A 57,671-nucleotide genomic window follows, 5' to 3' on the forward strand; every position below is an offset into this window, starting at 1 on the left:
AAGGCCAGTGTCAGGTACTTTAACTTTGGCAATGGCTTGTCAACAAGCCAAGCATAAAATGCTTTTACCACTTGATAATAGTCAGGATATTAGTCACTTACCTGACTTTAAATGTTATCCAGTGAGCCACTTAAAAGAAGTCTGTGAACATTTTCTGGGCACAAAGTCTCTATCTTCGGTTGAGCCTACGGCCACTTCAAACCAAATGCCTTATAAATTTGACCTTGCAGATGTAAAAGGTCAGCTACGTCCACGCCGCGCACTCGAAATTGCTGCTGCTGGGGGACACTCCTTACTTTTTAAAGGACCACCCGGCACAGGTAAAACTTTACTCGCCTCAAGGCTTCCTTCAATTTTACCGCCTCTGTCTAATCAAGAAACGCTTGAAGTTGCGAGCATTTATTCTATTTCAAATACATCACATACTTTTGGTCAGCGACCATTTCGAGCGCCCCATCATACAGCATCAGCGATTGCACTCGTTGGGGGCGGTTCTCACCCTAAACCTGGTGAAATTACATTATCGCATTTAGGAGTACTTTTTTTAGATGAGCTCCCCGAGTTTGATAGAAAAGTACTAGAAGTCTTACGCCAGCCGCTTGAGTCAAAAGAAATCATTATTTCACGAGCAGCTCGGCAAATTACTTATCCCGCTAACTTCCAACTGATTGCGGCGATGAACCCATGTCCATGCAGCTATGCATTTAATCAAGATAGTCGTTGTCAGTGTTCACCTGAGAGTATTAGGCGCTATCAAAACCGTATATCGGGGCCATTACTTGACCGTATCGACTTACATATTGAAGTGCCACCGTTAAAGGCCCAAGAGCTACAAGATCCAACGCCTGTTGAAAATTCGAGTAGTGTTCGACAACGTGTGATTTATGCCTATGAACAACAGATTCAAAGACAAAATTGTTTAAATCAGGCGCTTTCGCCGAAACAGCTAGAACAACATGCTGTACTTGATAGTACTTCTCAACGAATGATTGAAATGGCTCAACAACGTTTAAATTTATCGGCCCGCGCTTATCATCGTGTTTTACGCGTTGCTCGTACCATTGCCGACTTAGCTCAAAGTGAAGTGATTCAAAGTTCTCACCTTACAGAAGCATTATCCTATCGAGGAAATAGTTAACAAATGAAAAAACAGCGGATCGTGAGTCCGCTGTTTTTTCATATTTATATGAGTTGTTAATTAAAGAATTTATTACTGCCTATATAAGAAGGCAAAGAGGGTGCTATGAAAATTTTGGCTATATCTGGCAGTACAAGAGAGGCATCTACAAATACAGCGCTATTACGAGCAATGAAAGATATAGCACCGTCCAGTATTGAGTTTTCAGTTTTCGATCAAATTAATACTTTGCCTATCTTTTCTCCAGATGATGAGGGAGAAAAAACGCCTGCTGTAGTAGTAGAATTTATCAAATCTGTTTCTGCCTCAGATGGCATTATCATCTCAAGTCCTGAATATATCCGTTGTATTCCAGGCGGTCTCAAAAATGTAATTGACTGGATGGTTTCACGCACTGAAATCATAGATAAACCTATTGTTCTAGTTCATGCATCTAGTCGCGGTGACGATATGCTGGTTTCTTTAAGAAGAGTACTGTCGACTGTTAGCAGCAATTTTTTTGAAGATTTATTTTTAAGGATCTCTCTTCTTAGCAAATCTCCTGAACAAATTATTGAGATGCTGCAAACTGAACAATATAAATCACAAATTACACCTTTTCTGCTGAGCTTTGTCTCAGAGATTCAAAAGTATCAAGATCAATTAGAGTAAGCTGATCACCGTGTTTACGAGTAGCACGGACCATTGTCAATTTGGCTCAAAGTGATGTAATTCAAAGCTCTCATCTTATAAAAGCGCTGTCGTATCAGAGATAATCAGCCCTAAGATTAGAACAAAGAATTATGAGTCTGCTGTTCTTTTATTAAGAACCTCATTTAACTTCTCGATTAGAGAAGTGATTTCTTGCTCGGATAAAGCTGCAAAGCCAAAGCGAATACAACGATTAGAAGAATCATCCTGTCTAAACTTATGCTCTGTATCCATGTTGAGCTTGTCTAATTTTAAGGCTTGCTCTTTAGTAAAAGATTTCTGGAATTTCACCCATAAAGCCATTCCGCCTGCTGGAGGTTGAATCTGGACATCACCTGAAAAAACTCTGCTAAATTCAGTTAAGGCATGGTCACGGCGTAACTGATATATTTTTTTCATTTTACGAATGTGTCGTTTGATTTCACCGCGCTGCATTAAATCCGCTAAAGCAAGTTCGGTAATGTTATTACCTTGTCGATCGATCAATAAAATATCTTCGGTAATGGATTGAATAATAGTCTGAGATGCAACGATGTATCCCAAACGAATACCGGGTGCAAAGACCTTAGATAATGAGCCAACATGAATGACCAGCTCAGAATGAGGCAAACTCGCTAAGGGTGGCATAGGCCGACTGTCATAGTGGAATTCATGATCATAATCATCTTCAATAACATAAAAACCCCATTTTTTTGAAAGCTCTAAGAGTTGAAGACGGCGACTCATTGTCATCGTGACTGTTGTAGGATATTGATGATGCGGAGTTGTATAAATCGCAGCAACTGAGTCTTCTTGTAAAATCCTTTCAAGATCTTCAATGACAATACCTTGTTCATCTAATTTGACAGAAATGACCTGAAACCCATTTGACTGAAACGCTTTAAAAGCAGAGGGATAATACAGCTCTTCAACTACAATCACTCCCTGTCGATTTGGTAGTGCACGAGATGCAAGAAAAATTCCCATCTGGCTGCCACGTACAATACAAATCTCATCTTCGGCAACACTCATAAAACGTTCCATCGATAACATTTTTTGTAAGGCTTGTCTTAACTCAATCATACCTTGGGGGTTTCCATAACCCATGTACTGGTTTTGGGTAATTTTAATCAATGCATGCCGATAGGCTCTTGAAAATAACTCATACGGAATAAGCCTTGGGTCAGGTACACCATCGTTGTGTGGATATAAAGCAACTTCTTGAATAGTTGGCTTATCATTAACTTTTCGCTCATTTACAGGCTCTATTTTGAGCTGCTTTTCCGGCAAAATATCTGCCACAAATGTGCCTTTTCGAGGACGAGTCACAAGCCAGCCTTGCGCCTCTAATTCTTCATATACCGCTTGTACGGTTTTTCTATTAATTCCCAATTCTTTTGACAAGCTACGAGACCCGGGCAACATAGTCCCTTGCACCAAGCGACCACTTAAAATCTCCTGACTAATCAAGTTGGTCAGTTTTAAAAAAACTGTTTTTTCTTCTCTTTCATCGATACGGAAATGTATTTGCCAAGGTCTTAGCATATTCGCCCCATCTGGACCATATAACTTGTAAAAACTGGATGTATTGATTCACCCAGTTGTTTTCTATTCTGCCTTCACCTACTTAATTTGGTCAACTGGACTGGAGAAGAGATGAAGACTGCTTCTGTAAACAAACAAGATCTGATGCAACATGCACAGCAAGACATGCAAAAGTGGATTAGCGATTCAGATTTAACTGATCGCCAAAAGCTCGCACTCACTTGTCGTATTTTATTTGATCATGGCCATGATGTTGGTTTAGCGGGCCAAATTACATGTCGTAGTGAAAATCAAGATTCCTTTATTACTCAACGTTTTGGTTTAGGCTTTGATGAAATTACTACCTCAAACTTGCTTGAGGTTAATCAAGATTTAGAACCAATCAATCAAGAAGGAATGGCAAACCCAGCCAATCGTTTTCATACGTGGATTTATAAAGAACATCCCGAAGTGAACTGCATTATCCACACGCATCCTACCCATGTAGCAGCACTCTCCATGCTACAGATTCCACTCATGATCTCCCAAATGGATGTTTGCGCACTCTACGAAGACTGCTCGTTTGTAGGTCATTGGCCGGGTGTTCCTGTAGGTAATGAAGAAGGTATTTTGATTTCTTCTGCTCTGGGTAAAAACCGTGCTGTTTTATTGTCTCACCATGGTCAATTGGTCACAGGTAAAACCATCGAAGAAGCATGCAACTTGGCTCTTTTAATTGAGCGTGCAGCTCAACTGCAACTGCTAGCGATGTCTGCCGGACAAATTCAGCCTATCCCCCACGATTTGGCAACAGAAGCTCATGACTGGGTATCTACCGACAAACGTAACAAAGTGAACTTTGCTTATTACGCACGTAAAGCTTTGAAAAAACATTCCGACTGCATTTAAAAAGAGACTTCTACCATGAAACTAAACGGTATTATTGGCTATCCTGTCACCCCATTTTCTAATGACAACACCATTAACATTGCTGTTTTAAAGCAGATGCTCGATTTACTTATCAAAAATGGCTGTGATGCCATCGCACCTTTGGGCAGTACAGGTGAAAGCGCTTATCTTGAATGGGATGAATGGTGCTTAGTGGCTAAAACTTCAATTGAAAGCATCAATAAACGTTTACCTGTCATTATTGGGATTTCTGAACTCACGACGGATCAAGCTATCAAAAAGGCCCAAATCGCGCAAAGCTATGGTGCAGATGCACTGATGATCATTCCTGTATCGTACTGGAAACTAACAGATCAAGAAATTTTTGAATATTATCAGTCAATTGCACAAGCAACGACTTTGCCGATTATGATTTATAACAACCCTGCAACTAGCGGTGTTGATATGTCTCCAGAGTTAATCGTGCGTATGTTTAATCAGATTCCAAACATTACGATGGTGAAAGAAAGCAGTGGTGATATTCAACGTATGCATCAAATTTATGAGCTATCAAAAGGAGAACTCCCGTTTTATAACGGCTGTAATCCTCTAGCTTTAGAAGCCTTATGTGCAGGAGCTAGTGGTTGGTGTACAGCAGCGCCTAATCTATTAGGTCAGCTTCCCCAACAACTTATTCAGCATGTGAAAAATGGTAATTTAAATCAGGCTCAAAAATCATTTTACCAGCAACTCCCCCTACTACGCTTTATTGTAAGCGGTGGTTTACCTAAAACGATTAAAGCAGGTTTGCAGCTACAAGGGGTTTCTGCGGGTACGCCACGTAAACCTCTGATTAAAGCAAATGATGTTGAGCTTAGTCAATTAAAACAGTTACTTGCTAAAATAGAAGACTAATAAAAAAGCGGGTAAATAAACCCGCTTTTTTTACCGCATAAACTTAGAATGTTTTAGTTAAACTAAATACTAAACCTGTGTCATAAGGTTTTTTACCAGCATCGGTCATACCAGAAGTGCTAATGTCTGTACCCACAACATCTAGCTCAGCGACAATACCCAAAATATTATAATTCACACCCACTTTATAATCGATATAGCTATCGTCTTCACCTGGTCCACCCGCAACTACAAGTAAAGAATCTTTATTTTTGAGTTTGTTATAGCCAACTGAAGCAAGTCCCGTGAAGCCTGTATCTGCAATTGGTGCTGAATAACCTACGTTAAAATACCAGAACTCATCAGAGTGCCCCCAATAGTCATCTGAATAGCTTACGCCCACACTAAGTGCATCACCTTTAAATAAAGAATCAGCAAAAGTTAATTTTCCGTAGAACTCGGTAAAGTCAAAACCAGTATCCCCATTGTATGGGTTAGTAAATTTTGAGTCAGAACCAATATAGCCATAATGAATTACACCTACATCATAAGTTGGTGCAAGCGTATCAGACAGTTTTAATGTATTGGTATAACCTAAAGAGATATCGGTTTCAGTTGAAACACCTGGTGTATTAAAGTCAACGCTTGAACCCCACAGCGCGACATAGGCACCTGACTTATGAGAAAAAGTAAAACCACCTTGAATAGCTGGGTTATTTGACGATTGTGTAACACCGCGGAAGCGGTAGTCTGTAGTTGCCGCTACACTACCTGTTGCAGTGATACCATAAAAAGATGGTGCTTCTTCAGCCATAGCCATGGTTGAACCAGCTGCGAAAATACCAAGACCTAAGGTCTTAAGTGCAAATTTCATCATTTTGATCTCCCCCATAATGAATGCACGATTTATGTATATAAAACACATTGTGTTACTTAAGCTTTAGCAATTTCTGTGCCAAGTCCATATTCCCCTTCGTTGCATATCATTAATATTGAAATCAAAATATCTCTACAATAAAAATTCCATTTTATTTTTACAAAAATATATTCATAAAAAACAATATTATAAAATAAGACATCTATCCGATTAGAAAAGAGCAACATAAGAAAACACCTTGTCGGAAATAAATTAGCGACGTCAGCAGTATCCATTTACTCAATGTAAAATTTCTATTTAAACTTAAATAAGAGATATAAAAATTACGTAAATTTCTTAAAGCCGAGCTTGTAATGGTCTGTGAATGGGCATTTCTTTTAATTAGATTTCTTTATTTTTTCTGTTTTAAAACTTATGAACTATTTTGGGTCTTTTTTAAGCAATAATATGAGCAAAAATAGTAATGCACAAAATTTACGCAAAATATCGCACTAAATTTGATCAAATCAATTAAATTCCATTGGCTTATTATAGTGATCTCTTTTTGCACATCATGCATTAAAAATAATGTTATATAGTAACATTTTAGAGAGCATTGAAAATAAACCGTTAAAAAAATCAACTTAAGACAAGATTAAAAAGTAAACATATCCATCAAAAAAGATTAAAAAATGAACACAAGAATCAACTATTTTTTGAGCTTAGAATATAAAATAAATGGTAAAAATCCACTAAAAAATAAATTACTTTTTTTATTTTAAACAATACATTAAGTATAAAAGCTTAACAGTAAATTTAGTAAACAACCAGTAACACATTAATCAATTTCTGCATAGCATATATAAAATAAAATCAACAAAAATATATCTTTTTTATAGATTACTTATACAATTGATTCAAATCCTAGGCCCTGAACAATAACAAGGCACAGGATTTATCGTTTTTATGAGGTTCTTTAAATATGCTAAATGCACAAAAACTTACATTAGCAGTTCTCATTTCTGCGGCAATAATTTCCTCAGCTCAGGCAAGTGAGCAAAGTGAGGCAAAAGGATTTGTTGAAGATGCGAACGGTTCTATTCTCTTCCGTACAGGTTATATTCAACGTGACAAGAAAAATGGCGTTGAAGATGACAGTTCATTTGCTCAATCAGCAATTGTTACGCTAGATTCTGGCTTTACCAAAGGTATCGTTGGTTTCGGTGTGGGCGCTGTTGGTGATTTTTCATTCAAAATTGGTGCAAATAACAATAACGGTAACCAAATGATTCCTCGTTACAATGGCGTACGTGAAAATCCGTACGATCAATGGACACGTGGTGGCGGTAGCGTAAAGGCTCGTTTCTCGAATACGACTGTACGTTATGGTACTCAAGTACTCGATTTACCTGTTCTTGCAAGTAACACTGCACGTATGGTTCCTGAATATTTCACAGGTACATTGTTAACTAGCCATGAAATCAAAGATTTAGAAATCATTGCTGGTAAATTCACTAAAAACCAATATTCAGACCAAATTGCGACTGACCAAAATGGTTTAGACCGTGCTGTGGTTTGGGGTGCAAAATATAAGTTTGATGATCAACTAAACGGTTCTTACTACGGTGTTGATGTAAAAGACAAACTTGATCGTCATTATGTCAATGTGAACTACAAGCAACTGCTTGCTAATGACAGCTCACTTACTTATGACTTCAGTGGTTATCATACTAAATTTGATAAAAATGCGTCATTGTCATACGCAACTGGCCCAGCTGGCGAAGACAAAACCAATAATATTTGGGCAGTTTCAGGAACTTATGCGACTGGCCCACATAGTGTGATGTTAGCGTACCAACAAAACAGCGGCAACATTGGTTATAACTATGGTTCGAACCAAGACGGCGGCCAAAGTGTCTATTTGCCAAACTCTTACCTGTCTGACTTCATCGGTAATGATGAAAAATCTGCACAAATCCAATATAGCCTCGACTTTGGTAAGTTAGGTGTATTACCAGGTCTAAACTGGACTACAGCGTATGTTTATGGTTGGGATATCAAAACATCTAATGGTGCAGATGATTCAAACGAAAGCGAATTCTTCAACCAAGTAAAATATACAGTTCAAAGTGGTTTTGCTAAAGGTTCAAGCTTACGTTTACGTAATTCAATCTACCGTGCTGACGACGCTTATACTGCAGACTATATGCCAGACACCAATGAATGGCGTATCTTCCTTGATATTCCTGTGAAATTATTCTAATTCATAGATCTATCAAACATAAAAAAACCTACATCTGGCAACAGATGTAGGTTTTTTATTAAGCTCAGAATATCAATTGAGAAACTCTGAGCTTATCAATTAAAGCTTATTTAGCAGCTTCAATTGCTTTTAGTACTTCAGCTTTAGCAACATCAGCACCTTCCCAACCACTGATTTTTACCCACTTACCTGGTTCTAAATCTTTATAGTGACTGAAGAAATGCTCAATTTGGCTAATCAACAATGGAGGAAGATCTGTATATTCCTTCACATCTTTGTAAAGTGGAGACAATTTTTCGTGTGGAACAGCGATTAATTTCGCATCGATACCACCGTCATCTTCCATTTTTAATTTGCCCACTGGGCGGCAACGAATTACAGAACCAGCAGCAACAGGATGTGGAGTTACAACAAGTACGTCTAACGGGTCGCCATCTTCAGACAAAGTATTTGGAACATAACCATAGTTCGCTGGATAGAACATTGCTGTGCCCATGAAACGGTCTACAAACAATGCATCAGAATCTTTGTCGATTTCATATTTAATTGGTGCTGCATTTGCAGGAATTTCAATGATGACATAGATGTCATTTGGGGCATCTTTACCTGCTGGGATATCGCTGTAACTCATATCAATACTCTTTCGTTATGAAGTCAGATGTAAAATCCACTCGATTATAGCGTGGATATCATCAAAATGATGCCGATTATACAATGCGCACACGCGAAAGTTGATATGAATGATGACAGAATGACACTCAAGTCAGTTTAATCGTGACCACTAATAAGAAGATTGGACACAATATAGATAAGAACCAGACAATCGAGCGTAAAGTTGCCCAATTACTTAAATAGCAGATCCCATAAATAACTCTTAAAATAATATATGCCCAACCTAATCTCAGAATAAAATATTCTGGAACAACCATATATTCGGCCATTAAAATAGCCGTTAAGAATAAAGGTAAGCTTTCAAAACTATTTTGTTGTACGGCATTAGCGCGAGCAGCCAGACCAGTTGTTTTGGCAAAAAAAGCTCTCGGGTTTTGATTATCGGCAGGCTGAAAACCACCTGTAATTTTTGCAATTGCGGTAAATGCGTATGGCAGCAAACATGCCACTAAAATAATATAGATAATGCCGCTGATGCCCTGCATAGTGCCATCCATCACTGAAAATACTGTTGATCATGCTATCATAACATTGCGTTTTTACCTGAAATTTTATGCAATCACTTGTCAACACTGATGAATAGGGCCATGTATGCAACAACCTGATCAAAAAGAACTGTTTGAAGTCTTGGATAAGCAAAAACAGAATCAACTTCAGATAGATCGCATATTAAAGATCGTACTCCCTATTGTCGCTTTTTTACTGAGTGTGATTTGTGCAAATTTGAATTGGCAATCGACACTTGGCACCTTTGTTATTTTAACAATTACCTTTATTGCTGTCGGTATTAAGCGACTTCCTTTATGGCACTGGTTAATTGTGATTACCGTATATTGCTTAGCAGATAATTATTTAAGTTATGGTCAGCTTGATTTAACTCACCTACGCCTGCAACTCGGCACAATGCTTGTTTTTGTGGGGATGGTCGGAATTGGACGCCCTTATATAGACCGCTGGTTTATAAAAAGTCATAAAATTTAAAATAAAAAAAGCGCCCTAAGGCGCTTTTTTTATTAACCGATTAAGCTGGTTTACGTAAGTCTTTACGTAAAATTTTGCCTACGTTTGATTTTGGTAATTCATCCATAAACTCAACATAACGAGGACGCTTATAGCCTGTTAAGTTCTCTTTAGCAAAGCTCAAAACCTCTTCTGTAGTCAAGCTTTGATCTTTTTTCACAATAAAGAGTTTTGGCACTTCACCTGATTTTTCATCTGGAACACCAATCGCTGCAACTTCCAATACTTTTGGATGTTTAGCAATAACTTCTTCGATTTCACTTGGGTAAACGTTAAAGCCAGAAACCAAAATCATATCTTTTTTACGATCTACAATTTTGGTATATCCACGGCTATCCATCACGCCGATGTCGCCCGTACGGAAGAAACCATCTGCTGTCATGACTTTAGCTGTCTCATCAGGGCGTTTCCAGTAGCCTTTCATGACTTGAGGTCCACGAATCGAGATTTCGCCTTGCTCACCTAAAGCAACTTCTTTACCGTCATCATCTAAAATGGCAACTTCAGTTAAAGGTAACGGAATACCAATTGTGCCACTGAATTCAGTAGAAGCAGGTGGATTTGCAGTTGCTACTGGTGAGGTTTCTGACAAGCCATAACCTTCAATGATGGTTGTGCCAGTAATTTTCTTCCAAGCTTCTGCTGTAAAAGATAAAACAGCCATACCACCGCCCATCGCCATTTTTAACTTGCTATGGTCAAGTTGTCTGAATTCTTCATTATTGACTAAAGCATTAAATAATGTATTTACTGCTGGGAAGAATGATGGTTGATATTTACGCAGCTCGTTAATAACAGCTGGTAAATCACGAGGGTTCGGAATCAAGATATTTGCCTGACCTTTATACATACCGTACATCGCGCAAACCATGAACGCAAAAATATGATAAAGCGGCAATGCACAAACAATACGGTCACCTTTAGCGCCATCGTTTGCACCAAATTTACTTTGGAAAATGCCATCACACTGAAGTAAGTTTGCGACAAGATTGAGATGAGTAAGCTCTGCACCTTTTGAAACACCAGTAGTACCACCAGTATATTGAAGCACAGCCGTATCACTTAAGGTTAAAGTCGGACGCTTGTAATTACTTGGACTCTCTTTATTTAATGCTGAATTAAATTTAACGTGTCCCGGAATATTCCAAGCTGGAATTTGCTTACGTACTTTACGTAATACAAAGTTCACTAGAGTACCTTTAAGTGTACCCAGCATATCTCCTACAGTAGCAATTACAACATGCTTCACTGGAGTTTTACCTAAAATGCTTTGATACACACTGGCAAAGTTCTCGATGATCACAAGTACTTCTGCACCTGAGTCATTTAATTGATGCTCAAGTTCACGTGCCGTATAAAGCGGATTAACATTCACTAATACCAAGCCTGCACGTAACACAGCTAATGCAACTACAGGATACTGCAACACATTCGGCATCATTACTGCAACACGAGTTCCTTTTGCTAACCCCAAATTTTGCAAATAGGTTGCGAACTTACGGCTTGCAAGTTCTAACTCATTAAATGACATCGCCTTATCCATGAAGATAAAGGCATCACGAGAACCAAATTTTTGGAAATTACTCTCAAAAATATCAACAAGTGAGGTATTTTCTGCAGGCAATTCTACTGTTTCTGGAATCCCTGTCTTTTGGTATTCTGCAAACCAAATTTTTTCCATAATGCCATTATCTCCGATTCGTAATCCTTAGTAATAACTGTTATTCAATGCCCCAGCTATTCTTTAGCTTCTTGGTGCCAGAACATATTTAAAACTTATTGGCACATTCATGACACTTTCGAACAAGATTATGAGACAGAAATTTTGACAATTTGACCCTGTCAATTTTTTTGCATGGAGTACAAATTACGTACTCCAAATTGCTGTCCTTTTAATCATTATTCAATACCAACAAGTTCAGTTCATTGCTTGAACATGTTGCCATATATAGCGTATTTATGTTGCCAGACGCTAGCTTTATCTCTGAATCAACAGTTTATTTGCTTTTTGATATCCACGTGGTAAGAGCTGACCTTTTGAAGCTCGTTTACCCAGGTATTTTTGTAGATCATCACCTTTTAATTTTAAATGTTGTTGCCCTGCAACCACCTGAATTATTTCATCTAAGTTCAGGGTTGTCATGGATAAAATTTGCTCTTTCGCTTCAAGTTGTATCAACTTATTACCTTTACCCTTATTTAAATTTGGGAGCTCTGCCAAATCAATGATTAAGAGTCGACCTACTGAACTGAGCACAGCCAAATGTGTCATATTTTGAGCAGATATTAATGGTAAAGCTTTTGATTTTTCAGGCACTGACAAGAATGTTTTACCTGCCTTGGCATTGGTATCTAGCTGTTTGGCTTGAGTTTTAAATCCATAACCTGATGTACTAGCAGCGATAAGTTCAGACGCTTCATCTTCTAGATAAACCTGAATAAACGACACGCCACTTGCAGGAGCAAGTTTGGAACTTAATGGTTCACCTAAACCTCTTGCTGATGGCAAACTGCTGATAGGTAAAGCATAACTACGCCCTGTCTCATCAAGGAAATAAATCCGTTGATTGGTTTTGCCCACAGCGTGACTTAAATATTGGTCGCCAGCACGGTAGTTTAAATTTTCTGCATCAACATCTGCACCTTTTGCGGCACGAATCCAACCTGCTTCAGATAAAACCACTGTTACTGTTTCTGCCGGTACAAGGTCTTGTTCTTTAATCTGGACAGCTTCAGCACGCGCTACAATTGGAGAACGGCGTTCATCACCAAACTTTTTCGCGTCTTCTTTTAATTCACCGATAATCAGGTTCTTTAAAGATTCTGGATTTCCTAATTGCTCACGAATAATTGCTGCTTTTGCTGCAAGTTCATCCTGCTCTTGACGGATTTCCATCTCTTCGAGTTTTGCTAAATGACGTAACTTGAGTTCTAAAATTGCTTCCGCCTGTATCTCATCAATCTTAAAGTGTTCCATCAATACAGGTTTAGGCTGATCTTCTTCACGAATAATACGAATAACCGTATCAATATCAAGATAAGCAATTAAAAGACCTGCCAAAATATGCAGACGCTTTTCAATTCGGTTTAAATGATATTCTAAACGGCGAGTTACCGTTTTTTTACGGATCTCAATCCATTCCAGCAAAATACGACGAATCGATTTAACCTGAGGACGCCCATCTTCACCAATCATGTTTAAATTAACACGATAGCTTGACTCTAAGTCCGTCGTTGCAAATAAGTGGCTCATCACCGCTTCAGCATCAATACGATTTGAACGAAGTACAATCACTAATCGTGTTGGGTTTACATGATCCGACTCATCACGTATATCCACCACCAATGGTAGCTTCTTAGCCTGCATTTGATCAGCAATTTGAGTAATGACCTTAGAACCCGATACCTGATAAGGCAATTCAGTAATCACGATTTCATTTTTTTCGATGGTGTACACCGCTCGCATGCGGTAACTACCACGACCAGTGGTCTGGATTTTGAGTAATTCTTCTGGTGGAGTAATGATTTCAGCTTTTGTTGGTAAATCTGGCGCTGGAATATATTCAGCCAATTTTTCATCTGAAGTTTGTGGATTACGAATTAAGGCAATCGTTCCTTTAATCACTTCACGTAAATTATGCGGCGGAATATCTGTCGCCATACCAACAGCAATCCCTGTTGTTCCGTTGAGTAGAATATTAGGAATACGTGCTGGCAACGTAATGGGTTCTTTTAATGAACCATCAAAGTTATCTTGCCAGTCAGTTGTGCCCTGACCTAACTCATTTAACAATAACTCACTGTAGGCAGAAAGTTTTGCTTCGGTATAACGCATCGCAGCAAATGATTTAGGATCATCTGGCGCCCCCCAGTTACCTTGTCCTTCAATTAAAGGATAACGATAACTAAACGGCTGTGCCATCAATACCATGGCTTCATAACATGCAGAATCGCCATGAGGATGGTATTTACCAAGTACATCACCGACTGTACGGGCTGATTTTTTTGGCTTCCCACTATTTTTCAGCCCTAATTCGCTCATGGCAAATACAATACGGCGCTGTACAGGCTTTAAACCATCACTGATATGTGGCAATGCACGGTCCATGATGACGTACATGGCATAATTCAGGTAAGCCTGTTCAGTAAATTCGGCTACAGAGCGGTTTTCTGTCGCTTGATGCGCAAGGCTGGTCATAGTCAGCTTATCTTCCAAATCAGTCGTTATTTTAAATGAGTCTTATGCTAAGTGGGCTATGTTACAGACACAAGAGGGAGTCTGTCACCTGAGCGTCAAATTATGTCTCATCTCTCTATATTTTTAGTTACTTGCTATAAAGTTAGGCAAAACTAGAGGCCTATCGACTCTAATCTTTTTCCTTGGGTTTCTTCACCCAATATCAAAATTACAGCAGCAACCAAAAGCAAAACAACTGTAAACATCATAAAAACGTGGCTAAATCCGTTCTTAGCCACCATCATATGTGTAACAACGATCGGCGCCAAAATCCCGCCTAAACGCCCCATTGCCGAAGCCCAACCAGAACCAAAAGCTCGAATATTGGCTGGATATTGCTCTGGCGTATAGGTGTATAACACTCCCCATGCTCCTAAATTAAAGAATGACATGAGGCAGCCCCAAAACATAATGCTGTTCACACTGTCGGCTTGTCCAAAGAAATATGCAGACAACGCACAAAAGCCAATAAAAGAAGCTAGTGTAATCTTTCTTCCCAAGCGTTCTACAAACCATGCAGCTGCCAAGTAACCTGGTAGCTGTGCCAAAATCATAAGAAGAACATATTCGAAAGATTTAACAATGTCATAGCCTTGTTTAACCAATAAACTCGGTAACCAAGTAAAAATACCGTAGTAGGAATAGACAATCCCAAACCAAATGAGCCAGAGCATTAAACTACGGCGTGCAAAAGGACCACTCCAAAGTTGTTTAAAAGAAACCTTTTGTCGTATAGCTACAGGCATGACTTCAATATGATGGACAATTTGAACACCAGCTTGAGCTTCTAATTTTTGAACTAATGCATGTGCTTCTTCAATACGACCACGATTAATGAGATACGGTATCGACTCAGGGAGTTTTTTCCAAATCACTAAAATATAAATCAGTGGGAGGCCACCCATGAGAAATGCAATATGCCAACCAAACTTAGGAATAATAAAATAAGAAATTAATGCAGCAACTAACCAGCCTAAACCCCAAAAACTTTCAAGGAGTACAATAAAACGACCACGTACATGTGCGGGTATATATTCACTAACCAGTGTTACAGCAACAGGCAACTGTCCACCAAGACCAACACCAACAATAAAACGAAAAATTAATAACCACTTTAAATCTGGAGCAAATGCACATAAGGCCGTAGCGATACTATAAATTGCCATGGTGGTCGCAAATATTGTCTTACGGCCGTAGCGATCTGCTAAAGCTCCCGAACAAACTGCTCCAATCGCCATTCCCACAAAGCCAATACTCACAATCCAGCCACTTTCAGCTGGAGTTAGCGCCCAGTCTTTGACTAAGGTTGTCATGATAAAAGCAATGATCCCTGTGTCCATCGCATCAAACATCCAACCTAGCCCAACCACCCACAATAATGTGTAGTGAAATTTGCCGATTGGAAGATTTTGTATACGTGAAATCAGGTCCATAGGAAAACTCTACTGGAAAAAGTAAGTGAGCAAGACAATATATTTAATTGTTATAGCATGCTCACATGAAGTTCTACATGATTAATGTTCGTCGGTTGAAGAAGCCGATTCTGCATCATCATCTTTATAAATAAACTTAGGCATTTCTAAACCAAAATAAATGGCAATCAAACGCAGGGTAAAACCGAAAATTAAGGTTGAAATGACGGTTAACTCTAAACTTAACCCTAAATCCTGACATACCCAGTAGCAGATGACCGCCACCAAAGAAATACTCGCATAAAGTTCGCGACGGAAAACGAACGGGACATCGTTACATAAAATGTCACGTAAAATACCGCCAGAAACTCCAGTCAATACACCAGCTACAGCTGATACGACAAAACCGTGTCCCATTTGCAAGGCAATCTGGCAACCAATGATGGTAAACCCGATTAAACCTAAAGCATCGAGCACCAAAAAGATGTTATGTAAGTGACGCATCCATTTGGCAATAATGATTGTGACGAATGCAGCACAACAAGTCAGAACCAAATATTCAGGATGTTTTACCCAAGTTAAAGGATAGTGGCCAAGTAGTACATCACGTACAGAGCCGCCCCCTAAAGCAGTCACACAGGCAATCAGTACGACACCGAACCAGTCCATACTCCGTCGCCCAGCAGACAATGCACCTGTCATGGCTTCCGCAGTAATCGCAATAATATAAATAACGGTGAGTAACATCGCCCTTTCCCTCAGGCCAAACGGTGGGCGTATTTTAAGATAAAGTTATAGGAATTGTGCACAGCATTGCTTAAATTTTTTTCTAGAGCCACATACACAGGGTTGTTTCATCGTGACATGCATATCAACTGTGGGGTCAAGAAAAAACCATTGTTGTTGCTGACATACAAAATGTGAAACCTCATGGTGAACCTGAGCTTTTTGTCCATCATGATAATGGGCCTTGAACTCAACCTGCGCATGCGTTTTGTCTAATTTTTCTTTGGCACTGACCACCTCTAAACCCAACCATTGATTTTGTTTACTCCAGTCTGCAATAGCCTCTTTATCAAGAGCAGCTTGCTGACCTAAAGCAGTTGTTTTCACAATATAATCAATTTGTTGTAATGCAAAAGCGCTATAACGCGAACGCATAAGCTGTTCAGCTGTTAGGGCTTTTAGCTTTCCTAAATGTAAAGGCTCACAACATTCTGCATAGTGCCCTTTTCCACACGGACAAGTTTGTTGAGTCATTTTGTGTTTCTCAAATAAAAAATAGCTCAGAGTTGAGCTATTTTATGATGTTTCTAGACTTGAAATGTCATTTAATCTTTTGATTCATCTTGTTCGATAGAAACAATATGAACTTTCTCAATTTTATGGCCTTCCATCGTCACCACTTCAAAGCGATAACCATCGGCTTCAACAGTTTCACCATTTTCAGGCAAGCGACCTAAATGGAATAACAAATAGCCCGATAAAGTAGAATATTGCTCACTTTCATCAACCAAATCACGACCTAATAACAAAGATACATGGCGAATGTCGGTTGAACCTTCAAGTATTAATGAACCATCTTCCAAGCTCTCAGCGGCTGCATCTAGTTCATCTTCATCTGGGAATTCACCCGCAATTGCCTCTAAGATATCGATTGGTGTTGCAATACCTTCAATTGAACCGTATTCATTTAAAACGATTGCCATTTGCAAAGGCGCTTGACGTAATTGCTCCATCACCATAAGTACCTGAGCATTTTCATGCACAATGACGGGTTCACGTAAATGCTTTTGAAAATCAACCACACCTGTTTCAATAAAGCCATTCAAAACTTTATGAGTGAGTGCAATACCCTCAATATTATCAAGTTCACCACGTGCAACAATCAAACGAGAGTGTGTCATTGACATTAAACGTTCTTTTAAAACTTCCGGCTCGTCGTCTAAATCAATCCATTCAAGTTCAGGTCTTGGTGTCATGACTGACTTTACTGGACGTTCTGATAAACCAAGAACACCTTGCACAAGCACACTATGATAAGCCCCATTTTCTTCGTCAAAAACTTCATCGGCAAAAGCTTGAGTAGCTAATACATCTTCTTTATCAGAAGATGGTGTATCTGAGCTAGAGCCACTGTTTTTACTTCCTAGCATACGTAAAACCGCAGAGGCAGTGCGATAACGCAAGTCTGTGGTTGTAACCAGCTTTTCCTGATTGCGACGCATGCTCTGATTGATAATTTCCACCAAAACCGAAAAGCCAATTGCAGCATATAAGTAGCCCTTTGGAATATGGAAACCAAAACCTTCCACGATCAAAGAGAAACCAATCATCATCAAGAAACCAAGACACAAAATAACGACCGTTGGATGCTTATTAACAAAGTCCATGAGTGGTCTTGATGCCCACAGCATAATACCGACAGCAACAATCATTGCCAGCATCATGACACTCTTGTCTTTGACCATCCCCACTGCGGTAATCACACTGTCTAATGAGAACACAGCATCAAGCACGACAATCTGGACAATGACCATCCAGAATGCTGCATGAACTGGATTGTCTTCTTTTTGCAGTTGTTTGCCTTCCATGCGCTCATGTAATTCCATGGTGCCTTTAAAGAGCAAGAACACACCACCGAACAACAAGATCAAATCACGACCAGAAAATGGATGATCAAAAATATGGAAGAGTGGTTGGGTAAGTGTCACAACCCAAGCAATAGCGGCTAAAAGTACTAAACGCATTCCCAAAGCGAGTACCAAACCAATTACTCGCGCTTTAGCTCGCTGTTCTGGCGGCAGTTTTTCGGCCAAAATAGCAATAAAAACGAGGTTATCAATCCCCAGAACAATTTCGAGAACGATTAAAGTAGCTAAGCCCACCCAAGCGGAGGGATCAGACATCCATTCAAAGATCATCGATCCTGCTCCTGCGCTGACTGGATTTTATCTTTATTTGGCAACGCAGCAGGCATGCCCATACAAAGGAGGGAAAATGTTTTTTTAGGACAAGAAATTAAAACGGAGCGACTACAACCACTACCCATATTTGTTCATATGTTGTTAAACGAATTTTTAGTATAGGCAAGATTTAATAGAAATTCATCATTTTTATTTGTTCATGACGAGCATTCACCAAACCCATACAAAACATGAATCTTTCTTATAAATCTGCTTATAAAGTTGTCATATCTTTGGCTTAGTGTAGACAAGAAATATGAACGTGATAAGGTGAAAATAAAGCAATGAATAGCGTATTAACAATGGCAGTAAATGATTCATCCATAACAGCTGTAAAAACAAAACAACCTCTTATTGCATTATATTGTGGTTCACGTGTAGGAAATAATCCAATCTATCGAGAAAAAGCAATTGAACTCGCTCGTGGCATTGCTGAGCAAGGCTTTGGTTTGGTCTACGGTGGTGCAAGCATTGGCTTAATGGGTCAAGTAGCCGACAGCGTACTCGAAAGTGGCGGTGAAGCTGTGGGAGTGATCCCTGATTTTATGCTTAACTATGAAGAAGCACACTCAAGATTAACCGAATTACACGTGGTAGAAACCATGCATGAGCGCAAAGCCATGATGGCTGAACGTGCAAGTGCATTTGTTGCATTACCGGGTGGTTTAGGAACATTCGAAGAGATATTGGAAATAGCCACTTGGGGTCAACTCAACCAACATCAAAAACCCATGATTTTATATAACGTAAATGGTTTTTATAATGCATTGATTGCTCAGTTAGATCATGCGGTTCAAGAGGGTTTTCTCCCACTTCAACACCGCGCTAAATTGATTATCTGCGAAGACGTTGATCAAATTTATAACGTGATTAAAAACTTAAAAATGCCAAAAAGATTTGTTGTGTAGTTTTCCCCCTACTCTCCATAAAAAAAGCGGTTCTGCCGCTTTTTTTGTTTTAACTATTTTCACCGCTGTAATTTTGATAAATAAAAGAACTTAGATTTAGTAAAGGGGTATTCAGCATTGGCTTACTTTTTTTACTTTCAATTTGTTTTACACTAGACCAAAACGTTAACTTTCAAATGTTATGAATGCCACGCCGACTCACCAAGCCTTGCAACCTGAATATCGCCTACTCGTTCTTTTGGTTTCCATTGGCTTTTTTATGCAGGCTTTGGACACAACGATTGTAAATACTGCTATTCCTGCAATGGCTCATCATCTAAATGAAGATCCATTACGCATGCACAGCGTAGTAGTGGCCTATGTCTTATCAGTAGCTGCCTGTATTCCTTTAAGTGGCTGGTTAGCAGACCGCTTTGGTGTTAAAAATATTTTCTTATCGGCAATCGTTATTTTTACTCTAGCCTCTTTGGGTTGTGGTCTTTCTCAAAGTCTCAATGAGCTGTTAGTTTTCCGAGTTATCCAAGGTGTGGGTGGAGCATTATTACTTCCTGTTGGTCGATTATCTCTTTTAAAAATTATTCCTCGAACTCAGTTCTTAGCTGCAATGAGCTTAATGAGTCTTGCAGGTTTACTCGGACCTTTGGCTGGTCCAACTTTAGGCGGCTGGTTAGTTGAAGTTGCAACTTGGCACTGGATTTTTCTCATCAATATTCCTATGGGTATCTTAGGCATCTTAATGACATTAAAAGTCATGCCTAATTTAAAAGAACCTTCAGTCAAGACATTTGATTTAGGCGGCTTCATCTTATTAGTGGTGGCCATGATTGGATGGTCTTTGGGTATTGAACATCTCGCTTCACCTGAATATTCAAAATGGTTCAGCATTTCGCTATTGGTGGTCGGCATAATCGCAACACTTTGGTATGCCTATCATTCTCACACCCATCAAAACGCATTATTCCGCAGTCGGCTCTTTAGAAACAAAATTTATGCGATTGGTATTTTAGGTAATTTCTTTGCACGCTTTGGTGGTAATGCCTTACCTTTTGTTTTACCGCTGATGTTACAGGTCGCTTTTGGTTTTGAACCTTTTATTGCGGGTTTAATGATGATTCCTCTGGTCTTAGGTTCATTATTTTCAAAGCCAATCGTCAGACCTATTATTCAGAAAATTGGCTACCGACGTTTTTTACTCATCAATACAACGTTGGTCGGGTTATGTATTGCCTCTTTTGCAATCATGACAGTCGACACTCCAACTTGGTTTAGAGCCTTACACTTTTTCTTATTTGGCACATTAAATTCATTACAATTTGTTGGAATGAACACTTTGACCTTAAAAGATTTGCCTCAACAAGATGCGAGTAGCGGTAATAGTTTTTTATCGATGATCATGATGCTATCAATGAGTATTGGCGTGGCACTGGCAGGTACACTCATTAATGTATTTACCAGTTATTATGGTGCCGATCACGTGACAACTGCATTTCATCTCACCTTAATTTGCCTCGGTTGTATTAATGTCATTGCTGCACTTATCTTCTGGCAAATTCCCAAAAATACCCCCGTATAAGCCGTTGCATTTTTAGCGTGGTTTCTCATTCTTGAATCACGTTATGATGTCGGCTTCACAACTTTAATGAGTTTTGCATGACCAAACTGGCTAAAACCTTTTTCACAGCACGGCACCACAATCCCCTAATTGGAATTGGCTTGGCATGTGTTATGGGAATATTGGCTTATTTGGGTTTGTTCTATCAGCAAAAAGCTGTTGCACAAGATTATCCAGTTAAAGGCTTCGATGTCTCTCATCATCAAGGTGACATTGACTGGAAAAAAATATCACCGGAAAAGTTCCAATTCGTTTATTTAAAAGCTACTGAAGGCGGCGATTTTAAAGATTCAAAATTTCAAGAAAACTGGCTCAAGGCGCGTGAACATAGGTTTCATGTAGGGGCTTATCATTTTTATCGTCTATGTCGCGATGGTAAAACGCAGGCAGACAACTTTATTGCGACTGTACCTAAAAAGCCAGATGCACTTCCACCTGTCATTGATCTGGAATATGACAGTAACTGTATTAATACATACACCAAAGAACAATTAATTAAAGAAATTGGCATCATGCATGATCGCTTAAAACAGCATTATGGTAAACAGCCCATCTTTTATATTTCCAGAACTTTTTACCACATTGTCCTAGTTGGAAATTTTTCTGGTACTCCTCTTTGGGTGCGCGATTATGAAGCTAAACCTGAACTCAAAGATAAAAGAAAATGGCTCTTTTGGCAGCATAGTAATCAGGGTAAAATTGAAGGGATAACAAAGCCTGTAGATCTCAATGTCTATGAGGGTTCAGTCAAAGAATGGCACCAATTTTTACAGCAGCAAGGCATCGTGAAAGCACAATAATATGCGCAAAATCATTCATATCGATATGGATGCCTTTTATGCATCAGTCGAGCTACGGGAACAACCTGAATTAAGGCATTTACCCGTTGTTATTTCATCTCATCATCCGCGAGCTGTAATTGCTGCTGCATCTTACCCTGCCCGAGAATTTGGTTTGCGTTCAGCCATGTCGATGAGTCAGGCAAGAAAACTATGCCCTCAAGTCGTTATTATTGAACCAAATTTTGAAAAATATCGCACAGTTTCAGCTCAAATTCACTCGATCTTTCAGCAATATACGCTACTTATTGAGCCTTTATCTTTAGATGAAGCCTATTTAGACGTTACTGAAAATTTAAAACAGATTGCGAGTGCAACTGAAGTTGCCATGCATATTCGAGAAGATATTTTCAGATTAACTGGACTCACTGCATCGGCAGGTGTAGCGCCCAATAAGTTTTTAGCAAAAATCGCCTCTGACTGGAATAAACCGAATGGTTTATGTGTAATAAAACCTTCGCAGGTTGCTAATTTCATTCAAGATCTTCCACTTAAAAAAATTCCTGGTGTGGGTAAAGTCACTCAGGAAAAATTACAACAGCTTCAGTTACATACGCTAGGTGACTTACAGAAAATTGAAGAAGCTATTTTAATTCACCATTTCGGTAAATATGGTCAACAGCTTTATCTATATGCACAAGGGATTGACCATAGACCTGTTCAAGCTGAAAGAGCTCGCCAACAAATTTCGAAAGAGACGACATTTGATAGTGATTTTACTTTAGCTCAATGTCAGCCCTATTGGCAGGGCTTAGCCGAAAAAGTCTGGCAAAGCTTAGAGAAAAAACAACTCAATGCGCGTGGGGTTAATGTCAAACTTAAACTCAAGAATTTTCAGACTTTACAACATAGTAAAAGCTTTAAAAGACCTATTCAGTCGCTACACGACCTAATCCAAGTTTTATTTTTATTATTAAATGAAATGCAGATTCCCGAACATTTCCAGTTTCGCTTAATTGGTATAGGGGTTTATCAGTTACAAACCCAATCAGATGACTTTCAACTTAACCTTTGGTGATTGACTACTTTTCACCCAAAAAGAGTGGATTTTGAACAAAATCTATTCCCTTTTGCTCCAAGTTTAGAGTAACCTAATCAGCGCATATTCATTACCCATGTATTTGCAACATGCCTAAAGCAACCTTTACTTTTGGCATACCGTCCTGTGATTGGCGTGACGACCAAATCCGAATATTGCAGGGCCCTTCTGATACATGGCTTAGCATATCTCCTCATCACAATAATCTACTGAAATTCTTTTCTACTTGCTTGCACCTACCTAGCAACTCTTCATAAAATCAAAACTATTAAATAAAGCCACTCTAGAGCATTTTTATGACGGTAAAGCGTTTACATGTTACTTCACGGTACTGCGAAGTCGCGATTTCAGGTAATTTAGTACACTTAGCTGGGCAACTCGCAGACGATACAAGCGCAGATGTTACATCACAGACTCAGCAAACTTTAGATAATATTGATCGTCTATTGGCAGAAGCTGGAACAGATAAAACTCATATTCTTTCTGTTATGATTTTTCTAAAAGATATCGAAAAAGATTATGCAGCGATGAATGCTGTTTGGGATGCATGGATTAGTGAAGGGAACCCGCCAGCACGTACTTGTGTTGAGTCCAAACTTTATGCGCCAGACGTGCTTGTAGAAATGACGGTTGTTGCGGTACTTCCATAATTTTTATAAATATAAAATGGCATTAAATTGAGCAATATTTCTAGTTATATTGCTCAATTTTTTACTGCTTTTAAATAGTTAATTTCAGTATCTTATTAGGGCTTATCAAATTGCTAAGCTTGCCCATACTTGTTATTCAAGATTAGATACAATCATTTTTAATCTTTATTGCACCGAACTCTTATCTCAATCCAACGTTACCTACTTTTTAAGACTTCACAAAAGCATTTGACATTCTTTCTAGCTGTGGCGTTGCATGTAAAGTTGCCATCTCTGTTTCTGGACTCAATAGGTCTCGTCTCAGATCATGATAGTCAGGTACCTCACTATAATGCAGCACACGATAACCAGCGAGTTGCAACAGACGACGTTCATATTGTTGATGCGCTCGGCGTAAACCATTTTCGCCAAGAACAACAACGACAACAACCTGATAATTTTGGTCAAGTACAACAAAATCAGCTGCCATATTTTGATATTTTCGACGTGTATGCGCATATTTTGTAGTTAATAGTGCATCAAAGGATACATGTGCCAATACTGTAAATTTAGGCAAAACTGTTTGTAGTCTGGTTAATGTTATTTGCTCATGACTGGTTAATATTGCACGGCGCTTCAAGGCACTGTCATGTTGATGCCTTCGCGAAAGACTTTTCACTGCCATCACAACAGCCAAAAATAATAATAAGATTGTAATTAGATAATACATGGGCTTAATCCTTTAAGTTTTTTATAATGATTTTGCTAGATCACACTTTGTTTTAATTGATAACGACACAGCCGTTCTTTAAAAGGTTCACTTAGTAATTTCACTTGTAGTTATCAAGCTTGGCTTAAATTTAGCCACCCTCACATTATTTATAATCATAGAGTCAACAACAATCAAGTGCAGCTCGTCAGATTTATGGTATTTATCGTTTTTCGTTACGCTTTTTGTACCAAAAATCTCACTATGCGATTTAAACACATATTCTAAAAAGAGAACAGGCTCTATTTAAGAGCCTGTTTTATCATCATCCACGAGCCTTGTTTTTCGGTTTACTTTTTCCACCAAACGGTCTTTTCTCACCTGTTTCACGAGGAGGCAAACCAGTATGCTGGGTTAGAACCTGTCCTTTTTGTGGACGTTTTTGCCCTACTGCTGAGCGAGATTGTCCCTGACCACGTTTTGCTGAATCTCCTGCCACAGACGAGTTCTTCTTACGCGCAGATTTATATTCACCTTCAGCAGTACCTTGTGGCTGATAGGTTGGAATCAAATGCTGCTTCGAATTACCAATTAAATCGGCACGGCCCATTTCTTTTAAGGCCTCACGAAGTAATGGCCAGTTGTTTGGATCATGGTAACGCAAGAATGCTTTATGAATACGACGACGTTTGTCACCTTTCACAATATCGACATTTTCAGTATAACGCGCCACTTTCGCCAACGGATTTTTACCCGTGTGATACATGGTGGTTGCCGTTGCCATTGGTGATGGATAGAAGGTTTGTACTTGGTCGGCACGAAAACCATTCTTCTTCAACCAAATTGCCAGATTCATCATGTCATATTCAGTCGTACCTGGATGTGCAGCAATAAAGTAAGGAATTAAATATTGCTCTTTTCCGGCTTCTTTACTAAAGCGGTCAAACATTTGCTTGAAACGATCATATGTCCCAATACCTGGCTTCATCATCTTAGACAACGGGCCATTTTCGGTATGCTCTGGTGCAATTTTTAAATAACCACCAACGTGATGTTGTACCAGTTCTTTCACATATTCAGGGTTCAATACCGCAAGGTCATAACGTAAACCTGAACCAATCAGAATCTTCTTCACACCTTTAATTGCACGAGCTTTACGATAAAGCTGTACTAAAGGCGCGTGATCGGTATGCAAATTCTGACAAACACCTGGATATACACACGAAGGTTTACGGCAGTTTTTCTCAATTTCAGGATCTTTACAATGCAAACGGTACATGTTTGCCGTTGGACCACCCAAGTCTGAAATAATGCCTGTAAAGTTTGGTGCTGTGTCACGGATTTTCTCAATTTCACGTAAAATCGAGTCTTCCGAACGGTTTTGAATAATACGGCCTTCATGTTCAGTAATCGAACAGAAAGTACAACCACCAAAACAGCCACGCATAATATTGACCGAGAATTTGATCATATCAAACGCAGGGAAACGTGCATTGCCATATGTCGGGTGAGGCAAACGTGCATAAGGTAAATCAAACACATAGTCCATTTCCTCAGTGGTTAGAGGAATTGGTGGAGGATTGATCCAAACATCACGTTCACCATGGCGTTGAACCAAAGCACGGGCATTACCCGGATTAGTTTCAAGATGCAAAATACGGTTTGCATGCGCGTAAAGCACGTGATCATTTGACACTTCTTCAAAAGAAGGTAAACGAATGACCGCTAACTCGCGTGGAGGTAACTTATGTTTAATTGCTTTTGACGGTGCCGGCTTTAATTGAACGATTTGAGTGTCGTCATCTAGTTTGTCGCCTTCACGCACAATCGGATTTGCAACAATCTCTTTCTGGAAATCTTGATACTGAGCTAATGAGTTACCTTTTTCTTTTTCAACCTCACAGCCATCAATATCTTCAGTCATGACATATGGGTTAATAATTGGATCAACACGTCCAATCGTATCTACATCATTACTCGCAACTTCAACAAACTTTGCTTTTGATGCTTTGTTATGTTTATTAATAATAAATGCTGTACCACGAACATCTGTAATCTCGTGGATTTTTTCACCTTTAGCCAAACGGTGCATCACATCAATAATGGCACGCTCACCATTACCATACATAAGCAAATCGGCTTTTGAATCCATCAAAATCGAACGACGAACTTTATCTGACCAATAATCGTAGTGTGCAATACGACGTAAACTGCCTTCAATTCCACCTAATAACACAGGTACATCTGGGAATGCTTCACGACAACGCTGGCAATATACTGTTGCTGCACGGTCAGGACGTTTGTTCGGCTCATTGTTTGGAGAGTAAGCATCATCTGAACGAATTTTACGATCTGCCGTATAACGGTTGATCATCGAATCCATATTACCTGCCGTCACACCCCAAGCAATGGTGGGCTTACCTAAAACGCGGAAGCTTTCCGCATTGGTCCAGTCTGGCTGTGCAATAATTCCGACACGAAAACCTTGTGCCTCAAGCACACGTCCAATCACACCTGAAACAAACGATGGATGGTCAATATAGGCATCACCGCAAACTAAAATGAAGTCACAAGCATCCCAGCCGAGTTGATCCATTTCTTCTCGTGACATCGGCAAAAATGGCGCTGGTTCAAAACACGACGCCCAATATTTGTCGTAATCAAACAACGCTTTTGGCGCAGTTTGCATGGTGTAGGCAGTAGACATGGCTTGCGAATCTCGGCTAGCAGATGGAGGAGAGACATCTAAAGATGAAAGCCGATCATTTTAACATGAATTCCATTCATTTTCCCTGTTTATAAAACAAACGAAAACAAGGATATAAAAATTAATTTGATTAAAGTTTATTCAACATTTTATTCTTCTAATAAATGCGGCGGAATAAAAGCCGCCGCAGTTTTAACTCATTTATTTATAGGGTTTAGAACAAAGCTTTTGGCAAACGAATTTGAATAATCTCATTATCGTCAGCCAATTTTGCGTTACGCCCTGTAGACCCAGGGAAGTTATTATCATTTAGAACAGTCAGCGTTGTACCATTTTCAATGATGACATCTTCAATAGTTTCAAATGGGAAGGCAAAAACTTGTTCTGTCCCAATATCCCCTGCTCTTGCTGTGCCGTAAAGTAAATTAGGATTGGCAATTTTAATTAAATCGACTAAATCTTCGCGGCTTACGGGTTGACCTGACTCATTTAATTTAATACGAATTAATTTTTTATATCCGCCTAAATTATTCTGAGTCGCATCACGCTCAATAATAATGCCTTCTTTATCATTAAAGAGTTGGAAATCACCAATATTGGTTGCCTTACTGTCCAATTGGAACCAATAATATTTTCCTGTATACGCTTTTTTCTTCAGGTCAAATTGCGAGATCAGCAATTGTCTTTCCGTTTCTCGAATTGATTTAAGCGGTTTCTCTACAAGAGGATAGAGATATTGGCCATCTGGAGAAATTGCCATTCCTTCAAAACCACCACTTTGCTGAACTAGAGGCTCTACAAAATTAATTTGCGCTTTATTAAACTGATTTTGAGGAGAGCGAAGTTCTTGTGTCGGATTTAGTGGATTTGGCAGAGCAATTGGAGCATCCAACAACACACCATCTGCAGAGAAATGAAGTAAATAAGGACCAAACTCATCCCCAATCCAATAAGTCCCATCACTAGTACGTTGCATTGACTCTGGGTCAAAATCAGCACCCGTTAATAAACGCTCAGCTGTATCACCATTAACAATATTAAATGGAATTAACTTGTTTGGATCACGCAATTGGATAAAGCTTTGCACAGTAACTTGACCCGTACCTTTAGCTTTAGTTTTGAAATCAGGCTTTAATTTATAGATACGAAGTAAAAAGTCTGATGAATTATCTTGAGTCCCAAACCCGTTATCGGCCATTGCCATATAACTGCCATCTTCATTTTTTAATGCAGCAGAAAAGCCCTGTACAGGTTGACCTTTAAATGGAGGATAAATTCCATTTGCACCTTTCACATATGCGCCAGAGTCTGGACCAGCAGCATAGGTTTCTACAGGTAACTTGGCAAAAGAAATTAAGGTCGGTTCGGTAACGTTTTCAGTGGGTGAAGTTTGTTCTTGATCGTTATCATCGTTACATGCCGTCAATCCTAAACTGGCACAGCATAATAATGCGACTAAAGTTTTTTTGCTCATGGTTTTATACAGTCGGTAAAAAATTAAGCAAATTTAATCAAGCTTATATGAAGTTTTTACTTCAAAAAGATGAAATCTTTATGGCGAGAATATGACAAATATATCTGTTAGATCAATGTTAAAAAACTATTGGCTCAAGATTTCACTAAAGTTTCGTTGGCTGATATTCTCCAGCAATTGCTGCTTTCAAAAAATTCTGAAAGGTAGGACATAGCATATGATTTTCAGCAGGACACACTGCCGCATGTTGTAATCCTTGACTAATAAAATGTAATCGCTTTGCCATTTGCTCTAATTGTTCAGCTTTATCTTTTAGTTTTTGACGATCAAGATCAGGTTTACCATCTTGTCCAAACATTGTGGCGATTTCATTTAAAGGAAAACCCGCAGCACGACCTAAAGCAATTAATGCCAATTGATCAAGCACCTGTTTACCATACTGCCGGCGTAAACCTTGCCGCCCTATTGATTTAATTAATCCCTTCTCTTCATAAAAACGTAGCGTTGCTGTTGTTACTTTTGCTCTCTTAGCGACTTCACCAATATCCATAACACCCTCTTGACTTCAAGTGAACTTTAACTTGCACAATGAATTTATCACGTTTCATACGTATAAAAGCAAGGTGTAAAAATGAATATCTCCACATTGTTCTTTCAAGCTTTATGCCTCGGTATCGGAGCAACAGTAATTATGGATATCTGGCTGTTAATATTAAAGATATTCAAAATTCCGACCTTAAACTTTGCCTTTCTCGGACGCTGGGTTGGTTGGATATTTCAAGGCAAATTCATACATCAATCCATTGCCCAAAGCTCTCAAATTAAGGGTGAATATTTATTGGGTTGGATTGCTCACTATAGTGTTGGGCTGATCTTTGCATTCAGCTTTCTTTGCATTGTGGGCTCCGATTGGCTCATTCATCCTCAGTTTTACTCAGCGCTCCTGTTTGGCGTGGTCACTGTTCTCATCCCTTTTTTTATTATGCAACCTGCAATGGGTAGCGGTTTTGCTTCTTCAAAAACCCCTCATCCATTTTTGAATTGTCTAAAAAGTTTGCTGAACCATAGTGTTTTTGGCTGTGGTTTATATCTCACTACAAAAATCTTTCAAATTTAAAATAAAGGAAAATCTCATGAAAACCGTTGCCATTATTTACTATAGTCGTCAGGGTCATACCCAGTTTATTGCTCAGCAAATTCAAATTGGCGTATTAAGCCAAAAAAATATTAAAGTAGATCTACTGAATGCTGAACATCTCATTGAAAACCCTGAAATACTTATCCAATACGATGGCTTAATTTGGGGATCTCCGACTTACTTAGGCGGAGTATCCTCGAAATTAAAACAACTCATGGATGCAACTGGCCCACTATGGAAAAAACAGAGCTTTAAAGGAAAACTAGCTGCTGGGTTTACCGTCTCCTCTCTCCCCGCAGGCGATAAGCAATCGACATTAATTTCACTTTTTACCTTCTGTATGCAACATGGCATGCTATGGATCGGTAATCCAATTCTGCCCGAGCAGCATCAAGGTGTACCTTATGCTGAAGCGGCTAATCGTCTTGGTTCATGGTCAGGCTTAATGGCTCAGGCTGAACACGGCAGTAGTCCCGATAGGTTTGATGAAGGAGACATTAAAACTGCTCGATTATTTGGAAATAATTTTGCAATGACCTTGAATGCTTATCTTGGAGTGTAAGATTATGACAGCACAAAGGATTTTATTTCCGCTCATTTTATCTGCAATAATGTCATTTATAATTTCAGGAATTACGACGTTCAAAGCACTAGGCCCAGTTCAAAATTTCTTTTCTTTATGGTTATCCGCATGGGGTATTGCGTGGATATTTGCTTTCCCAAGCGTATTGATTTGTGCCCCCTTAGCCCAAAAATTGGTGAATCTTGTTCTTCCCAAAAACTAAAGAATTTATAAAATATATGTAGGCTAAAACGTACACAATTTGCGGTCATTAGCGAATATACGACTTTAAAGTTTTCTCATAACATATGAAACATAGAGAGACAGGATGTCTCATTGAAGAAGAATAAGAACGCAGGAAGCGGTAGTTGACAGGAGTTAACTACATAAGCTGAATACGAAGGAACCTCGACAGGATGTCGGGGTTTTTTCATTTTAATCATACAAAATTATCACTATTTTCTTGTGCTGAGCAACAGAACTTATATTGATCCATTAGTTACAGCTGAATACCATGATTTCATTTGAAATTTGATTATCGGTTTTATATTTTGCTTACCTCATCTTTATCTAACAATTATTTTAAACCAACTCAAATACACATTTTGAGCCTCAAATTTTTTACAATTATTTTAATGACAATAATGACGGGGTGTACGAGCTTAGGCCCGAATAGTGGTTCGTTTTCATGGCGTTCAAATAAACTCTCGTCTGGTTTACAAAAAGCTTATTCTGTTCCACAAAGCACAGCGAATCGGTTATCTCCAATTATTATTCAAAGTGCTGATCAATATAATGTGCCACCTCTTTTACTTTCCGCGGTCATAAGACAAGAATCGAGTTATAATACTAATGCTCTATCACCTACGGGTGCAGTCGGTTTAACTCAAATTATTCCAAGCTATTGGCAACAAACTTGTGCCGGTAATTTGTATGATGAAACGACTAATATTCAATGTGGGGCGTATATTTTAAATCATTATTATCAGTCAGCTGATAGTTGGTTTAAAGCCACTGCTTATTACAACGTTGGACCTACAGGATATGAGCGAAGTTTCTGGACACGTCACAAAGCTAAGAAATATGCTCGGTCTGTTAAACGTCATCAAAAAGCTCTAAAAAGCGCCTTATAAATTAAGGTCAAATAAAAAAGCCCATCTGTTGATGGGCTTTTTATACAAGTAATTTTATTCGTCAAATAAACCTTCAAATAGAACAGAAGATAAATAACGCTCTCCACTGTCTGGAAGAATAACAACAATCGTTTTACCAGCATTTTCAGGACGTTCTGCAATTTTAGCAGCCGCAGCCAAAGCTGCTCCACTTGAAATACCCACTAAAATGCCTTCCTGCGTTGCACAATTTCTTGCCCACTGAATTGCTTCTTCACTAGTTATTGGTAAGACTTCATCAACAAGATCTAAATCAAGATTCTTTGGAATAAAGTTCGCACCAATTCCCTGAATTTTATGCGATGCAGGTGTAATATTCTCACCATTTCTAGTTTGAGTAATAATTGGAGATTCAGCAGGTTCAACGGCTACAGAGTACAAAGGTTTATTTTGAACTTGTTCGAAATAACGAGAAATACCAGTAATTGTGCCACCAGTACCTACACCAGCAACCAAAATATCGACTTGCCCACCTGTTGCTTGCCAAATTTCAGGACCAGTTGTATCTACATGAATTTGTGGATTCGCTGGGTTTTCAAATTGTTGAGGTAGGAAATAAACATCTGGTTGTTCAGCTGCTAATCTCACAGCTTCATCAACTGCACCTTTCATCCCTTTCGCTGGTTCAGTTAAAACTAAATTGGCACCGAGTGCTTTTAATACTTTTCTACGCTCAAGACTCATGCTTGCAGGCATAGTTAAAGTAATTGGGTAACCCTTAGCCGCTGCAACAAAAGCCAATGCAATCCCCGTGTTACCACTAGTTGGTTCAATAATATGCATGCCTTCTTTTAACACACCACGCTTTTCTGCATCTGCAATAAGTGCCGCGCCAATACGACATTTCACAGAAAATGCAGGATTCCGACTTTCTACTTTTGCTAATACAGTTGCATCAGTTTTAATCAAACGATTGATACGAACTAAAGGTGTATTACCAATTGCTTCTGCATTATTTGAATAAACTGCGATCCCTAAATTATTGGGAGTTGGAAATTGCTGGTCGGTAGACATGTTATATCCTTATTAGATTTGGAATGATTCTGAATCATTATAAGCTTCTCTAATAAACAGGAAAGTAGAAAAGCTAAGTAATGCCTAAATTATCAAATTAACAACGTGTCTTGTCATAGATTGATTTCTAACAAATAATAATTTAAAAATACTTTAACAATCAAATAATTAGATTGGATAAATTTATTTTCCTATCCACATACCACATTAGAAATAATAGGAACGCTGGCTAATATTTCACATTATTAAGACTACGCTAATCTTCTAGTCAAACATTAAAGCTAATATTTGTTCAATATTTTATGTAATTAAAACTACCAAACTTCACCCTCTCTCCATTCTGTGCAAATAATATTCTCTTCTGAACAATGTGATAGTCGGTCTGTCAGCTTAGTACTCAAAGGATATAGCATAATTTCATAATCATCAGTCAGATAAGTAGAAGTATCTTGTTTGATGTATAAATCTCCCCACTATGAAATCCAACCTAATTTTTTATAAAATGCTTCATCTTCTGGTTGTAATGCCGCAAGCCTATATTCCAAAGAAGTTAATGTATCAACTAAATGTCTTAATAATTGCGATGCGACCCCCTTACCCCTCATCTTGTAGTCAGTAGTCACATACTCTATATAAGCAGTTTTTACATTGAAACTGCCATTTATGGTGAAAACTCTATCTGTCCATAAAGCATGTGACACAATATTACCATCTAATATGCCTAATAAATGAACAGAAGTTTGCATAAAGGTATATGGACTCCAAGGATCTTCATCAAAAGCAGCAAAACATAGCTCAGCAATCTGTTGTCGCTGTTGCTTATTTAAATCTTGGGCCACGATAATTTTAAACTGCATAAGCAGAAGCTCAATTTTAATTGCTCATATCATAAGCAAAGATCAAAATAATATGCAGTATTTTTAATGAAAACTACTCTAATGGTTATTTCCTCGCATAAAAAAACACCCCCAACTGTTAAGTTGAGGGTGTTTGAATAATGAGCTGGCGATGACTTACTCTCACATGGGAAACCCCACACTACCATCAGCGCTAAGAGGTTTCACTTCTGAGTTCGGGAAGGGATCAGGTGGTTCACTCTTGCTATGGTCGCCAGCACAACTGGTATGGATACTTGCATTGGTCTTATTGATTGCCGATGCGTTTTCCAAATCTTTACAGATGGGCTGATTGAGTCTTACTATATTTTGTTCATTTTAGCTAAGCGTATAACTAAATCAAGTTGCTTTGCATATTAATGAATCGATTGATGCTTTATATACAACTGCTTGGGTGTTGTATAGTCAAGCCTCACGAGCAATTAGTATTGGTCAGCTTCACATATCACTATGCTTCCACATCCAACCTATCAACGTCCTAGTCTCGAACGGCTCTTTAGAGGACATAAAGTCCTAGGGAAATCTTATCTTGAGGTAGGCTTCCCGCTTAGATGCTTTCAGCGGTTATCCCTTCCGAACATAGCTACCCGGCGATGCGACTGGCGTCACAACCGGTACACCAGAGGTTCGTCCACTCTGGTCCTCTCGTACTAGGAGCAGATCCTCTCAAATTTCCAGCGCCCACGGTAGATAGGGACCGAACTGTCTCACGACGTTCTAAACCCAGCTCGCGTACCTCTTTAAATGGCGAACAGCCATACCCTTGGGACCTGCTTCAGCCCCAGGATGAGATGAGCCGACATCGAGGTGCCAAACACCGCCGTCGATATGAACTCTTGGGCGGTATCAGCCTGTTATCCCCAGAGTACCTTTTATCCGTTGAGCGATGGCCCTTCCATACAGAACCACCGGATCACTAAGACCTACTTTCGTACCTGCTCGACTTGTGGGTCTCGCAGTTAAGCGCGCTTTTGCCTTTATACTCTACGCGTGATTTCCGACCACGCTGAGCGCACCTTCGTACTCCTCCGTTACTCTTTAGGAGGAGACCGCCCCAGTCAAACTACCCACCAGACATGGTCCTCGCCCCGGATTACGGGGCAGAGTTAGAACCTCAACATTACCAGGGTGGTATTTCAAGGACGGCTCCATTGGAACTAGCGTTCCAACTTCAAAGCCTCCCACCTATCCTACACAAGTAAGGTCAAAGTTCAATGTCAAGCTGCAGTAAAGGTTCACGGGGTCTTTCCGTCTAGCCGCGGGTACACTGCATCTTCACAGCGATTTCGATTTCACTGAGCCTCTGCTGGAGACAGCGCCGCCATCATTATGCCATTCGTGCAGGTCGGAACTTACCCGACAAGGAATTTCGCTACCTTAGGACCGTTATAGTTACGGCCGCCGTTTACTGGGGCTTCGATCAAGAGCTTCGCTTACGCTAACCCCATCAATTAACCTTCCAGCACCGGGCAGGCATCACACCCTATACGTCCACTTTCGTGTTTGCAGAGTGCTATGTTTTTAATAAACAGTTGCAGCGGCCTGGTTTCTGTGGCTGTCATCAGCTCAGGAAGCAAGTTCCATCACCAACAACAGCGTACCTTCTCCCGAAGTTACGGTACCATTTTGCCTAGTTCCTTCAGCAGAGTTCTCTCAAGCGCCTTGGTCTACTCGACCTGACCACCTGTGTCGGTTTAGGGTACGATTCCTGTGTAACTGAAGCTTAGAGACTTTTCCTGGAAGCATGGTATCAGCCACTTCGCTGTACAAGTACAGCTTGCTATCAGATCTCAGCATAGAGCACCCCGGATTTGCCTAAGATGCATGCCTACTTCCTTTCACCTGGACAACCAACGCCAGGCTGACTTAACCTTCTCCGTCCTCTCATCGCATTACACAGAAGTATTGGAATATTAACCAATTTCCCATCGACTACGCCTTTCGGCCTCGCCTTAGGGGTCGACTCACCCAGCCCCGATTAACGTTGGACTGGAACCCTTGGTCTTTCGGCGAACGGGTTTTTCACCCGTTTTGTCGTTACTCACGTCAGCATTCGCACTTCTGATACCTCCAGCATACTTCTCAATACACCTTCATCGGCTTACAGAACGCTCCCCTACCACTTGACTTAAAAGTCAAATCCGCAGCTTCGGCACATAGTTTTAGCCCCGTTACATCTTCCGCGCAGGCCGACTCGACTAGTGAGCTATTACGCTTTCTTTAAAGGGTGGCTGCTTCTAAGCCAACCTCCTAGCTGTCTATGCCTTCCCACATCGTTTCCCACTTAACTATGATTTTGGGGCCTTAGCTGGCGGTCTGGATTGTTTTCCTCTTGACTACGGACGTTAGCACCCGCAGTCTGTCTCCCGGATAGTACTCATAGGTATTCGGAGTTTGCATCGGTTTGGTAAGTCGGGATGACCCCCTAGCCGAAACAGTGCTCTACCCCCTATGGTATTCGTCCGAGGCGCTACCTAAATAGCTTTCGGGGAGAACCAGCTATCACCAGGCTTGATTAGCCTTTCACCCCTATCCACAAGTCATCCCCTGGCTTTTCAACGACAGTGGGTTCGGTCCTCCAGTTAGTGTTACCCAACCTTCAACCTGCTCATGGATAGATCGCCTGGTTTCGGGTCTATACCCAGCAACTAAACGCCCTATTAAGACTCGATTTCTCTACGGCTCCCCTATACGGTTAACCTCGCTACTGAATATAAGTCGCTGACCCATTATACAAAAGGTACGCAGTCACCGAACAAGTCGGCTCCCACTGCTTGTATGCATGCGGTTTCAGGATCTATTTCACTCCCCTCACAGGGGTTCTTTTCGCCTTTCCCTCACGGTACTGGTTCACTATCGGTCAGTCAGGAGTATTTAGCCTTGGAGGATGGTCCCCCCATATTCAGACAAGGTTTCACGTGCCTCGCCCTACTCGTCATCATTATGTGTGCCCTTTCGTGTACGGGAATATCACCCTCTACGTTCGCACTTCCCAGAGCGTTCCACTAAAACACACATAACTTAATGGGCTGATCCCCGTTCGCTCGCCGCTACTAAGGGAATCTCAATTGATTTCTTTTCCTAAGGGTACTGAGATGTTTCACTTCCCCTCGTTCGCCTTGCAACACTATGTATTCATGTTGCAATACCTACCTTAAAGTAGGTGGGTTCCCCCATTCAGAAATCTCCGGATCAAAGGATATTTGCCGCCTCCCCGGAGCTTATCGCAGGCTATTACGTCTTTCATCGCCTCTGACTGCCAAGGCATCCACCACATGCACTTAATTACTTGACTATACAACCCCAAACAGTCGTTATTACCTACAAGGAGTAATAAGACATGATCAATGATTTCTCATCAATCTCTTACAGTTTGAAGTACTGTGTATTTAAACACTGTACAGCTTCAATCTAATTCATATACCAAAACGCTTGATTCAGTTAATTTGCTAGTTCTCAATTAATTCCAAGATCAGAATTACTTCCTCTCTCTTCATTATTGAGTGAACAATTTATTTCAGACTCAATTTTGCCAATCTGTTAATGAATAAACATGCCTTCGTCAGGTCATGCTTAATACCGTGATACTTAAATCACAGAAGTTAATAAACCAAGATTTAAATCTTTATTTACTAATTTCTGTAATCCGAACTTCTCTTAAGTTCTGGTGGAGACTAGGAGAGTCGAACTCCTGACCTCCTGCGTGCAAAGCAGGCGCTCTACCAACTAAGCTAAGTCCCCAGCTTACATCATCAGTTATGTATCTTCTTTTCTATAACTTCAACCAGTCAAAGTCATGGTGGGTCTGACAAGACTTGAACTTGTGACCCCACGCTTATCAAGCGTGTGCTCTAACCAACTGAGCTACAGACCCTCAGATACATCTATGAAGAACAACTTGTTGTGGATTCTTACCAATCGTCAATCTTTCGTTAAGGAGGTGATCCAGCCGCAGGTTCCCCTACGGCTACCTTGTTACGACTTCACCCCAGTCATCGGCCACACCGTGGTAAGCGTCCTCCTTGCGGTTAGACTACCTACTTCTGGTGCAACAAACTCCCATGGTGTGACGGGCGGTGTGTACAAGGCCCGGGAACGTATTCACCGCGGCATTCTGATCCGCGATTACTAGCGATTCCGACTTCATGGAGTCGAGTTGCAGACTCCAATCCGGACTACGATCGGCTTTTTGAGATTAGCATCCTATCGCTAGGTAGCAACCCTTTGTACCGACCATTGTAGCACGTGTGTAGCCCTGGCCGTAAGGGCCATGATGACTTGACGTCGTCCCCGCCTTCCTCCAGTTTGTCACTGGCAGTATCCTTAAAGTTCCCGACATTACTCGCTGGCAAATAAGGAAAAGGGTTGCGCTCGTTGCGGGACTTAACCCAACATCTCACGACACGAGCTGACGACAGCCATGCAGCACCTGTATGTAAGTTCCCGAAGGCACCAATCCATCTCTGGAAAGTTCTTACTATGTCAAGGCCAGGTAAGGTTCTTCGCGTTGCATCGAATTAAACCACATGCTCCACCGCTTGTGCGGGCCCCCGTCAATTCATTTGAGTTTTAGTCTTGCGACCGTACTCCCCAGGCGGTCTACTTATCGCGTTAGCTGCGCCACTAAAGCCTCAAAGGCCCCAACGGCTAGTAGACATCGTTTACGGCATGGACTACCAGGGTATCTAATCCTGTTTGCTCCCCATGCTTTCGCACCTCAGCGTCAGTGTTAGGCCAGATGGCTGCCTTCGCCATCGGTATTCCTCCAGATCTCTACGCATTTCACCGCTACACCTGGAATTCTACCATCCTCTCCCACACTCTAGCTAACCAGTATCGAATGCAATTCCCAAGTTAAGCTCGGGGATTTCACATTTGACTTAATTAGCCGCCTACGCGCGCTTTACGCCCAGTAAATCCGATTAACGCTTGCACCCTCTGTATTACCGCGGCTGCTGGCACAGAGTTAGCCGGTGCTTATTCTGCGAGTAACGTCCACTATCTGAAGGTATTAACTTCAGTAGCCTCCTCCTCGCTTAAAGTGCTTTACAACCATAAGGCCTTCTTCACACACGCGGCATGGCTGGATCAGGCTTGCGCCCATTGTCCAATATTCCCCACTGCTGCCTCCCGTAGGAGTCTGGGCCGTGTCTCAGTCCCAGTGTGGCGGATCATCCTCTCAGACCCGCTACAGATCGTCGCCTTGGTAGGCCTTTACCCCACCAACTAGCTAATCCGACTTAGGCTCATCTATTAGCGCAAGGTCCGAAGATCCCCTGCTTTCTCCCGTAGGACGTATGCGGTATTAGCATTCCTTTCGAAATGTTGTCCCCCACTAATAGGCAGATTCCTAAGCATTACTCACCCGTCCGCCGCTAAGTGATAGTGCAAGCACCATCACTCCGCTCGACTTGCATGTGTTAAGCCTGCCGCCAGCGTTCAATCTGAGCCATGATCAAACTCTTCAGTTAAAAATCATTTTGCACCTTATTAAAGACAAGGTGCCAATTCTGGCTCATCAATTTTCTGACTTAAATTTCGCTCAAATAAACTTCGAGTAATTTAAACCAATCAATCAATGATAATATTTCGATCAATCAATCAGTAAAAATCCACACAAGTTGTTCTTCATAATCTCTTAATGATCTTTCTGCTCTTCGTCAGAGACAGAATTCAACGCAATACTAAGCTTTTCATCCTAACCCTGTAAGCTAAGATATTCTCATGTATCGCGTCGGGATGAGTGCATTATAGGGGAAAAAAATTGGTACGCAAGCACTTTTCTAAATATATGTGTTTGATCGATTCTTTTTCACCCAATCAAAATCAAAAAACGAAATAAAACTTCATCAAGATATTGATAACAAACAATAAATATTAAAATCTTTTATTTTCATTCTTTTTTGATTTTCACTTCTATTATCTTAATAGGTTGTTTAGGAACGTTCTGATGCATTCCATCAGTGATTGTCGGTACTTTTACAATACGGTCAACCACATCCATTCCTTTAATCACTTTTCCGAAAACTGCATAACCAGCATTACTAGCAGAGCGATTTAGAAAACTATTATCTGCGACATTAATAAAGAACTGGCTAGTAGCAGAGTCAGGATTTGCGGTACGAGCCATTGCTAAGGTTCCTCGTGTGTTAGCAATCTCATTTCCAGCTTCATTTTTGATTGGTGCTCGAGTGGTCTTTTCCTGCATATTTGCAGTAAGCCCACCACCCTGTACCATGAAACCAGGAATTACTCGATGGAATATCGTATCTTTATAAAAGTTCGACTTTATATAGCTTTTAAAATTCTTGACGCTGATTGGGGCTTTCTCATCATAAAGTTGTATTTCTATGTTGCCTAAATTTGTTTGCATTTCAACTAAAGTGTCAGCCCAGACTGAATGACTGCTTAAACCCAAGCAACATAGCATTAATAATTTTTTCATATCTTCCTACAGTAAAATGCAAAACTTAATAACTTAATAAAGGTTAAATTTAATCGTCTATATAAAAGAATTCTAGTGAGTATTTATTATCTTTTATTTAAAGCCTTATATTTTAGATTTGAGTATGAGTCCACGTTCCACGTGAAACATGGACCAAACTTTTATTTAGCTATTTTTATCCCAAAATTTTCTAAAGTTTTTACTGAACTCAATGGTGTTACGTTTGGCCTTTTTAGAAATAGGCGTCAGATTTATAAATCCATGCGTTTGATCTGAGTATTCTTCATAATGCATTTTGACGCCATTTTGGCGTAGCTTATAGCTATAGATTTTCCCTTCATCATGTAATACGTCATGCCCAGCAGTAATCACAAAAGCCGGTGGATTCTTCTTCAAGTTTCCATAGGTTGGAGAAATAATAGGATCATCTAATTCTACGTTATGCTGGGTTGCATAATATTGAGTGACATTATTGATATCGTTATCAGTCAAAACCAATCCTTCGTTATATGCATAGAAGGAAGGATGTCGACTCTTGAAATCGACTGCAGGGTAAATAAGAAGTTGGGCCTGTGGAGCATAAGGTTTATTGACTGATCGTTGAGCCACGACTGTACTAATGTTTCCACCTGCACTATCTCCCGCTACCGCGATTCGACCTTTTAATATTTTTAATTGTCTACGATTTTGATATACCCAAGCCAAAGCATCTTCACAGGATTGGATTAAATGTTGAGGAGAAACCTCAGGCGCAAGAGGATAATCGATACTGAGTACTTGTACTTTTGCATATTTTGCCAATATACGACACGCCTCATCATGAGTATCTAATCCACCTACAACAAATCCCCCTCCGTGATAAAAAACAAGAAGAGGTAATTTTTTATTAGATGCTGGATGATAGTGTCTCGCGAAAACGGTTCCACTTTGAAGAGGTAAACGAATATCTTCTACAGAATCAATATCCGTTGATTTCTGGCGTATAGCCAGCATTTGCGTATCAAACTGCCTTCTGGATTCAATTGGATCTGGACCAATAAAACCGATACGCCCCTGCTTAATTTGTACAGCCATCAGACATTTAGTAAATGAGTCCAAGTCAGGATATTGGTAAGAATACCCAAGAATTTTGGCAAGTGATTCTTGAGCTAATCGAGGTAACTTATCAAGAGCTCGAGCAGCGGGCCCTTGGCCCTTATCTAGCAATGTTTGAATTTTTTGATTAAATGCTGTCATGCCTATCTCCATGAATTCCTCTTATCCTTCATATTTTCTACAGAATTCTGTTGCTGTTTGACTATATTCGCATACAACTCATGTAATCAAGATACAAAGGTAAAAACTAAATTACGCTAATCTGATTTAAAGCAAATGTCATTAACAAATCTGTCGTTTCAAGCAGGAGTTTTTTGCCAATTATTGTTAACAGACAAAAAGAGGTACGATTATGTCAACAAAACTAGTTGTTACTTTATTAGCAACCAGTCTCTTAACTGTAGGCTGTGTGGCTTATACGGATGACCCTTCTTATCGTGGTGGCTATGGTTACCATGATACTAATCGCTATGATCGCAATGATGGACGTCGATATAATGATTGGGAACGAAAACGCTGGGAAGAGCGTCAAAGAATATATGAACAACAACGAAGAGTTGCTCGCGAACAGGACCGAAACCGTCATGAGTGGGATAAAAGACGCCATGACGAGGATAAAAAACACCGTGATGACGATAAAAGACGCCACGAGTGGAATAAAAAACGAGTAGAAGATCGTGATCATAATCGTCGAGATTCTCGTCATGATGACTAAATTCTTTACTATATAAAAAGCCCCAATAAGCTACGTCTTTTGGGGCTTTTTTGAGAATTCTAAACTCTCTTAATTATAGAGTAATGAGTAGCAGCTCATTCCATATATAAATCGGCATCTTAAATATATGACTCTATAACCTTTTAACTGTTCTTATTACTAAGAATTACTGAGCAGTTGCAGAACCAGAAACTGAACCTGAAGCACCAGCATCAACTTGACCTGGTTGTGCTTGGCCAGAAACGCCAGCATCAACACCTACACCAGCTTCTACGCCAGATGGGCTAGCACTTGTTTGAGCAGAACCTGATGCATTTAAACCAGCTTCAGATGCACAACCAACAGCTGTAAAAGCAACGCCAGCAAGTACTACAGAGATAAGACCTAATTTTTTCATAATCGCTTTCCTTTCATTACGACAAACACTTAAATGCAAAGATCATCTTTGCGCTGCCTATAATTCACAATTTTTTTTTCTGGCGTGCGTATCATTGGTTGTCTTTTGTAGTAATAGAAGTACAAATTGTGCAATTTTTTATTAAATTCTCTTCCTTAGCTTCATCTCTACCTTTTATATAAAAGTAGCAACTTAAGCTTTTGTTTAATTTTATCAATTTTTAATTTTGATCTTAAGCCTTTTGCTCTACTCAAAAAAATTCTCTTTATAGAAACGCTATATAAGGTACGTAGAATGTTACAGAGGTTTTTTGCTTAAAAATTCCTGTTCCCATTAAAAAAGCCGAGTATCAACCACGGCTTCTCTAAAAATTTACGATATTTCGATTTAAATTACGGCCACTGCATCTCGCCTTTTACAACTTTTGCACCTAGCTCTAGGCTATCCACACTCTTTAATGTTGGATATTGTTTTTGCATGAGCTGACTCAGCTCACTCGCATTTTTACTTACTTTAACGGCTTTCTCATAGCTCTTGAGATAGTCGATCGAAAAGTTAACCGCATCCAAACCTTGTGGAGCTCCCTCAACCATATGGGCAGGAACAACCGTCTGAGGTTGAAGCGCTTTAATGTTTTCTAGAGTTTGAATTACTTCATTGCGGTCTTTAACTTTTGGTGTATCTGCCATCCATAAATGAATGCCTGAAGATACAGGAATACCACCTACTACTGCCTTAGAAGAAGGAATCCATAAATAAGTGAGTTCTTTCTTACCTTTAATTTCAATTGACTCATTCTCTAGTTTTAAAGTTTTAGCAGTGTAAGCTTGAGGCACAATAATTTGGCTAGGCGCATTTGCACCCATTTGTGGACCCCAATACTTCACTTTAAGGGCTTGAGTATCTTGAATATGTTTAACAGTTTCCGGAGTTGCGATGATTTGTACATTTGGGAAGTACTGTTTAAATACATCTAAACCAAAGTAATAGTCGGGGTCACCATAACTTACGAAAATTGTCTTTAGCGTTTTACCGCTATCGAGAATATCGGCAGCAATACGTAATGCTTCAGATTTTGAGAATTGCGCATTAACCAATAGAACTTCTTTATCGCCTTCAATTAAAGTAGAAGTCACACCAAAATGTTCTGGTTTAGCCAGAAAACTTTGGATTTTTAGATCTTGTGCAAAAGCTGTGGAAGCCATCGTCAAAGCTGTAGCAGTTGCTAGAGCCGAAGCAGTTAATTTAAAAAATTTCATTATGTATTCTCCAATTTCATAAGGAATACTTTAAATTGCAATTTCTGTAAGGTAAATGCACTAAACTAAGATAAACTGTTGCATAAATTGTAATAATGATAAAGCATATGGACACATTAAAAGCCATACAAGTCTTTGTTTCTATTGCTCAGCATGGCAATTTAACCAAAGCCGCAGAACATCTTAATTATTCCCGTGCCATGGTTTCTCGCTATCTTGAGCACCTAGAGCATACATTCTCAACTCGCCTATTTCAGCGAAATACTCGAAAAATATCTCTCACTCCAGCCGGTGAAAAAGCCCTTCTCTACTGCGAAAATATTTTACAACAACAACAACTTTTACAAGAGCTAGCAGCACCCGAACAACATAACGGTACGATTCGTTTCACTTGTGGTTTATTTTTATTTCAATTAGGTGTTGGCGAATGTATTCGTCAATTTAAAAAGCAACATCCACATATTCAATTTGATGTATATCTTACTGAAAATACAATTGACTTGATTGATGCACAAGTCGATTTAGCTTTGCGTATAACGCAAAAAGTTGCAGATGGATTAATTGCGAGACCTGTCTGTCAGATCGAATCAGTATTTTGTGCTCATCCAGACTATTTAAAACAGCACAGCCCCCTCTCTCACCCACGACAACTTATTCAATATGAATGTTTAGCTCACCATAGCCAGCATCAATACTGGACTCTTTTTGATGAAGAGCAACAACCACAGAATTATCCTTTAAACGTTACCTTTAAAAGTAATGATGTAAATGCTGTTTATGATATGTGTCTACATGCTCAGGGTGTAGCTATGTTGCCTTCACTATTAGTTAAAAAAGATTTAAAAGAAAAACGACTAGTTCCTTTATTTAAAAACTTTTCAGCTCCGGAATTAAGTCTGTCAGTGGTATATGCATCTAGGCAGCATTTACCCAAAATAACTCAGGAATTTATTGCTTTTATGATCGAAAATTTAGATTTTTACTTAAAACCGCAAAATTAAAAGCTTTAAATTGTCGTGTACGCTTGAATTTTTAGGCAGTGCCCATACTTCATACCTATTAATGAATTACAGCATATGCATGGCAGTTCAGGTTTTACACAGTAAATACTGATGCCAAAAAGGACTGTACATGTTTAAAAACCCATTTAAACGGAGATCATCAATGGCTAATGAGCAAAATGAGCAAGCTCAAGACATTCAACACGAGCAAGCAGAGCAATCTAATGAGCAAACTCAGGCTGAAGGTGGAGAGCAAGCAAACGACGTTACCGTTGAATCTTTACAAGCACAAATCACTAAATTAGAAGAAAGCCTTAAACTTGAAAAAGCACGTACAGCGAATGCTGTTTACGAAGCACAAAAAAGTGTAGAGCGTATTCAACGTGAGTCTGAGAAGCATAAGGAAACTGTGCTTGAAAAATTTGCAAAAGAATTGCTGGATTCTGTAGACAATCTAGAGCGTGCAATTCAAGCAGCGGGTGATGAAGAAACTCCTGTACTTGAGGGCATTAAGTTAACCTTGAAGTCACTATTAACCACGCTGGAAAAATTTGGTGTTGTAGAAGCTGACACTCAAAATGGTTTCAACGCAGATTTACATCAAGCAGTGGGCATTGCCCCAGACGCTAAAGCGAATGAAATCGGTACCGTTTTACAAAAAGGCTATACCTTAAATGGTCGCTTATTGCGCCCTGCTATGGTTATGGTTGGTCAATAAATAAAAAATTGAGAGTTTTTAGATTTTTTTTCGCTAAAACGCTTGAAAAAAATAGATTCACTCTCATATCGGATAACAAGCAAAAAACATTGCAAAAGAATTTTTGAGGAAAACGTCACATGGCAAAAATTATTGGTATTGACTTAGGTACTACCAACTCATGCGTTGCTGTACTTGAAGGCGATAAAGTAAAAGTAATCGAAAACGCTGAAGGCACACGTACAACTCCATCGATCATTGCTTATAAAGATGGCGAGATCTTAGTGGGTCAAAGTGCTAAGCGTCAGGCAGTAACTAACCCGAAAAATACATTATTCGCTATTAAGCGTTTAATTGGTCGTCGTTATGAAGATCAAGCGGTACAAAAAGACATCGGTCTTGTACCTTATAAAATCATCAAAGCTGACAATGGTGATGCTTGGGTAGAAGTAAACGATAAAAAATTAGCGCCTCAACAAATCTCTGCTGAAATCTTGAAAAAGATGAAGAAAACTGCAGAAGACTATTTAGGTGAAACAGTTACAGAAGCAGTTATTACTGTTCCTGCTTACTTTAACGATGCTCAACGTCAAGCAACTAAAGATGCGGGTAAAATCGCTGGTTTAGACGTTAAACGTATCATTAACGAACCAACTGCTGCTGCACTTGCGTTCGGTATGGACAAAAAAGAAGGCGATCGTAAAATTGCTGTTTACGACTTAGGTGGTGGTACTTTTGACGTATCAATCATTGAAATCGCAGACCTTGATGGCGACCAACAAATCGAAGTGTTATCAACAAATGGTGATACTTTCCTTGGTGGTGAAGACTTTGATAACGCGTTAATTGAATTCTTGGTTGAAGAATTTAAGAAAGAACAAAGTGTGAACTTGAAAAATGACCCACTTGCGTTACAACGTTTGAAAGAAGCTGCTGAAAAAGCAAAAATCGAGCTTTCTTCATCGAATGCAACTGAAATCAACCTTCCATACATCACTGCTGATGCAACTGGTCCTAAACACTTAGTGATCAATGTAACACGTGCAAAACTTGAAGGTTTAGTTGCTGATTTAGTTGCTCGTACAATTGAACCTTGCCGTATCGCGCTTAAAGATGCTGGTCTTTCGACTTCTGACATCTCTGACGTGATTTTGGTTGGTGGTCAGTCTCGTATGCCACTTGTACAACAAAAAGTACAAGAATTCTTTGGTAAAGAGCCACGTAAAGACGTGAACCCTGATGAAGCAGTTGCAATTGGTGCTGCGATTCAAGGTGCGGTATTGTCTGGTGACAAAACTGACGTTCTTTTATTAGACGTAACACCATTAACTTTAGGTATTGAAACAATGGGTGGTGTATTAACGCCAATCATTGAGAAAAACACGACGATTCCTGCGAAGAAATCACAAGTGTTCTCTACTGCTGCTGACAACCAGCCTGCTGTAGATATTTCTGTTTACCAAGGTGAACGTAAGATGGCTCAACAAAACAAATTGTTGGGTAACTTCCAATTAGGCGACATTCCACCTGCTCCACGTGGTGTGCCACAAATTGAAGTATCTTTCGACATCAATGCTGATGGTATCTTGAAAGTATCTGCTAAAGATAAGAGCACTGGTAAAGAGCAATCAATCCAGATTAAAGCAAACTCAGGTTTGTCTGATGCTGAAATCGAAGCAATGATTAAAGATGCTGAAGCGAATGCTGAAGAAGATCGTAAGTTTGAAGAACTTGCAAAAGCTCGTAATGAAGCTGATGCATTAATTTCAAGCTCGAACAAAGCTGTAAAAGATCTTGGTGATAAAGTTACTGAAGATGAAAAAACAGCTGTAAGTACTGCGGTTTCTGAACTTGAATTAGCAACAAAAGAAAATGATGTTGAAGATATCAAAGCTAAAACTGAAGCTTTACAAAACATCTTAATGCCTATCACTCAACGTGCTTATGAACAAGCACAGCAAGCTGGTGGTGCAGAAGGCTTTGATCCAAATGCATTCCAAGGTGGCGATGCAGGTCAACAAAAAGCTGACGATGGCGTTGTAGATGCAGAGTTTACTGAAGTTAAAGATGACAAAAAATAATTTGTTTCTTTAATAAAAAACCGCGCTTAGGCGCGGTTTTTTATTAGTTACAAAAAATAACAATAGCTTTTTAAGGATATTTTTAATTATCTTAATGTCAAAAAGATCAATGATAAAAACTAATCTATTAATTATAAAAAAGATTTTATAAACTAAAAGACATTGTTACTTATTACATTAATTATTCCATTATTGCCAAGTCTAAAAACATCTTTTTAAATTTTTATAGCCAGATCACAAATTCCTCCACTCTCCTGCATTTTTTATCATTTTGACGAAATTAATTAAGTAGCTAACAATAAGATTTATTTATATTTTTTATTTTGCCATGAAAAAATTTCTATGGTGGGGACTTAGCTTGTGTTTATGCATAAGCTTACAAACGACGAGCTTTGCTCAAAGTAATCTACCAATTGCTTCGTCTAATCAACCTTTAAAGTATCGAATTGCTTTTATTGACCCACGGTTTCAGCTCAGTAAAGAACAACTTATTGAAGTAAGCCAACAAGCTGCTGAAATCTGGCACAAAGAGACTGGAAAAACCTATTTTTCTTATGATTCAGAAGCACAGTTATCAATTAACTTAATTTATGATGATCATCAAATTATTAAAAGTGAACAACAAGAAAATTTAAATGCTCTTTTACAAAAGCAGGAACAATGGCGCATTAAAAATGAAGAGATTATTTTAAACAAACAAGAAATTGATCAGCTATCATCTGATTTGAACAAAAAAAAGATCAGTCTAAAAGCTGAATTTGAACACTATCAACGAGACGTAACACACTTTAACCAAGGGGAACATCGATACTATCTTGCCGATGAACTAAAAGAGCGGCAAAACCAACTACAACAAATATCTGGAAATTTGCAAAATGAATCAAATAATTTAAATTTTAGAATTCAAATGCTTAACAAAAAAATTAAAGAACTAAATCAAGAGCAAAGCGATTTAACAACGTTAATGACACAATTTAAGCTAGAACAAAAAACCAGTATTCAGACCTTTCATAAAGGCTTATTCAGTCAAAACCAAATTCAAATTTACGGTTATGCTTCTTTAAATGATTTACGTTTGACCCTTGCTCATGAGTTTGGCCATGCTTTAGGACTAAAACATACTACTGATCCCAAATCTTTAATGTACCCCCGTTTAAAAGAGCAAGATATTCATAATTTCAAATTAACAGATTCCGATTTAGAGTTATTAGGCTCAATTTATAGTTCAATTAAGGAAAATCATTAAAGTTAAATGATTAAAAAAAATAAACAAAACCAAACATATTGAATTTTTTCTAAAAAATAATTTTGCATTTGGTAAAAACTAATGAGACTAAAGTCGCATTTATTTATCTGAATTGTACATTTTTTGATTGATTTTTCACTTTATATTCTTATAATACGTTTTTTTTTAAAATCTCCCCCTCTTCTATTATGCGTTTAACATCTTTGTTACTAGGCGTAGCCTTTGCTTTTTCTAATTTTCAGGCTAATGCTAATCTTGCCACTCCAGCTCATACTCAAATTCAGCAAAAAGCGGGTCAGCACTTGACTTATAAAATTGCTGACATTGATCCACGTTTTGGTTTGAGCCAAGATCAATTGATTCAGATTAGCCAACAAGCTGCAGATATTTGGAAACAAGGCACTGGGCAGGATTATTTTACTTATGATCCAAATGCAAAGTTAGAAATTCGTCTAGTTTACGATAATGGTCAAAGTCGTTCTGAACAACGTCAAAAAATTGCAGCTCAGTTCCAGCAAGAACAGCAACGTGTAATTGATGAACAGCAACAAATTAAGCAATTGAAGCAAACCCTTGGTCAAACTCAATCTGACCTTGAAAATAAAAAGCAGATTTTGAATGGCAAATTGAAAAATCTTGACCAGCAAATGATGCAACTTAACCAAGGCAAATTAGCACCTGAATATAGTGCTAAATCTTTAGCTAAAACCCAGAAAGATTTGCAAAAGCAAACCGTTGCTTTAAAGAAAGAAATTGCTGCATATAATGAGCAAGCTAAAGATTTAAATGTCAAAGTTACTCATTTTAATCAGATTAATAATAAGTTTAATGAATCATTAAACGAATTTAAGCAAAATGCTCAAGCAGATGTCTTTAAAAAAGGTATCTACAACGGCAAACAAATTGTGATTTATGAGTTTAAGTCTATTGATGATTTACGTTTAACGATTGCTCATGAGTTAGGACATGCACTTGGCTTAAAACACAGTGATCAGCCAAATGCATTGATGTACTCAGTTCGTAAAGATGGTGACAAAAAAATCACTGGCCTTACTGACGCTGATCGTGATCTATTGAGTGCTTTACCTCAATAATTAAGAACTTGATATAAAATGATGTATCTATTTCTAGATAGATACATCGAAATTCATATCAAAGTCATGTTATTGTGGTCATAAGAGCTAACGAAAATAGAATGGAGATCAAGATGAGTTACTATCATATCCTGATTGAAGTAAATGATCATATCAGCACAATTGAACAAACACGCGATATTGAACTGTTTGATATTATTGAAATCAAACCGTATCTTCATTCTATTCTAATTCCCTTTTTCAATGAGCATGAAATCGAGCTTGAAGATGAAAATATTGATTATAAAGATATTTTGCATCTTGAAGTGAAACAGACTCTGCTACCGATTGAACATTTAATTGAAGAAGAACAAAAGCAATTACCAAGTGATACAGATGTTACGATCACTGCGTATGAAATCTTTAATGATCGAGATTTAAGCCAAGATGTCACTTCAGTTATTTTTGATATATTAGAAGCGGTTAAATTAGATTAGCAATCTTATACAAATACTTATAAAAAAGGTCTGCATGTGCAGACCTTTTTATTATTTTCAGTTTATTGCATCATTTTTTGGGCTTGTTCTTGGCGGAATGCGCGTAAGATTTGTTGCCCTGCTCGTCCAGTTGGATTTAAACCTAAACGAGTTTGCTCCTGACGAATAGCCACACGGGTTTTATCCCCAATAAGACCATCAACCGCACCAATATCGTAGCCGCGATTAATCAAAAACTGTTGGATTTCACGACGTTCTGCACGTGAAGTTCCTGGATCATCAGTTGGCCAAGATGTCGCAAAAGGACGAGCGCCTTTTAAACGATCAGATAGATGAGCAATTGCAAGACCATAACTTTCCGCAGCGTTATAACTATAGATAGCATCAAAATTCTTAAATACTAAGAATACTGGACCATTTACGCCTGCTGGTGCCATTAAACCTGCCGAAGTACTGCTAGATAAAGCTCCTTGGACAAGTGGAGAGCCGTCAATCCGAGTAACACCTCGCGCACTCCAGCTACTCAAAGCTTTCTTTGAGCGTCGCCCTTCTCCATCAACTGACATACCTTGGGGAACTTTTACTTCAAAACCCCATGGCATTCCTGCTTGCCAACCCGCTTTATTTAAGAAATTAGCCGTTGAAGCCAATGCATCAACTGTACTAGACACCAAATCGCGACGACCATCTCCATCAAAATCAACAGCTAATCGTTCATAGGTCGATGGCATAAATTGGGTATGACCAAATGCACCAGCCCATGAACCTTTCAGTTGATCTTCGGTTAAGTCACCACGCTGTAAAATACGCATGGTGGCAAAAAATTCAGTACGGAAATAACTTTGTCGGCGACCTTCACAACTTAAAGTTCCGAGTGCTTGTAATAAAGGATATTTTCCAGAAATATCACCAAAATTACTTTCAACACCCCACACTGCCACAATTGTTTCTGGTGGCACGCCATAAGTTTGAGAAGCACGATTTAAAACATCGCGATATTGTGCCAACTTTTGTTTTCCAAGCTCAACACGCTCTTCATCGACTAAGCCAGAAAGATAATCCCAAATTGGTGTCGAAAATTCTGGTTGATAATTTAATTTATCAATAACCGAATAATCTGGAGTTAAGTTTTGAGTATAACGATCATAGGTTGTACCAGAGACTCCAGCAGCAATCGCTTGAGAGCGTAAATTTGCCAAACAACTTTGGAAATTATTATTAGGCGTATAATTTTCGTTAGTCACTGCCGGAACAGTGGCACTGCTAGATATTGTAGAACCATTAATTACGAGCTCTGCTTGAGCCTGAGTCATTGCTAAAAATACAGAGCCAACAATACAAGAAAAACGTCGCATATTATCCCAGTTTCAATTTTTGAATTTAAATTTTTAAGTACCATACCATTATGAGTCTAAAATTTCAGAGAGAAAACGTAAATTTGAATTCATAATCTCTTCTTTAAATTCATTTCCATTGTTTTAAATTCAAATTTTCCACTTTATTTTGAATTTAAAACTTCGACCAGTGTGCATCACCAGTTTTGAATTCAAAATAATAGCGTATAGTTTAAATTCAAAAACCTTATTTTAAATTTAAACTATAAAACATGTGTTTCTGTGGATAAACTTATCCACAACTGAGAAAAACAGTACTATTTATTGATTCTTTTCTATATTTCGTCATTCTTTACGACATGGCAAATCTAATCAACCAAACAATCTGTGTTTTTAAATTCAAAAAGCGACCCATGTTTTAAATTCAAACTTGCCACGTTATTTTGAATTTAAAACACTTCAACAAACATCATTAGTTTTGAATTCAAAAAATATAGCCTCCACCATCTGTTATAAATCAAACTCTCTTGTGGATAACTAACTTTAAATTCAAAACAATGTAGAAAACTTGTTTTCATTTTTTAAATTTAAAAACACCATCAATATTTAAATTCAAAAATTCCTATAAAAAGTTATCCAAAAATCCAAAAATACTTATGATTTATTTTTTAAATTTAAAAGATAAAAAAAGCGATCCGAAGATCGCTTTTTTGCAAAATCAAAAGTATTTAGAGGGTCATATCTACTGTTAGAGCGAGTGGTTCTGGCAAAATTTTCGCCAATTGACGGCATAAGGTCGTCAATTCATTGCTATCCACAGGCATTAAAGTGATATGACCTAACTTACGGCCAGCACGTTCTGACTTGTTATAAAGATGTAGATGAGCACCATTTAAGGCAAGTACATCTTCAGTTTTAGGATGCTGACCAATGATATTGATCATGACCGTTGGACGAACAACGTCTGTTGAACCTAATGGAAGACCTGCAACAGCTCGAATATGGTTTTCAAACTGAGAACAGACAGCGCCTTCAATTGACCAGTGACCTGAGTTATGCACACGTGGTGCCATCTCATTTGCACACAAACCTTGTTCTGTCACAAACAGCTCTAGAGTCAACACACCAACATAGTTGAGGTGATTCAACAACCGTGTAATGTAGTCTTGAGCAACAGGCTGTAAAGCTTCACTATTCGGTGCTGGAACAATTGAATGCGATAAAATGCCATTATGGTGGTGATTTTCAGCCAATGGCCAAGTTTTTACTTCACCATTTTGGCCGCGCACCGCAATAATTGAAACTTCGCGAGAGAATTTAACAAAGCTTTCGGCAACTAGACTTTTTGCAGGGCCAAGTTCAGCCCAAGCGGTGTCAATCTGGTCTTCTGAACGAAGTACAAACTGACCTTTACCATCATATCCACCAGTTGCAGTCTTAAGCACAATCGGTAAACCAAGCTCAGCAACAGCCTTTTTCAAACTTTCTAAGCTATCTACAGCACGATACGGCGCAACGGGAATAGTAAGTTCATCAAACAATGCTTTTTCTGACAAACGATTTTGCGCAGTCGCTAAAGCAACACGGGGAGGGTGCAATGCTTTGGTTTGTGTTAAAACATCAACATCTTCAACTGGTGTATTTTCAAACTCAAGACTGAAAACATCAGCACTTTCAATAAACTGCTTTAAACCTTGCTCATCTTGACTAGAAAAGACTTGGCCTAAAACACCTGCTGGACAATCTGTATTTGCTTCAAAAAAAGTACACTGAATATTTAATGGTAAAGCCGCTTGAGCCATCATTCGACCCAGTTGCCCACCACCAAAAATACCGATAGTTTTATCCATCTCAGCCTCTTACACCTGACCCGGAATATTTTTGCTTGCAACTTTATCAGTTTGCGCAGCACGGAAATCAGCAACATTTTTTGCGATTTCAGGACGAGTTAAACCTAAGATTTGTGCCGCCATAATTGCTGCATTCGTCGCACCTGCTGGACCAATCGCTAAAGTACCTACTGCGATACCAGCTGGCATTTGTACGATTGAAAGCAAAGAGTCTACGCCATTTAAAATTGATGATTTAACTGGCACACCTAAAACTGGTAAATCAGTTTTTGCGGCACACATTCCAGGTAAATGCGCTGCACCACCAGCACCAGCAATAATCACTTGAATACCACGATCACGCGCAGTTTCTGCATATTCAAATAAACGATCTGGAGTACGATGAGCAGATACCACTTCCGCTTCAAATGGGACACCAAGCTGTTTAAGCATATTGGCTGTGTTTTCGAGAGTTGCCCAATCAGATTGAGAACCCATAATAATTCCAACGAGAGGTTGAGCGTCTTGTGCTGCGGCCGCATTCATTGCTAATGTTCCAGAGACAAAAGTAAAAGAAGATAAATCTCGACGAGAGCCAAGTTTTAAATGGTTCGGAAGCCCATTATTATAGACTGATTTTTCATCTCACGAAAATTTAACTGACCAGCTCTGCGAATATTTTTAATATCATCAAAAAATGTCATGGTTTAACAGTGACACATTCTCAAATTTTATTAATATAGCGCGCTTAATCAACTCAATGCCTTTGACTATGAAGACCCAACGCCAAGGGATCAACAATTTTCTAAAATTCTAAAAAAAGCGTGTAAACACCCTGCAAGATAATCAGGTATTTAGAAAATAATAGCTTGTATAGAATCAATTATTCAATACAAGCTATTGCAGATTATTGGCTTCTAAATACGAAATAAACACAACCAAATAGACATAACATCGCCCACAAGTAATCTAGTTTAAATGGTTGTTTAAACAAGAAAATCATAAACGGTACAAACACAATCAGCGTAACCACTTCCTGTGTGATCTTCATTTCACCGAGTAACCAACCTTGTGCACTCAGCATACGAGTAGCAGGAATCATAAAACTATATTCAAGCAGGGCAATAATCCAACCGAATAAAATCGCTTGCCAGAGTGGAGCATGGTGCAAAAATTTAAGGTGCCCATACCATGCAAGTGTCATAAAACAGTTAGAAATAATTAATAGCGTAAAAGCTAAAACCGTTGGGCTCAAAGGCACATCCCTCATCATCACGATGATTTAAGTATTATTAAAGATACAAAACATTATAAAAGATAAAACTGTAATTCAGCTTAAATACAAAAAATAAAGCTGTACTTTTATAAGGGCCTCAAACACATAGAACAACAACGATTTTTGACTATCTTTTCCCGTTTAGCCTTGCTATCGTTGCTGCCAAATTTATCAATAATGAACGCGCAGACACTTGACGTGCTGTGTATAGAAGCAGTGGAGAAGGCGAGCAATGCATCTGCATATCTTGGGTATTTGTGGCACTTTTATGGGCTCTTTAGCACTTTTAGCTCGTGATTTAGGGCATAAGGTAACCGGTTCCGATTCAAACGTTTACCCACCAATGTCTACCCAGTTAGAAAACGCAGGTATTACCCTCATGCAAGGCTATGATCGTAGTCATTTGCAGCCTCATCCTGATTTAGTGATTGTCGGAAATGCCATGAAACGTGGTATCGATGCTGTGGAATATATGCTTAACGAAGGTCTACCATATATTTCTGGTCCACAGTTCCTTGCTGACCACGTTTTACAAGGTAAACATGTACTTGGTGTAGCTGGTACTCACGGTAAAACCACGACTACAACCATGCTGGCTTGGGTACTTGATCAGGCGGGTTTAAACCCAGGCTTTTTAATTGGTGGTGTTCCACTTGGTTTTAGTGAAAGCGCTCGTTTAGGTGGCGGCAAATACTTCTGCGTTGAAGCCGATGAATATGACTCAGCTTTCTTTGATAAGCGCTCTAAGTTTGTTCACTATCACCCAAAAACGGCGATTTTAAACAACCTTGAATTTGACCACGCCGATATTTTTGATGACTTAGCGGCTATTCAAAAGCAATTCCATCATCTTGTTCGCACCATTCCAAGTGAAGGCCGTATTATTGCGCCAATTACTGAAACTCATATTGATGAAGTACTTGAAATGGGCTGCTGGACGCCGGTCATTCGTACAAGTCTAGAAGCGAATGAAAAAGCTGCTTTGTCTGCCGAACTCATTTCAATTGATGGCAGCCATTTTAAAGTACTTGAAAATGGTAATGTCGTTGGTGAAGTTAAATGGAGCATGACAGGGCAACATAGCGTAGCTAATGCTTTGGCAACGATTGCAGCCGCTCAGCATGTGGGTGTCGCGCTTGAAAAGGCTTGTGAAGCTTTATCTAACTTTGGTGGTGTGAAACGTCGTATGGAGTTGCTTGGCACAGTCAATGGTATTGAGGTTTATGATGACTTTGCTCACCATCCAACTGCAATTGACACGACTTTAGATGGTGCACGTAAACGCTTAGGCGAACGCCGTTTATGGGCCATTATCGAACCACGTTCAAACACCATGCGTATGGGCAGCCATAAAGATGGCTTAGCACACTCAGCACGCTTAGCAGACGAAGTCATCTGGTATCAGCCAGAAGGTTTAGATTGGGATTTACAACCCGTGATTGAAGCTGCGTCTAACCATGCTCAAGTTAGCCGTTCACTTGATGAAATTATTGAACGTATTGTCAATGAAGCCGGTGAGAGTGATGCCGTCGTGATTATGTCTAATGGTGGCTTTGGTGGATTACATCAAAAATTAATGAATGCATTAAAAGCAAAAGCTGCTTAACTTTTGCTTTTAATTATTCAATAAAAAAACGGGTTTCAATTTGAAACCCGTTTTTTTATTCAGGCGTTTTAAACCTTCTCTGGTTCTATATTGGCTATAAATTTATTAAAAACCATTAAACGTAAACTATAGACAATACCCATCGCAAAAACGCTATATCCCACGTTATTACAAATAAACGGAATACATAAAATAATGAGCGCTGTAATAGGGTAAAACCATTTGCTGATTCCCGCTAAACATTCAAATTCATATAGCACCCAAATACAGGTGGTATAGAGCACTATACTCACCGCAACGACTATTCCCATATATAAATCGGAAATATGGGCATGATGAGTAGTGACATCCACTGCCGCTGCAAGCGCAGCGCCCACCGTAGCAATACTCACAAAAACAAAGTAATGACCATACCCCCATACAAACGGGCGCACACCTTTCAAATGGTGATGCTGTTCACTACGGTCAAAATAAGCCCACCACATCGCGAACATAAGCATCAATCCACCGATCATTAAGAAAACGGCAGGAATATTAATAGATTGAGCAGTCAGCGCATCGCGGATTGCATTAAAGCTACCAATAATTGATTCACCCAACACAATAATCGTAAGCAGGGCATAACGCTCTACAATATGATGTGGATGCCACGGCGTAGGTGAATATTTTTCTGCATAGTAGGGAACAAATAGCTCCATCGCAGCCAGAAATAAAAATAAAGGGACTGAAAGTACATGGGTAAAATTGGCAACTAACCAACCAATCTGTACCAGTACAATCCCTATTGCATAGCGATAAGCCGTAATACGTCGAGCAGGATCGTATTTTGCTGCACGCAACCACTGGGTCACTAACGCCATTCGCATAATGACATAACCGATGATCATTACGTCAAAATCCTGACTATGAAATACATCGGGAATACCTGCTGCCATTACCAATGAACCTGCAATTTGTACAAAGGTGAGGCATCGATACAACGCATCGTCATTATCGTAAGCCGAAGCAAACCATGAAAAGTTCATCCATGCCCACCATAGCGCGAAAAATACCATCAGGTAACTTGGTAACGCATGCCATAGATGATTTTCAATAATGGCGTGGTGTAACTGCTGACCTGCTGTTGCAATCGCGACCACAAAAATTAAATCGAACAATAATTCGAGGGGAGTCGCTGCTCTATGCGGCTGTTCTGGATCTCTTGGAGATAAAGGCCTCAAACTTAATTTTTTCTGTTTTTCTTGAGTAGTCATAAAATAACGTTCTCGAATAAAATGCCAACACGTTAGCACTTTAATATTAATGCCCAGATCACGCATTAAAAATTATCTAGGTCTGCTGTTTAATCTTTACTCACAAACAAACTATATTTCATTTTTGTGACAATTCTTTATCAAGACATTAAGCTTAATTCTTTATCATAGCTCACGTTTTTGTTCTCGTTTGGAATATGAATGTCTTTAGAAACACTCAACCTTAGCTTATTCCATGTCATCAATGGGGCTCAGGATGCGAGTCAATTTATCATTCGTCTTGCTGTCTTTTTTGCTAATGATCTCCTATATATTCTTTTATTCATCCTTACATTTTTATGGTTCTATGGCGACCAAGATTTAAAAAACAGGGTCGTTAAATCTATCTTTTTAACCTGTGTCTCGCTTTTAGTGGGCTATGTTATTTCTCTGTTTTACCATCATTCACGGCCATTTGTGATGGGTGTTGGTACCACTTTTATCGAACATGCGCCAACCGCATCTTTTCCAAGTAATCATATGCTGATTTTCAGCACTATAGCCCTGTCTTATTTATTTGCTCAGCGCAAACTGATTGGAATAATTCTTCTATCCTTGTCATTTGTCGTGGCATGGTCGCGTATTTATCT

General features: G+C 39.2%; 46 protein-coding genes, 2 tRNA genes, 3 rRNA genes and 4 pseudogenes (2 of these 55 only partly in view). 25 read left to right on the plus strand and 30 right to left on the minus strand.

Features of this window, described 5'->3' with window-relative positions:
- From F936_RS04575 to F936_RS19165, 3 genes and pseudogenes are all read left to right on the plus strand, one after another.
- On the plus strand, positions 1 to 1,138 hold the 3' portion of the coding sequence (locus tag F936_RS04575; protein ID WP_005045239.1) for a YifB family Mg chelatase-like AAA ATPase. Its footprint begins 347 nt before the window's first position; only the last 1,138 of its 1,485 coding nucleotides appear in the window; its start codon lies beyond the left edge, outside the window; its stop codon occupies positions 1,136 to 1,138.
- 105 nt (positions 1,139 to 1,243) lie between these two features.
- Complete coding sequence (locus tag F936_RS04580) at positions 1,244 to 1,789, plus strand: NADPH-dependent FMN reductase (protein WP_005045241.1); 546 nt, start codon at positions 1,244 to 1,246, stop codon at positions 1,787 to 1,789.
- A gap of 14 nt (positions 1,790 to 1,803) precedes the next feature.
- Positions 1,804 to 1,893 (plus strand): annotated as a pseudogene (locus F936_RS19165) (magnesium chelatase subunit ChlI family protein); the annotation flags it as partial.
- A gap of 25 nt (positions 1,894 to 1,918) precedes the next feature.
- Here F936_RS19165 and pdxR read toward each other — a convergent pair.
- Positions 1,919 to 3,352 carry a MocR-like pyridoxine biosynthesis transcription factor PdxR gene (pdxR, locus tag F936_RS04585; RefSeq protein WP_005045242.1) on the minus strand — a complete coding sequence of 478 codons (1,434 nt, stop codon included), beginning with the start codon at positions 3,350 to 3,352 and terminating at the stop codon, positions 1,919 to 1,921.
- 111 nt (positions 3,353 to 3,463) lie between these two features.
- Here pdxR and F936_RS04590 point away from each other — a divergent pair, with 111 nt between their 5' ends.
- Together F936_RS04590 and F936_RS04595 are read left to right on the plus strand one after the other, a co-directional pair.
- Complete coding sequence (locus F936_RS04590; RefSeq protein ID WP_005045244.1) at positions 3,464 to 4,240, plus strand: aldolase; 777 nt, start codon at positions 3,464 to 3,466, stop codon at positions 4,238 to 4,240.
- A 15-nt stretch (positions 4,241 to 4,255) separates the two neighbouring features.
- The gene (locus F936_RS04595; RefSeq protein WP_005045246.1) at positions 4,256 to 5,134 is read left to right on the plus strand and encodes a dihydrodipicolinate synthase family protein; all 879 of its coding nucleotides are present in this window, start codon (positions 4,256 to 4,258) and stop codon (positions 5,132 to 5,134) included.
- 43 nt (positions 5,135 to 5,177) lie between these two features.
- Here the strand turns inward: F936_RS04595 and F936_RS04600 are convergent, their stop codons facing one another.
- Positions 5,178 to 5,990, minus strand: coding sequence for a TorF family putative porin (locus tag F936_RS04600; protein WP_003654402.1), 813 nt, complete (start codon positions 5,988 to 5,990; stop codon positions 5,178 to 5,180).
- 961 nt (positions 5,991 to 6,951) lie between these two features.
- Between F936_RS04600 and F936_RS04610 the strand changes: the two genes are divergently transcribed.
- Positions 6,952 to 8,232 carry an OprD family outer membrane porin gene (locus F936_RS04610; protein WP_005045250.1) on the plus strand — a complete coding sequence of 427 codons (1,281 nt, stop codon included), beginning with the start codon at positions 6,952 to 6,954 and terminating at the stop codon, positions 8,230 to 8,232.
- A gap of 106 nt (positions 8,233 to 8,338) precedes the next feature.
- On the opposite strand, the gene ppa is transcribed toward F936_RS04610, so the two are convergent.
- On the minus strand, positions 8,339 to 8,863 hold the full coding sequence (gene ppa / locus F936_RS04615) for an inorganic diphosphatase (protein ID WP_004640620.1): 525 nt from the start codon (positions 8,861 to 8,863) through the stop codon (positions 8,339 to 8,341).
- A 127-nt stretch (positions 8,864 to 8,990) separates the two neighbouring features.
- Positions 8,991 to 9,389 (minus strand): MAPEG family protein, encoded by a 399-nt coding sequence (locus tag F936_RS04620; protein WP_003654397.1) that lies wholly within the window; start codon positions 9,387 to 9,389, stop codon positions 8,991 to 8,993.
- Positions 9,390 to 9,495: 106 nt separating this feature from the next.
- Here F936_RS04620 and F936_RS04625 point away from each other — a divergent pair, with 106 nt between their 5' ends.
- Entirely contained in the window at positions 9,496 to 9,885 is a 390-nt protein-coding gene (locus F936_RS04625; protein WP_005045253.1) for a hypothetical protein, read from the plus strand.
- 40 nt (positions 9,886 to 9,925) lie between these two features.
- On the opposite strand, the gene F936_RS04630 is transcribed toward F936_RS04625, so the two are convergent.
- From F936_RS04630 to F936_RS04655, 6 genes are all read right to left on the minus strand, one after another.
- Positions 9,926 to 11,605, minus strand: a complete 1,680-nt coding sequence (locus tag F936_RS04630) for a long-chain-fatty-acid--CoA ligase (RefSeq protein ID WP_005045255.1) — start codon at positions 11,603 to 11,605, stop codon at positions 9,926 to 9,928.
- A gap of 297 nt (positions 11,606 to 11,902) precedes the next feature.
- Entirely contained in the window at positions 11,903 to 14,122 is a 2,220-nt protein-coding gene (parC, locus tag F936_RS04635) for a DNA topoisomerase IV subunit A (RefSeq protein WP_005045257.1), read from the minus strand.
- A 152-nt stretch (positions 14,123 to 14,274) separates the two neighbouring features.
- The gene (gene niaP / locus F936_RS04640) at positions 14,275 to 15,594 is read right to left on the minus strand and encodes a niacin transporter NiaP (RefSeq protein WP_005045259.1); all 1,320 of its coding nucleotides are present in this window, start codon (positions 15,592 to 15,594) and stop codon (positions 14,275 to 14,277) included.
- Positions 15,595 to 15,675: 81 nt separating this feature from the next.
- Entirely contained in the window at positions 15,676 to 16,320 is a 645-nt protein-coding gene (locus tag F936_RS04645) for a trimeric intracellular cation channel family protein (protein WP_005045261.1), read from the minus strand.
- A gap of 45 nt (positions 16,321 to 16,365) precedes the next feature.
- A complete protein-coding gene (locus tag F936_RS04650; protein ID WP_005045263.1) occupies positions 16,366 to 16,833 on the minus strand; it encodes a YchJ family protein in 468 nt (155 codons plus the stop codon).
- Positions 16,834 to 16,904: 71 nt separating this feature from the next.
- The gene (locus F936_RS04655; protein WP_005045265.1) at positions 16,905 to 18,497 is read right to left on the minus strand and encodes a TerC family protein; all 1,593 of its coding nucleotides are present in this window, start codon (positions 18,495 to 18,497) and stop codon (positions 16,905 to 16,907) included.
- A gap of 326 nt (positions 18,498 to 18,823) precedes the next feature.
- On the opposite strand from F936_RS04655, the gene F936_RS04660 reads away from it, so the two are divergent.
- The 5 genes from F936_RS04660 to F936_RS04680 all read left to right on the plus strand — a co-directional run bounded on the left by F936_RS04660 (position 18,824) and on the right by F936_RS04680 (position 23,587).
- A complete protein-coding gene (locus F936_RS04660; RefSeq protein WP_003654385.1) occupies positions 18,824 to 19,447 on the plus strand; it encodes an LOG family protein in 624 nt (207 codons plus the stop codon).
- 181 nt (positions 19,448 to 19,628) lie between these two features.
- Positions 19,629 to 21,020: a multidrug transporter subunit MdtD gene (mdtD, locus tag F936_RS04665; protein ID WP_005045267.1), complete on the plus strand. Its 1,392-nt coding sequence runs from the start codon at positions 19,629 to 19,631 to the stop codon at positions 21,018 to 21,020.
- Between the two features lie 77 nt (positions 21,021 to 21,097).
- Complete coding sequence (locus F936_RS04670) at positions 21,098 to 21,859, plus strand: glycoside hydrolase family 25 protein (protein WP_005045269.1); 762 nt, start codon at positions 21,098 to 21,100, stop codon at positions 21,857 to 21,859.
- 1 nt (position 21,860) lies between these two features.
- On the plus strand, positions 21,861 to 22,916 hold the full coding sequence (dinB, locus tag F936_RS04675) for a DNA polymerase IV (RefSeq protein ID WP_005045271.1): 1,056 nt from the start codon (positions 21,861 to 21,863) through the stop codon (positions 22,914 to 22,916).
- Positions 22,917 to 23,233: 317 nt separating this feature from the next.
- The gene (locus F936_RS04680; protein WP_005045274.1) at positions 23,234 to 23,587 is read left to right on the plus strand and encodes a RidA family protein; all 354 of its coding nucleotides are present in this window, start codon (positions 23,234 to 23,236) and stop codon (positions 23,585 to 23,587) included.
- Between the two features lie 208 nt (positions 23,588 to 23,795).
- Here the strand turns inward: F936_RS04680 and F936_RS04685 are convergent, their stop codons facing one another.
- The 4 genes from F936_RS04685 to F936_RS04700 form a co-directional block, all read right to left on the minus strand.
- Positions 23,796 to 24,296: a DUF2726 domain-containing protein gene (locus tag F936_RS04685; protein WP_005045276.1), complete on the minus strand. Its 501-nt coding sequence runs from the start codon at positions 24,294 to 24,296 to the stop codon at positions 23,796 to 23,798.
- A gap of 304 nt (positions 24,297 to 24,600) precedes the next feature.
- Positions 24,601 to 26,982, minus strand: coding sequence for a YgiQ family radical SAM protein (locus F936_RS04690; protein WP_005045277.1), 2,382 nt, complete (start codon positions 26,980 to 26,982; stop codon positions 24,601 to 24,603).
- Positions 26,983 to 27,196: 214 nt separating this feature from the next.
- Complete coding sequence (locus F936_RS04695) at positions 27,197 to 28,456, minus strand: esterase-like activity of phytase family protein (protein WP_005045279.1); 1,260 nt, start codon at positions 28,454 to 28,456, stop codon at positions 27,197 to 27,199.
- 145 nt (positions 28,457 to 28,601) lie between these two features.
- Positions 28,602 to 29,006 carry a helix-turn-helix domain-containing protein gene (locus F936_RS04700; RefSeq protein WP_005045281.1) on the minus strand — a complete coding sequence of 135 codons (405 nt, stop codon included), beginning with the start codon at positions 29,004 to 29,006 and terminating at the stop codon, positions 28,602 to 28,604.
- Between the two features lie 81 nt (positions 29,007 to 29,087).
- Between F936_RS04700 and F936_RS04705 the strand changes: the two genes are divergently transcribed.
- The 4 genes from F936_RS04705 (at position 29,088) to F936_RS04720 (ending at position 31,289) form a co-directional block, all read left to right on the plus strand.
- Complete coding sequence (locus F936_RS04705; RefSeq protein ID WP_005045283.1) at positions 29,088 to 29,573, plus strand: DUF2938 domain-containing protein; 486 nt, start codon at positions 29,088 to 29,090, stop codon at positions 29,571 to 29,573.
- A 16-nt stretch (positions 29,574 to 29,589) separates the two neighbouring features.
- Entirely contained in the window at positions 29,590 to 30,156 is a 567-nt protein-coding gene (locus F936_RS04710) for a flavodoxin family protein (protein WP_005045284.1), read from the plus strand.
- Between the two features lie 4 nt (positions 30,157 to 30,160).
- Complete coding sequence (locus F936_RS04715) at positions 30,161 to 30,379, plus strand: DUF2798 domain-containing protein (protein WP_005045287.1); 219 nt, start codon at positions 30,161 to 30,163, stop codon at positions 30,377 to 30,379.
- 301 nt (positions 30,380 to 30,680) lie between these two features.
- Positions 30,681 to 31,289 carry a lytic transglycosylase domain-containing protein gene (locus F936_RS04720; RefSeq protein ID WP_080595390.1) on the plus strand — a complete coding sequence of 203 codons (609 nt, stop codon included), beginning with the start codon at positions 30,681 to 30,683 and terminating at the stop codon, positions 31,287 to 31,289.
- Between the two features lie 54 nt (positions 31,290 to 31,343).
- Here the strand turns inward: F936_RS04720 and cysK are convergent, their stop codons facing one another.
- The 9 genes and pseudogenes from cysK to F936_RS04765 form a co-directional block, all read right to left on the minus strand.
- On the minus strand, positions 31,344 to 32,342 hold the full coding sequence (gene cysK, locus F936_RS04725; RefSeq protein ID WP_005045290.1) for a cysteine synthase A: 999 nt from the start codon (positions 32,340 to 32,342) through the stop codon (positions 31,344 to 31,346).
- Positions 32,343 to 32,656: 314 nt separating this feature from the next.
- Positions 32,657 to 33,199, minus strand: a pseudogene (locus F936_RS04730) (GNAT family N-acetyltransferase).
- A gap of 143 nt (positions 33,200 to 33,342) precedes the next feature.
- Positions 33,343 to 33,457, minus strand: a 5S ribosomal RNA gene (rrf, locus tag F936_RS04735).
- Positions 33,458 to 33,639: 182 nt separating this feature from the next.
- Positions 33,640 to 36,533, minus strand: a 23S ribosomal RNA gene (locus F936_RS04740).
- Positions 36,534 to 36,903: 370 nt separating this feature from the next.
- A tRNA-Ala gene (locus F936_RS04745) sits at positions 36,904 to 36,979 on the minus strand.
- Positions 36,980 to 37,035: 56 nt separating this feature from the next.
- Positions 37,036 to 37,112: transfer RNA gene (locus F936_RS04750), tRNA-Ile, on the minus strand.
- A gap of 59 nt (positions 37,113 to 37,171) precedes the next feature.
- A 16S ribosomal RNA gene (locus F936_RS04755) occupies positions 37,172 to 38,709 on the minus strand.
- Together the 16S, 23S and 5S rRNA genes with 2 tRNA genes alongside form the textbook arrangement of a ribosomal RNA operon.
- A gap of 422 nt (positions 38,710 to 39,131) precedes the next feature.
- A complete protein-coding gene (locus tag F936_RS04760; protein ID WP_005045294.1) occupies positions 39,132 to 39,683 on the minus strand; it encodes a peptidylprolyl isomerase in 552 nt (183 codons plus the stop codon).
- Between the two features lie 165 nt (positions 39,684 to 39,848).
- A complete protein-coding gene (locus F936_RS04765; RefSeq protein WP_017390186.1) occupies positions 39,849 to 40,919 on the minus strand; it encodes an alpha/beta hydrolase in 1,071 nt (356 codons plus the stop codon).
- Between the two features lie 211 nt (positions 40,920 to 41,130).
- On the opposite strand from F936_RS04765, the gene F936_RS04770 reads away from it, so the two are divergent.
- The gene (locus tag F936_RS04770; protein WP_005045299.1) at positions 41,131 to 41,493 is read left to right on the plus strand and encodes a hypothetical protein; all 363 of its coding nucleotides are present in this window, start codon (positions 41,131 to 41,133) and stop codon (positions 41,491 to 41,493) included.
- Between the two features lie 166 nt (positions 41,494 to 41,659).
- Here the strand turns inward: F936_RS04770 and F936_RS04775 are convergent, their stop codons facing one another.
- Positions 41,660 to 41,890, minus strand: a complete 231-nt coding sequence (locus F936_RS04775; protein WP_004640301.1) for a hypothetical protein — start codon at positions 41,888 to 41,890, stop codon at positions 41,660 to 41,662.
- Positions 41,891 to 42,282: 392 nt separating this feature from the next.
- A complete protein-coding gene (locus F936_RS04780) occupies positions 42,283 to 43,149 on the minus strand; it encodes an MBL fold metallo-hydrolase (RefSeq protein WP_004640298.1) in 867 nt (288 codons plus the stop codon).
- A gap of 107 nt (positions 43,150 to 43,256) precedes the next feature.
- Between F936_RS04780 and F936_RS04785 the strand changes: the two are divergent.
- From F936_RS04785 to F936_RS04810, 6 genes and pseudogenes are all read left to right on the plus strand, one after another.
- Positions 43,257 to 44,185 (plus strand): annotated as a pseudogene (locus tag F936_RS04785) (LysR family transcriptional regulator).
- Between the two features lie 128 nt (positions 44,186 to 44,313).
- Positions 44,314 to 44,868: a nucleotide exchange factor GrpE gene (grpE, locus tag F936_RS04790; protein ID WP_003656003.1), complete on the plus strand. Its 555-nt coding sequence runs from the start codon at positions 44,314 to 44,316 to the stop codon at positions 44,866 to 44,868.
- Between the two features lie 119 nt (positions 44,869 to 44,987).
- Entirely contained in the window at positions 44,988 to 46,928 is a 1,941-nt protein-coding gene (gene dnaK / locus F936_RS04795; protein WP_003656004.1) for a molecular chaperone DnaK, read from the plus strand.
- 328 nt (positions 46,929 to 47,256) lie between these two features.
- Positions 47,257 to 48,174 (plus strand): matrixin family metalloprotease, encoded by a 918-nt coding sequence (locus tag F936_RS04800; RefSeq protein ID WP_005045302.1) that lies wholly within the window; start codon positions 47,257 to 47,259, stop codon positions 48,172 to 48,174.
- A 111-nt stretch (positions 48,175 to 48,285) separates the two neighbouring features.
- A pseudogene (locus tag F936_RS04805) lies at positions 48,286 to 49,268 on the plus strand (M57 family metalloprotease).
- Positions 49,269 to 49,369: 101 nt separating this feature from the next.
- Positions 49,370 to 49,744 (plus strand): hypothetical protein, encoded by a 375-nt coding sequence (locus F936_RS04810; RefSeq protein WP_080595501.1) that lies wholly within the window; start codon positions 49,370 to 49,372, stop codon positions 49,742 to 49,744.
- Between the two features lie 62 nt (positions 49,745 to 49,806).
- Here F936_RS04810 and F936_RS04815 read toward each other — a convergent pair whose 3' ends face one another.
- From F936_RS04815 to F936_RS04830, 4 genes are all read right to left on the minus strand, one after another.
- Complete coding sequence (locus F936_RS04815) at positions 49,807 to 51,099, minus strand: lytic murein transglycosylase (protein WP_005045307.1); 1,293 nt, start codon at positions 51,097 to 51,099, stop codon at positions 49,807 to 49,809.
- Between the two features lie 707 nt (positions 51,100 to 51,806).
- The gene (locus F936_RS04820; RefSeq protein WP_005045309.1) at positions 51,807 to 52,928 is read right to left on the minus strand and encodes a 5-(carboxyamino)imidazole ribonucleotide synthase; all 1,122 of its coding nucleotides are present in this window, start codon (positions 52,926 to 52,928) and stop codon (positions 51,807 to 51,809) included.
- A 9-nt stretch (positions 52,929 to 52,937) separates the two neighbouring features.
- The gene (purE, locus tag F936_RS04825; RefSeq protein ID WP_002115451.1) at positions 52,938 to 53,453 is read right to left on the minus strand and encodes a 5-(carboxyamino)imidazole ribonucleotide mutase; all 516 of its coding nucleotides are present in this window, start codon (positions 53,451 to 53,453) and stop codon (positions 52,938 to 52,940) included.
- Between the two features lie 361 nt (positions 53,454 to 53,814).
- Positions 53,815 to 54,177 (minus strand): DMT family protein, encoded by a 363-nt coding sequence (locus F936_RS04830; RefSeq protein WP_080547845.1) that lies wholly within the window; start codon positions 54,175 to 54,177, stop codon positions 53,815 to 53,817.
- 238 nt (positions 54,178 to 54,415) lie between these two features.
- Here F936_RS04830 and mpl point away from each other — a divergent pair, with 238 nt between their 5' ends.
- A complete protein-coding gene (mpl, locus tag F936_RS04835) occupies positions 54,416 to 55,789 on the plus strand; it encodes a UDP-N-acetylmuramate:L-alanyl-gamma-D-glutamyl-meso-diaminopimelate ligase (RefSeq protein WP_005045311.1) in 1,374 nt (457 codons plus the stop codon).
- Positions 55,790 to 55,857: 68 nt separating this feature from the next.
- Here mpl and F936_RS04840 read toward each other — a convergent pair whose 3' ends face one another.
- Entirely contained in the window at positions 55,858 to 57,108 is a 1,251-nt protein-coding gene (locus F936_RS04840) for a low temperature requirement protein A (RefSeq protein ID WP_005045313.1), read from the minus strand.
- Positions 57,109 to 57,243: 135 nt separating this feature from the next.
- On the opposite strand from F936_RS04840, the gene F936_RS04845 reads away from it, so the two are divergent.
- Positions 57,244 to 57,671, plus strand: the 5' portion of a protein-coding gene (locus tag F936_RS04845) for an undecaprenyl-diphosphatase (RefSeq protein ID WP_005045315.1). The gene runs 169 nt beyond the window's last position; the window shows 428 of its 597 coding nt (coding positions 1-428); its start codon is at positions 57,244 to 57,246; the stop codon falls past the right edge of the window.

The sequence above is a fragment of the Acinetobacter calcoaceticus DSM 30006 = CIP 81.8 genome (genome assembly GCF_000368965.1).
Lineage (GTDB): Bacteria > Pseudomonadota > Gammaproteobacteria > Pseudomonadales > Moraxellaceae > Acinetobacter > Acinetobacter calcoaceticus.

Excerpts from the sequence above, each read along its gene's own strand:
- mpl (WP_005045311.1), top strand. The coding sequence starts at position 54,416 with ATGCATCTGCATATCTTGGGTATTTGTGGCACTTTTATGGGCTCTTTA.
- F936_RS04710 (WP_005045284.1), top strand. The coding sequence starts at position 29,590 with ATGAAAACCGTTGCCATTATTTACTATAGTCGTCAGGGTCATACCCAG.
- F936_RS04695 (WP_005045279.1), bottom strand. The coding sequence starts at position 28,456 with ATGAGCAAAAAAACTTTAGTCGCATTATTATGCTGTGCCAGTTTAGGA.
- F936_RS04655 (WP_005045265.1), bottom strand. The coding sequence starts at position 18,497 with ATGATCTTTGAATGGATGTCTGATCCCTCCGCTTGGGTGGGCTTAGCT.
- F936_RS04810 (WP_080595501.1), top strand. The coding sequence starts at position 49,370 with ATGGAGATCAAGATGAGTTACTATCATATCCTGATTGAAGTAAATGAT.
- cysK (WP_005045290.1), bottom strand. The coding sequence starts at position 32,342 with ATGTCTACCGACCAGCAATTTCCAACTCCCAATAATTTAGGGATCGCA.
- F936_RS04705 (WP_005045283.1), top strand. The coding sequence starts at position 29,088 with ATGAATATCTCCACATTGTTCTTTCAAGCTTTATGCCTCGGTATCGGA.
- pdxR (WP_005045242.1), bottom strand. The coding sequence starts at position 3,352 with ATGCTAAGACCTTGGCAAATACATTTCCGTATCGATGAAAGAGAAGAA.
- F936_RS04685 (WP_005045276.1), bottom strand. The coding sequence starts at position 24,296 with ATGTATTATCTAATTACAATCTTATTATTATTTTTGGCTGTTGTGATG.
- mdtD (WP_005045267.1), top strand. The coding sequence starts at position 19,629 with ATGAATGCCACGCCGACTCACCAAGCCTTGCAACCTGAATATCGCCTA.
- F936_RS04770 (WP_005045299.1), top strand. The coding sequence starts at position 41,131 with ATGTCAACAAAACTAGTTGTTACTTTATTAGCAACCAGTCTCTTAACT.
- F936_RS04775 (WP_004640301.1), bottom strand. The coding sequence starts at position 41,890 with ATGAAAAAATTAGGTCTTATCTCTGTAGTACTTGCTGGCGTTGCTTTT.
- F936_RS04580 (WP_005045241.1), top strand. The coding sequence starts at position 1,244 with ATGAAAATTTTGGCTATATCTGGCAGTACAAGAGAGGCATCTACAAAT.
- F936_RS04625 (WP_005045253.1), top strand. The coding sequence starts at position 9,496 with ATGCAACAACCTGATCAAAAAGAACTGTTTGAAGTCTTGGATAAGCAA.
- F936_RS04600 (WP_003654402.1), bottom strand. The coding sequence starts at position 5,990 with ATGATGAAATTTGCACTTAAGACCTTAGGTCTTGGTATTTTCGCAGCT.
- F936_RS04670 (WP_005045269.1), top strand. The coding sequence starts at position 21,098 with ATGACCAAACTGGCTAAAACCTTTTTCACAGCACGGCACCACAATCCC.
- F936_RS04760 (WP_005045294.1), bottom strand. The coding sequence starts at position 39,683 with ATGAAAAAATTATTAATGCTATGTTGCTTGGGTTTAAGCAGTCATTCA.
- F936_RS04715 (WP_005045287.1), top strand. The coding sequence starts at position 30,161 with ATGACAGCACAAAGGATTTTATTTCCGCTCATTTTATCTGCAATAATG.
- purE (WP_002115451.1), bottom strand. The coding sequence starts at position 53,453 with ATGAATGCGGCCGCAGCACAAGACGCTCAACCTCTCGTTGGAATTATT.
- dnaK (WP_003656004.1), top strand. The coding sequence starts at position 44,988 with ATGGCAAAAATTATTGGTATTGACTTAGGTACTACCAACTCATGCGTT.
- F936_RS04780 (WP_004640298.1), bottom strand. The coding sequence starts at position 43,149 with ATGAAATTTTTTAAATTAACTGCTTCGGCTCTAGCAACTGCTACAGCT.
- F936_RS04610 (WP_005045250.1), top strand. The coding sequence starts at position 6,952 with ATGCTAAATGCACAAAAACTTACATTAGCAGTTCTCATTTCTGCGGCA.
- F936_RS04840 (WP_005045313.1), bottom strand. The coding sequence starts at position 57,108 with ATGCGTGATCTGGGCATTAATATTAAAGTGCTAACGTGTTGGCATTTT.
- dinB (WP_005045271.1), top strand. The coding sequence starts at position 21,861 with ATGCGCAAAATCATTCATATCGATATGGATGCCTTTTATGCATCAGTC.
- ppa (WP_004640620.1), bottom strand. The coding sequence starts at position 8,863 with ATGAGTTACAGCGATATCCCAGCAGGTAAAGATGCCCCAAATGACATC.
- grpE (WP_003656003.1), top strand. The coding sequence starts at position 44,314 with ATGGCTAATGAGCAAAATGAGCAAGCTCAAGACATTCAACACGAGCAA.
- F936_RS04650 (WP_005045263.1), bottom strand. The coding sequence starts at position 16,833 with ATGACTCAACAAACTTGTCCGTGTGGAAAAGGGCACTATGCAGAATGT.
- F936_RS04800 (WP_005045302.1), top strand. The coding sequence starts at position 47,257 with ATGAAAAAATTTCTATGGTGGGGACTTAGCTTGTGTTTATGCATAAGC.
- F936_RS04660 (WP_003654385.1), top strand. The coding sequence starts at position 18,824 with ATGAATAGCGTATTAACAATGGCAGTAAATGATTCATCCATAACAGCT.
- F936_RS04690 (WP_005045277.1), bottom strand. The coding sequence starts at position 26,982 with ATGTCTACTGCCTACACCATGCAAACTGCGCCAAAAGCGTTGTTTGAT.
- F936_RS04820 (WP_005045309.1), bottom strand. The coding sequence starts at position 52,928 with ATGGATAAAACTATCGGTATTTTTGGTGGTGGGCAACTGGGTCGAATG.
- parC (WP_005045257.1), bottom strand. The coding sequence starts at position 14,122 with ATGACCAGCCTTGCGCATCAAGCGACAGAAAACCGCTCTGTAGCCGAA.
- F936_RS04590 (WP_005045244.1), top strand. The coding sequence starts at position 3,464 with ATGAAGACTGCTTCTGTAAACAAACAAGATCTGATGCAACATGCACAG.
- F936_RS04815 (WP_005045307.1), bottom strand. The coding sequence starts at position 51,099 with ATGCGACGTTTTTCTTGTATTGTTGGCTCTGTATTTTTAGCAATGACT.
- F936_RS04700 (WP_005045281.1), bottom strand. The coding sequence starts at position 29,006 with ATGGATATTGGTGAAGTCGCTAAGAGAGCAAAAGTAACAACAGCAACG.
- F936_RS04830 (WP_080547845.1), bottom strand. The coding sequence starts at position 54,177 with ATGAGGGATGTGCCTTTGAGCCCAACGGTTTTAGCTTTTACGCTATTA.
- F936_RS04620 (WP_003654397.1), bottom strand. The coding sequence starts at position 9,389 with ATGCAGGGCATCAGCGGCATTATCTATATTATTTTAGTGGCATGTTTG.
- F936_RS04765 (WP_017390186.1), bottom strand. The coding sequence starts at position 40,919 with ATGACAGCATTTAATCAAAAAATTCAAACATTGCTAGATAAGGGCCAA.
- F936_RS04595 (WP_005045246.1), top strand. The coding sequence starts at position 4,256 with ATGAAACTAAACGGTATTATTGGCTATCCTGTCACCCCATTTTCTAAT.
- F936_RS04630 (WP_005045255.1), bottom strand. The coding sequence starts at position 11,605 with ATGGAAAAAATTTGGTTTGCAGAATACCAAAAGACAGGGATTCCAGAA.
- F936_RS04680 (WP_005045274.1), top strand. The coding sequence starts at position 23,234 with ATGACGGTAAAGCGTTTACATGTTACTTCACGGTACTGCGAAGTCGCG.
- F936_RS04645 (WP_005045261.1), bottom strand. The coding sequence starts at position 16,320 with ATGTTACTCACCGTTATTTATATTATTGCGATTACTGCGGAAGCCATG.
- niaP (WP_005045259.1), bottom strand. The coding sequence starts at position 15,594 with ATGGACCTGATTTCACGTATACAAAATCTTCCAATCGGCAAATTTCAC.